At 67.6% G+C, this 43291-nt stretch carries 38 protein-coding genes and 2 pseudogenes; 26 read left to right on the top strand and 14 right to left on the bottom strand.

Going from position 1 to position 43291, the window contains the following annotated elements:
* The 4 genes and pseudogenes from U5N23_RS06095 to U5N23_RS06080 all read left to right on the top strand — a co-directional run.
* A partial coding sequence (locus tag U5N23_RS06095; protein ID WP_322591920.1) for a proton-translocating transhydrogenase family protein occupies positions 1-221 on the top strand: 221 nt, incomplete at its 5' end.
* Positions 222-256: 35 nt separating this feature from the next.
* Complete coding sequence (gene pntB / locus U5N23_RS06090) at positions 257-1669, top strand: Re/Si-specific NAD(P)(+) transhydrogenase subunit beta (protein ID WP_322591919.1); 1413 nt, start codon at positions 257-259, stop codon at positions 1667-1669.
* 97 nt (positions 1670-1766) lie between these two features.
* Positions 1767-3446 carry a long-chain-fatty-acid--CoA ligase gene (locus U5N23_RS06085; protein ID WP_322591918.1) on the top strand — a complete coding sequence of 560 codons (1680 nt, stop codon included), beginning with the start codon at positions 1767-1769 and terminating at the stop codon, positions 3444-3446.
* Between the two features lie 217 nt (positions 3447-3663).
* Positions 3664-4344 (top strand): annotated as a pseudogene (locus U5N23_RS06080) (5'-methylthioadenosine/adenosylhomocysteine nucleosidase).
* A gap of 136 nt (positions 4345-4480) precedes the next feature.
* Here U5N23_RS06080 and corA read toward each other — a convergent pair.
* The 5 genes and pseudogenes from corA to U5N23_RS06055 form a co-directional block, all read right to left on the bottom strand.
* Positions 4481-5467: a magnesium/cobalt transporter CorA gene (corA, locus tag U5N23_RS06075; protein ID WP_322591917.1), complete on the bottom strand. Its 987-nt coding sequence runs from the start codon at positions 5465-5467 to the stop codon at positions 4481-4483.
* Positions 5468-5659: 192 nt separating this feature from the next.
* On the bottom strand, positions 5660-6460 hold the full coding sequence (locus U5N23_RS06070; RefSeq protein ID WP_322591916.1) for a uracil-DNA glycosylase family protein: 801 nt from the start codon (positions 6458-6460) through the stop codon (positions 5660-5662).
* 41 nt (positions 6461-6501) lie between these two features.
* Positions 6502-6981, bottom strand: coding sequence for a ribosomal protein S18-alanine N-acetyltransferase (gene rimI / locus U5N23_RS06065; protein ID WP_322591915.1), 480 nt, complete (start codon positions 6979-6981; stop codon positions 6502-6504).
* Positions 6982-6997: 16 nt separating this feature from the next.
* Positions 6998-7724, bottom strand: a pseudogene (tsaB, locus tag U5N23_RS06060) (tRNA (adenosine(37)-N6)-threonylcarbamoyltransferase complex dimerization subunit type 1 TsaB).
* Positions 7725-7744: 20 nt separating this feature from the next.
* Positions 7745-8737 carry a DMT family transporter gene (locus U5N23_RS06055; protein WP_322591914.1) on the bottom strand — a complete coding sequence of 331 codons (993 nt, stop codon included), beginning with the start codon at positions 8735-8737 and terminating at the stop codon, positions 7745-7747.
* A 70-nt stretch (positions 8738-8807) separates the two neighbouring features.
* On the opposite strand from U5N23_RS06055, the gene dacB reads away from it, so the two are divergent.
* Positions 8808-10286: a D-alanyl-D-alanine carboxypeptidase/D-alanyl-D-alanine-endopeptidase gene (gene dacB / locus U5N23_RS06050; RefSeq protein ID WP_322591152.1), complete on the top strand. Its 1479-nt coding sequence runs from the start codon at positions 8808-8810 to the stop codon at positions 10284-10286.
* Between the two features lie 146 nt (positions 10287-10432).
* Positions 10433-11737, top strand: coding sequence for a lipase family protein (locus U5N23_RS06045; protein ID WP_322591153.1), 1305 nt, complete (start codon positions 10433-10435; stop codon positions 11735-11737).
* A 309-nt stretch (positions 11738-12046) separates the two neighbouring features.
* Here the strand turns inward: U5N23_RS06045 and U5N23_RS06040 are convergent, their stop codons facing one another.
* The 5 genes from U5N23_RS06040 to purE form a co-directional block, all read right to left on the bottom strand.
* Positions 12047-12373, bottom strand: a complete 327-nt coding sequence (locus tag U5N23_RS06040; protein ID WP_322591913.1) for a transposase domain-containing protein — start codon at positions 12371-12373, stop codon at positions 12047-12049.
* Between the two features lie 143 nt (positions 12374-12516).
* Entirely contained in the window at positions 12517-13473 is a 957-nt protein-coding gene (locus U5N23_RS06035; RefSeq protein ID WP_322591155.1) for an SGNH/GDSL hydrolase family protein, read from the bottom strand.
* A gap of 85 nt (positions 13474-13558) precedes the next feature.
* Complete coding sequence (locus tag U5N23_RS06030; protein ID WP_322591156.1) at positions 13559-14575, bottom strand: L-threonylcarbamoyladenylate synthase; 1017 nt, start codon at positions 14573-14575, stop codon at positions 13559-13561.
* 21 nt (positions 14576-14596) lie between these two features.
* The gene (locus U5N23_RS06025) at positions 14597-15766 is read right to left on the bottom strand and encodes a 5-(carboxyamino)imidazole ribonucleotide synthase (RefSeq protein ID WP_322591157.1); all 1170 of its coding nucleotides are present in this window, start codon (positions 15764-15766) and stop codon (positions 14597-14599) included.
* On the bottom strand, positions 15763-16260 hold the full coding sequence (gene purE / locus U5N23_RS06020) for a 5-(carboxyamino)imidazole ribonucleotide mutase (protein WP_322591158.1): 498 nt from the start codon (positions 16258-16260) through the stop codon (positions 15763-15765). Before purE ends, U5N23_RS06025 begins: the two co-directional genes overlap by 4 nt.
* 154 nt (positions 16261-16414) lie before the next feature.
* Here purE and trxA point away from each other — a divergent pair, with 154 nt between their 5' ends.
* The gene (gene trxA / locus U5N23_RS06015) at positions 16415-17320 is read left to right on the top strand and encodes a thioredoxin (protein ID WP_322591159.1); all 906 of its coding nucleotides are present in this window, start codon (positions 16415-16417) and stop codon (positions 17318-17320) included.
* A 61-nt stretch (positions 17321-17381) separates the two neighbouring features.
* Here trxA and U5N23_RS06010 read toward each other — a convergent pair whose 3' ends face one another.
* Complete coding sequence (locus U5N23_RS06010; RefSeq protein ID WP_322591912.1) at positions 17382-18302, bottom strand: phosphoribosylaminoimidazolesuccinocarboxamide synthase; 921 nt, start codon at positions 18300-18302, stop codon at positions 17382-17384.
* A gap of 207 nt (positions 18303-18509) precedes the next feature.
* Here U5N23_RS06010 and U5N23_RS06005 point away from each other — a divergent pair, with 207 nt between their 5' ends.
* From U5N23_RS06005 to hprK, 4 genes are all read left to right on the top strand, one after another.
* On the top strand, positions 18510-19745 hold the full coding sequence (locus tag U5N23_RS06005) for an MFS transporter (RefSeq protein WP_322591161.1): 1236 nt from the start codon (positions 18510-18512) through the stop codon (positions 19743-19745).
* Between the two features lie 229 nt (positions 19746-19974).
* A complete protein-coding gene (gene hpf / locus U5N23_RS06000) occupies positions 19975-20310 on the top strand; it encodes a ribosome hibernation-promoting factor, HPF/YfiA family (protein ID WP_007857535.1) in 336 nt (111 codons plus the stop codon).
* 108 nt (positions 20311-20418) lie between these two features.
* Positions 20419-20886, top strand: a complete 468-nt coding sequence (locus U5N23_RS05995) for a PTS sugar transporter subunit IIA (RefSeq protein WP_007857534.1) — start codon at positions 20419-20421, stop codon at positions 20884-20886.
* 34 nt (positions 20887-20920) lie between these two features.
* On the top strand, positions 20921-21877 hold the full coding sequence (gene hprK / locus U5N23_RS05990; RefSeq protein ID WP_305744518.1) for an HPr(Ser) kinase/phosphatase: 957 nt from the start codon (positions 20921-20923) through the stop codon (positions 21875-21877).
* 137 nt (positions 21878-22014) lie between these two features.
* On the opposite strand, the gene fur is transcribed toward hprK, so the two are convergent.
* Complete coding sequence (gene fur / locus U5N23_RS05985; protein WP_322591911.1) at positions 22015-22437, bottom strand: ferric iron uptake transcriptional regulator; 423 nt, start codon at positions 22435-22437, stop codon at positions 22015-22017.
* Positions 22438-22522: 85 nt separating this feature from the next.
* Between fur and U5N23_RS05980 the strand changes: the two genes are divergently transcribed.
* The 6 genes from U5N23_RS05980 (at position 22523) to lptE (ending at position 28461) form a co-directional block, all read left to right on the top strand.
* A complete protein-coding gene (locus U5N23_RS05980; RefSeq protein WP_322591910.1) occupies positions 22523-23095 on the top strand; it encodes an outer membrane protein assembly factor BamE in 573 nt (190 codons plus the stop codon).
* A 62-nt stretch (positions 23096-23157) separates the two neighbouring features.
* Positions 23158-23988, top strand: coding sequence for a 4-hydroxy-tetrahydrodipicolinate reductase (gene dapB, locus U5N23_RS05975; protein ID WP_322591909.1), 831 nt, complete (start codon positions 23158-23160; stop codon positions 23986-23988).
* Positions 23989-24009: 21 nt separating this feature from the next.
* The gene (locus U5N23_RS05970) at positions 24010-24711 is read left to right on the top strand and encodes a MotA/TolQ/ExbB proton channel family protein (protein WP_322591908.1); all 702 of its coding nucleotides are present in this window, start codon (positions 24010-24012) and stop codon (positions 24709-24711) included.
* Positions 24708-25148: a biopolymer transporter ExbD gene (locus U5N23_RS05965; RefSeq protein ID WP_322591907.1), complete on the top strand. Its 441-nt coding sequence runs from the start codon at positions 24708-24710 to the stop codon at positions 25146-25148. The genes U5N23_RS05970 and U5N23_RS05965 overlap by 4 nt, the downstream gene beginning before the upstream one ends.
* A gap of 98 nt (positions 25149-25246) precedes the next feature.
* Positions 25247-27958, top strand: coding sequence for a leucine--tRNA ligase (gene leuS, locus U5N23_RS05960; protein ID WP_322591906.1), 2712 nt, complete (start codon positions 25247-25249; stop codon positions 27956-27958).
* A 5-nt stretch (positions 27959-27963) separates the two neighbouring features.
* Positions 27964-28461 (top strand): LPS assembly lipoprotein LptE, encoded by a 498-nt coding sequence (lptE, locus tag U5N23_RS05955; RefSeq protein ID WP_322591905.1) that lies wholly within the window; start codon positions 27964-27966, stop codon positions 28459-28461.
* A gap of 142 nt (positions 28462-28603) precedes the next feature.
* On the opposite strand, the gene rocF is transcribed toward lptE, so the two are convergent.
* Positions 28604-29557, bottom strand: a complete 954-nt coding sequence (gene rocF, locus U5N23_RS05950; protein WP_322591904.1) for an arginase — start codon at positions 29555-29557, stop codon at positions 28604-28606.
* 230 nt (positions 29558-29787) lie between these two features.
* On the opposite strand from rocF, the gene holA reads away from it, so the two are divergent.
* Complete coding sequence (gene holA / locus U5N23_RS05945; RefSeq protein ID WP_322591903.1) at positions 29788-30843, top strand: DNA polymerase III subunit delta; 1056 nt, start codon at positions 29788-29790, stop codon at positions 30841-30843.
* A gap of 12 nt (positions 30844-30855) precedes the next feature.
* Here holA and U5N23_RS05940 read toward each other — a convergent pair whose 3' ends face one another.
* Complete coding sequence (locus tag U5N23_RS05940) at positions 30856-31137, bottom strand: hypothetical protein (protein ID WP_322591902.1); 282 nt, start codon at positions 31135-31137, stop codon at positions 30856-30858.
* 284 nt (positions 31138-31421) lie between these two features.
* Between U5N23_RS05940 and U5N23_RS05935 the strand changes: the two genes are divergently transcribed.
* From U5N23_RS05935 to gshB, 8 genes are all read left to right on the top strand, one after another.
* Positions 31422-32996, top strand: coding sequence for a hypothetical protein (locus tag U5N23_RS05935; RefSeq protein ID WP_322591901.1), 1575 nt, complete (start codon positions 31422-31424; stop codon positions 32994-32996).
* A 137-nt stretch (positions 32997-33133) separates the two neighbouring features.
* Complete coding sequence (locus U5N23_RS05930; RefSeq protein ID WP_322591900.1) at positions 33134-34414, top strand: glutamate-5-semialdehyde dehydrogenase; 1281 nt, start codon at positions 33134-33136, stop codon at positions 34412-34414.
* A gap of 69 nt (positions 34415-34483) precedes the next feature.
* Positions 34484-35938, top strand: coding sequence for a Trk system potassium transporter TrkA (gene trkA / locus U5N23_RS05925; RefSeq protein ID WP_322591899.1), 1455 nt, complete (start codon positions 34484-34486; stop codon positions 35936-35938).
* Between the two features lie 6 nt (positions 35939-35944).
* Complete coding sequence (locus tag U5N23_RS05920) at positions 35945-37411, top strand: TrkH family potassium uptake protein (RefSeq protein ID WP_322591898.1); 1467 nt, start codon at positions 35945-35947, stop codon at positions 37409-37411.
* Between the two features lie 89 nt (positions 37412-37500).
* Positions 37501-38796 (top strand): glutamate--cysteine ligase, encoded by a 1296-nt coding sequence (gshA, locus tag U5N23_RS05915; RefSeq protein ID WP_322591897.1) that lies wholly within the window; start codon positions 37501-37503, stop codon positions 38794-38796.
* 294 nt (positions 38797-39090) lie between these two features.
* Complete coding sequence (locus U5N23_RS05910; RefSeq protein WP_322591896.1) at positions 39091-40959, top strand: potassium transporter Kup; 1869 nt, start codon at positions 39091-39093, stop codon at positions 40957-40959.
* Between the two features lie 79 nt (positions 40960-41038).
* Complete coding sequence (locus U5N23_RS05905; protein WP_322591204.1) at positions 41039-42226, top strand: benzoate/H(+) symporter BenE family transporter; 1188 nt, start codon at positions 41039-41041, stop codon at positions 42224-42226.
* 83 nt (positions 42227-42309) lie between these two features.
* Entirely contained in the window at positions 42310-43269 is a 960-nt protein-coding gene (gshB, locus tag U5N23_RS05900; RefSeq protein ID WP_322591895.1) for a glutathione synthase, read from the top strand.
* Positions 43270-43291: the final 22 nt, after the last annotated feature.

The following is a 43291-nucleotide window of genomic DNA, read 5'->3' as shown; positions in this document are numbered from 1 at the left end:
CGCCCGCGCTGCACACGCCGCTGATGAGCGTGACCAACGCCATCTCCAGCATCATCGCCATCGGTGCGCTGGTGCAGATTGCGCCGCCCGATGCGGGCGTGAACGGGCGACCGGACGGGCTCATCCTGTGGCTGGCCTTTGCTGCGCTGGTGCTCACGGCTGTCAACATGTTCGGCGGCTTTGCGGTCACGCGCCGCATGCTGGCCATGTTCCGCAAGTAATCCGATAACAACAAGAACAACGAGGAGCACGCAACATGTCCCAAAGTCTCGCTACCGTCGCCTACCTGGGCGCGGCCATTTTGTTCATCCTGAGCCTGGGTGGGCTGTCCAACCCCGAAACCTCGCGCCGGGGCAACCTGTTCGGCATGGTCGGCATGGCGCTGGCCGTGCTGGCCACCGTGTTTGGCCCGCGCGTCAGCGCCTCCGGCATGGCCTGGATCGTCGGCGCTCTGGTGATCGGCGGCGGCATTGGCCTGTATGCGGCCAAGGTCGTCAAGATGACGCAGATGCCCGAGCTGGTTGCGCTCATGCACAGCCTGGTGGGCCTGGCGGCCTGCCTGGTGGGGTTTGCGAGCTACGTCGATACCTCCATCCAGCTGCAAGGGGCCGAAAAGATCATCCACGAGGTGGAGATCTATGTCGGCATCCTGATCGGCGCCGTCACGTTCAGCGGTTCGCTGATTGCCTTTGGCAAGCTCAACGGCAAGATCGGCGGCAAGCCGCTGCTGCTGCCCGGCCGTCACTGGCTCAACCTGGCCGCGCTGCTGATCGTGATCTGGTTCGGCCGCGAGTTCCTGCGCGCCGAAACGGTGGAGCAGGGCATGCTGCCGCTCACGGTGATGACGGTGATTGCGCTGCTGTTCGGCATCCACATGGTGATGGCCATCGGCGGGGCCGACATGCCCGTGGTGGTGTCCATGCTCAACAGCTACTCGGGCTGGGCTGCGGCGGCCACGGGCTTCATGCTGAGCAACGACCTGCTGATCGTGACCGGCGCGCTGGTGGGCTCCTCGGGCGCCATCCTGTCCTACATCATGTGCAACGCGATGAACCGCAACTTCATCAGCGTGATTGCCGGGGGCTTTGGCTCCGGCGGCGGCGCCCCGGCCAAGAAGGGCGATGCCGCCGAGCCGCAGGGCGAGGTGGTGCCGGTGGCGGCAACGGAAACGGCCGAGCTGCTGCGCGACGCCAAGAGCGTGATCATCGTGCCCGGCTACGGCATGGCCGTGGCCCAGGCGCAGCACACGGTCAACGAGATCGTGAAGACCCTGCGCGAGAAGGGCACGAACGTGCGGTTTGCGATCCACCCGGTGGCAGGCCGCATGCCCGGCCACATGAACGTGCTGCTGGCCGAGGCCAAGGTGCCCTACGACATCGTGATGGAGATGGACGAGATCAACGAAGACTTCCCGAAAGCCGACGTGGCCATGGTCATCGGCGCCAACGACATCGTGAACCCCGCCGCGCAGGACGACCCCACGAGCCCCATTGCCGGCATGCCGGTGCTGGAGGTGTGGAAGGCCAAGACCTCGATCGTGATGAAGCGCTCCATGGCCTCGGGCTATGCGGGGGTGGACAACCCTCTGTTCTACAAGGACAACAACCGCATGCTGTTCGGCGATGCCAAGAAAATGCTCGACGAAGTGCTCGCCGCGCTCAAGGGCTGACGGGCATAATTTCACCGCAAAAAAGCACGACCGTGCTGAAAATGGCAGGCACGGTCCATTCACGGCGCCACTAAAAACTTACCAGGAGACAAAACACATGACCGACCGCCCATGGCTGGCCGCCTATCCGCAAGGGGTTCCCGCCGACATCGACACCTCGCAGTACACCTCCCTCGTCGCCCTGATGGACGAGGCGTTCACGAAGTACGCCGACCGTGTGGCTTACAGCTTCATGGGCAAGGAGGTGACCTACGGCCAGACCGACTCGCTTTCCAGCGCGTTTGCGGCCTACCTGCAGGGCCTCGGCCTGGTCAAGGGCGACCGCGTGGCCATCATGATGCCCAACGTGCCGCAGTACCCCGTCGCCGTGGCCGCCGTGCTGCGCGCGGGCTTTGTGGTGGTCAACGTGAACCCGCTCTACACCCCGCGCGAACTGGAGCACCAGCTCAAGGACTCAGGCGCCAAGGCCATCGTCATCATCGAGAACTTTGCGGCCACGCTGGAGCAGTGCATTGCGAACACGCCCGTCAAGCATGTGGTGCTGTGCGCCATGGGTGACCAGCTGGGCCTGCTCAAGGGCGCGCTGGTCAACTACGTGGTGCGCAACGTCAAGAAGATGGTGCCCGCCTACAACCTGCCGGGGGCCGTGCGCTTCAACCAGGCCGTGGCCCAGGGCACGCGCGGCACGCTCAAGAAGCCCGACATCAAGCCCGATGACATCGCGCTGCTGCAATACACCGGCGGCACCACGGGCGTGAGCAAGGGCGCCGTGCTGCTGCACCGCAACGTGATCGCCAACGTGCTGCAGTCCGAGGCCTGGAATTCGCCGGTGATGAGCAAGGTGCCTGCGGGCGAGCAGCCCACCAGCGTCTGCGCGCTGCCGCTGTACCACATCTTCGCGTTCACGGTGAACATGATGCTGTCCATGCGCACCGGCGGCAAGACCATCCTGATCCCCAACCCGCGCGACCTGCCTGCGGTGCTCAAGGAACTGTCCAAGCACACCTTCCACAGCTTCCCGGCCGTCAACACGCTGTTCAACGGCCTGGCCAACCACCCCGACTTCCACACCGTCAACTGGAAGAACCTCAAGGTCTCGGTGGGCGGTGGCATGGCCGTGCAGGGCGCCGTGGCCAAGCTCTGGCTGGAGAAGACCGGCTGCCCCATCTGCGAAGGCTACGGCCTGTCGGAAACCAGCCCCTCGACCAGTTGCAACCCCGTGACGGCCACCGAGTACACCGGCACCATCGGTGTGCCGATCCCGGGCACTTACATGAAGCTCATCGACGATGAGGGCCGCGAGATCACCACGCTGGGCGAGCCGGGCGAGATCGCCATCAAGGGCCCGCAGGTGATGGCGGGCTACTGGCAGCGCCCCGACGAAACCGCCAAGGTCATGACCGACGACGGTTACTTCAAGTCCGGCGACATCGGCATCATGGATGCGCGCGGCTTCTTCAAGATCGTGGACCGCAAGAAGGACATGGTGCTGGTCAGCGGCTTCAACGTGTACCCGAACGAAGTCGAGGAAGTGGTGGCCAACTGCCCCGGCGTGCTCGAATGCGCCGTGGTGGGTGTGCCCGACGAAAAGACCGGCGAGGCCGTGAAGCTGGTCATCGTGAAGAAGGACCCGGCGCTCACCGAAGCCCAGGTCAAGGAGTTCTGCCGCCGCGAACTCACGGGCTACAAGCAGCCCAAGGTGATCGAGTTCCGCACCGAACTGCCCAAGACGCCCGTGGGCAAGATCCTGCGCCGCGAGCTGCGCGACAAGAAGTGACAACCCCCGGCGGGCGGCGCGTCGGGCTTTGCGCGCCCCACATTCGACACAGGCGCCTTCGGCTGGTTTTATCGCTGCGCCGCAAGGGGCGGCGGCCGCACGTTGCTCCCCCACCCCGCCGATCCGAAGGTTTTTCGTATGACCACCGCCATCCTCAGCGCCCTGACCGAGGAGCAAGCCAGCCTGGTTGCCCAGCTCGAGCGCCCCCCAGCGCGTGATGCACGCAGGCCGCGCCTTCTGGCGGGGCGAGCTGCACGACCGGCCGGTGGTGCTGGCGCTGTCGGGCATCGGCAAGGTGGCGGCAGCCACCACGGCCACGGCGCTGATCGAGCATTTTGGTGTGGCCCGCATCGTGTTCACCGGGGTGGCCGGGGGCCTGGGGGACGGGGTGAACGTGGGCGACGTGGTGGTGGCGCAGGACTACCTCCAGCACGACATGGACGCCTCGCCCCTGTTCCCGCGCTGGGAGCTGCCGGGCTACGCGCGCAGCCGCCTGGTCTGCGATCTCGCACCTGTCTGCTCTGCTTTGGGAAGCGGCAAGCGATGTGGGTGTGCGGCGCCGGCCATTTGCCTTTGAAAACGGACGTCTGGACGATGGCGCCCGCACCGCGTGCACCACGGCCTGGTGGCCAGCGGCGACCGCTTTGTCTCCACCGCCGACGAAGCCCGGCAGCTGCGCGCAGCACTGCGGCGGGCCGGCCACGACGTGCTGGCCGTGGAAATGGAAGGCGCCGCCGTCGCCCAGGTGTGCCACGACTACGGCATCCCCTTCGCCGCCGCCCGCACCATCTCCGACCGCGCCGACGACACCGCCCACGGCGACTTCGCCCTGTTCGTGCAGACCGTGGCCAGCCGCTATGCCGAGCACATGGTGCTGGCGCTGCTGCAAAAGCTGTGATTTCCCGACATGCACAATTTGGAGCGCGCAGAGCCCGAAGTTGCCCTCAACTGCCAGCGCCACCGCGGAACCGGCTTTGCCGGGCCGCTGGAGGCGTCCCCCCTCGGGGGGGAAGGCGCGCAGCGCCACAGGGGGGCTACTTCAACCAGCCGCGCTTGCGGAAGTACCACATGGGCCCGAGCGCACTGGCCACCATCAGCCCCAGCGCATAGGGGTAGCCCAGTGACCAGTCCAGCTCGGGCATGAACTTGAAGTTCATGCCGTACACGCTGGCGATCAGCGTGGGCGGCAGCAGGGCCACGCTGGCCACCGAGAAGATCTTGATGATCTTGTTCTGGTTGATGTTGATGAAACCGACCGTGGCGTCCATCAGGAAGTTGATCTTGTCGAACAGAAAGGCCGTGTGGTTGTCCAGCGACTCGATGTCGCGCAGGATCTGGCGGGCCTCCTCGAACTGCTCGGAGTTGAGCATCTTGGTGCGCATCATGAAGCTCACCGCGCGGCGCGTGTCCATCACGTTGCGGCGGATGCGGCCGTTCAAGTCTTCCTGGCGGGCGATGGCGGCCAGCACCTCGCCGGCGCGGGTGTCGGTCACGTCGCCGGCCAGCACCTGGTTGCTCACCTTTTCCAGCTCGTCGTAGATGTTTTCGAGCGTGTCGGCCGAATACTCGGCGTCGGCGTCGAACAGCTTGAGCAGCACTTCCTTGGCGTCCTCGATGAGGCCCGGCGCGCGGCGTGCGCGCATGCGCAGCAGGCGGAACACGGGTACGTCTTCGTCGTGGATGGAGAACAGCACGCCCCGGCTCTTGAGGTTGGTGTTGTGCTGGTTCAGGATGAAGGCCACGCGCACCGAGCGCGGGTCTTCGTCGTCGTCGATCAAAAAGTCGCTGCGGATGTGCAGCTCGCCGTTGTCTTCTTCGTAGAAGCGGGCGGACTCCTCGATGTCCTCGTCCATCGCATCCTCGGGGATGGACAGGCCGTAGTGCTGCTTGATCCAGCGTTTTTCTTCGAGCGTGGGGGCTTCCAGGTCCACCCAGATCGGCTGGAAGCTGGTCAGCTCTTCCAGGGACTCGATTTCTTCCTGGAACAGCCGGCCATTGGCGAGCGTAAAGATGTTGAGCATGGGCTCACTCCCTTGTGTGTGGCGTCTGCGGTGGGGGGTCAGGGGTTGCTTTCAACCCCACGGCAGGCCGGGGAGCTGAAAGCTACCAACTCGGGTAGGTTTCCAAGGAGCGTTCTCCGTCAAAAGTGCAAGCGGCGGATTATCGCATTGGGCCGCAGGCGTGTCTGTGACAGCACCGGGCCTGGTTGCGCCTCAGGCTGCTGGGGTGGTTGCGCGCACGGTGGCCAGCGCCCGGCACAGATCGGCCCAGGCGGCGGCCTTGTTGTCCTGCGAGCGCAGCAGGAAAGCCGGGTCGTAGGTGACCACGGCCGGGCAGCCCGCCAGCGTGTGCGGCCCCGCGCGCAGGCGGCCCAGGGGCTCGGTGCTGGCCAGTGCGGCGCGGGCGGCCACATGGCCCAGCACCAGCACCATGGCCGGTTGCAGCACGGTGACGGCCTCGGCCAACTGCCCGGCCACGTCGGCATCACCGCCGTGGCCGCCAGGCGCAATGCGCTGCAGCGCCGCAAGGAACACCCGCGGGTGGCGGTGCAGCTGCATGGCGCGCAGCATGTTGTCCAGCAGCTTGCCAGCATCACCCGACAGTGGCTCGGCGGGCTGGGGGATTTCGGCCACGATGAGCCAGCCGCTGCCCAGGCCTGCCGGCGTGCGCGCCGGGTCTGCCGTGGGATACAGCGCCTGGGGCGCGTGGAGCGAGAGGCCGGTGGCCGCTGCCACAGCGGCCTGGGGCACCGGTGTGCTGGCTGCGGTTGCGCGTGGCGCTGCCGGTGCGGAGGTGTTCGCCTGCGCTGGCTGCGGTGCGGCGGGCGCCGGGGACTGCGGGGCCGGCCGTAGCGCCGTGGCCACTGCTCCGTCGTGGGCGGGCACGGCCCGGGCGGCCGGCGCAGCCACGGAGGCAACGGCGGGCGGGGCCGCAGTGGCTTCACCGGGGGCCCACACGGTCACCCCCATCTCCTGCAGCATGGCGCGCTGGCGCGCATCGAGGGGAAGGCTCATGGGGTGGGGGGGGAGGGGGCGGGCGGGGGGCGGTGGGGTTCTCACAATGCCAGGCTCATGACCACCGCGTCTTCGCGCAGGCCATGGTGGGCCGGGTAGTAGCGCTTGCGCTCACCCACGCGGCGAAAGCCATGGGTTTCATAGATCTGCTGGGCGCGCTGGTTGCTCACACGCACCTCCAGCCACAGCCACTGGGCACCCTTGCCGCGCGACCACAGGGCCAGCGCGTCCAGCAGCACGCGGGCCCAGCCCTGGCGCTGGAACTCGGGCGTGACGGTGAGGTTCAGCAGGTGCACTTCGTCCACCCCCATCATGGCCACGAAGTAGCCCAGCAACTGGTCGCCGCCCATCAGCAACTGGCACTCGTAGCGCGAGGCCATGGCGTCGATGAAGTTGCCCCGCGTCCAGGGGTGGGTGTAGGCGCGCTGCTCCACCTCCAGCACGGCGTCGAGCTGGGACAGCGTGAGGGCTTGCAGTCGCGCCTCGGGGGCATCCGCAGACGGGGTGGGTACGGCGCTCATGGCGAAAGTCGTTGGTTCAGGGGTTGGTCGTAGCGGCCGCCTGGGCAGCGCGCAACGCGTCCCGCTCGGCCGTGGTTTTCGCCACTTTATCGCGGATGTAGCGCGGCAGGGCATCGCTGGCGGGCACGGCCGCCCCGGCGGCCAGCAGGGCCGGCGCCAGGCGCAGCAGCGCGGTGGCCGTGGGCAGGGCCCGCACATGCGTGGCCAGGGGCGCCAGGCGCTCTTCATAGGGGGCCTGCGCATTGCCGGCCACGCTCCAGCCGGCTGGCACTTGCACGGTATCGGGCGCGCCCAGGCCGAAGTCGGCATCGGCCAGCCAGCGGCTCTCGGTGGGCCCCCGCCACATATTCGCAGCGGGCGCTGTAGACCTCGTCCATGCGCGCGTCGAGCACCGCCACCACCTGCGTGCAGCCATGCTGGTGGCGGGCCTCTTCGGCCACGGCCAGCAAGGTGTCCACCGGCAGCACGGGCACGCCCGCACCGCCGCGCGCGCCGAAGGCCAGGCCCTGGGCCACGGCGCAGGCGGTGCGCAGACCGGTGAAGGAGCCTGGGCCCCGGCCGAAGACGATGGCGTCCAGCGTGGCGAACGACAGGCCGGCCTCTGCCAGCAGGCGGTTGATGGCCGGGATCAGCGTGGACGAGGCCAGTGCGCCGCCAGGGCCCGTGTGCTCGCGCACCGCGTCCCCGTGCTGCACTGCAATGGACAGGGTATCGGTGCTGGTATCGAAGGCAAGCAGGTTCATGGCGGTGGCAGGCGGGGAAATCAGGCTGCGGATTTTGGGGCGGCGGTCGGCACAGAGGCGGGCGCGGGGCTCTTGCGCAGCACGCCCAGCAGGATACCCGTGGTCACGAGCGCCAGGCCCGCGCCCAGGTTCCAGTGCATGGGTTCGTCCAGGAGCAGCACCGCGCCGATGGCCGACAGCCCGGGCACCAGCGCCGTGATCATGGTGCTGCGCACGGGGCCGTAGTGCTGGATCATGCGCGTGAACGCAATCCCCGAGATGACCACCGAGCCGCCGCCCTGGAAGACCAACTGGAAGAGGATCTCGCTCCAAGGCGCCTGGCCCAGGTGGCTGGTGACCGCGCCCAGTGCCAGCAGCACCGCGTACACGGGTGCGTACACCAGCAGCGCGAAGGCGGTGATGGCGATGGTGGCCTGCACCGCATCCACGGCCAGGCGCCGCGCCTGCACGCTGTAGGCGGCCCAGCTCGCGGCCGCCAGCATGAAGAGCACGTCGCCCTTCCACACATCGCCGCCCGCAAAGCCGGCCAGCAGGCTGCGCCCGCCCACCAGCAGGTCGCCGGCCACGATGAGCGCCAGGCCCATGGCGCGCAAGGGCGTGATGCGGTCGTGCAGCACGAGCACGGCCAGCAGCGCCGTCCACAGCGGCAGGCTGCCGGGCATGAGCACGGCGGCATGGGTGGCCGGGGCGTGGAAAAAGCCGGCGTAGGCCAGCACGGCGTACAGCACCCCGCCGAAGACGCCCAGCAGGGCCGTGGTGGACAGCGGCAGCGGCGAGATGCCGCCCAGGCTGGAGGCGGGGGCACTGGCGCCCAGCAGCGCACGGCGCCGGCGCACCAGCCACCAGCCCCAGGGCAGCAGCACCACGCTGGCGCCGACGATGCGCAGCAGCGTGATGTCCAGGGGCGTGAGGCTGCGCTGGGCCGAGGCGCGGGCGATCACGATGAAGCTGGTCCAGAGGGTGACGGTCACCAGGGCCGCCAGCAGGCCCATGGCGCGAGGAGAAAGACGCATCCGGGGATTATCGGGCGGCGCCGGGCAGGCCGTGCCGGGGTGGGGGGGCGGGGCGATAGACTCCCCGTCCATGCTGTCCGTACGCCCGTTGACCTGCCTGCCCCTGCCATTCTTTGCGCCAGCGTGGCGCCTTGCCGCCCCGTTGGCGCTGCTGTGGGGCCTGGCGCTTCCCGGTGCCCAGGCCCAGGTGCCCAGCCCTTCGCCGCTGCCGCCCGAGGTGGAGGCCGCGCTCTCCCGTGCCCGCCTGCCACGCGAGGCGCTCTCGGTGCTGGTGGTCGATGCCCAGGGCGGCCCGCGCCAGGCCGCGCGCCTGGCGCACCGCGCCCAGGTGCCGATGAACCCGGCCTCGGTGATGAAGCTGGTCACCACCTACGCGGCGCTCGATCAGTTGGGCCCGGCCTATGCCTGGAACACTCCCGTCTACGTGCAGGGCACGGTGCAGGACGGCAGCCTGCGCGGCAACGTCTACATCCAGGGCCAGGGCGATCCCAAGCTGGTGATGGAGCGGCTGTGGCTGCTGCTGCGCCGCCTGCAGGGCCAGGGCATCCAGGTCATCGTGGGTGACATCGTGCTCGACCGCACGGCCTTCGACGTGCCCGAGCAGGACCCCGGCAGCTTCGACAACGAGCCCCTGCGGCCCTACAACGCCTCGCCCGATGCGCTGCTGGTGAACTACAAGTCCCAGGTCATGACCTTCGTGCCCGATGCCGCCGCCGGTCTGGCGCGCATCCAGTACGACCCCCCGATGGCCGGCGTGCAGCGCCAGACTTCCGTGGCGCTGGCCGCGCCTGGGGCGGACTGCGGCGACTGGCGCGGCGCCTTGAAGGCGGAATTGGCCGACCCCGCGCGCATCGCCTTCCAGGGCGTGTTCCCGGCCAGTTGCGGTGAGCGCGTGTGGCCGATTGCGCCGTCGGACCCGCGCGGCTTTGCGGCGCGCGCGCTGGAGGGCATGTGGCGCGAGCTGGGCGGCAAGCTCACGGGCAGCGTGCGCGACGGCAAGGTGCCGGCTGGCCTGAAGCCCGCCTTCGTGGCCTCCTCGCCCGCGCTGGCCGAGGTGGTGCGCGACGTGAACAAGTACAGCAACAACGTCATGGCACAGCAGGTGTTTCTCACGCTGGCCCTGGGGACGAAGGGGACGCCGGCCACCTTCGACGGGGCGCGCGAGGCCCTGCGCCGCTGGTGGCAACTGCGCTTTGGCGATACCGACCAACCTGTGGCCGACAACGGCGCGGGCCTGTCCCGCGATGCGCGCATCACGGCCCAGGGCCTGGCGCGCATGCTCCAATCGGCCTGGGCTTCGCCAGTGATGCCCGAGCTGGTGTCCTCCCTGCCCATCGCTGGCGTGGATGGCACCCTGCGCCGCAGCCAGGCCCGGGGCGCGGCCCACCTCAAGACCGGCAGCCTGCGCGATGTGATGGCCATTGCCGGCTATGTGCACGGCGCCAGCGGACGGCGCTACGTGCTGGTGGCCATGGTCAACCATGCCAATGCCGGTGCCGCCCGCCCGGTGCTCGATGCGCTGACCGACTGGGCCGCGCGCGACCAGTAGGCGACGGCTTGGGGCACGAACCCGTGTCGCCCAGGCGTCCGCAGGTCCTCGTATTCCCTAATGGCGGCTCTGGCGCTGGTGCGCGCACGATGCGGCGTTACGATCAACCGACCAAACCACATACCTATAGACCGGAGGATGCGCCCATGAAGTATTTTCGCCTGACCTGTGTCGCCGCGGTAGCGGCCCTGCTTGCCGCCTGCGGTGGCTCCGACGACCACGGACGCGGGGACCTGGTGGAGATCCCCACCGTCCTGACCACGCTCACCGCCGACCAGATCGACGCGGGCACCACGTCCAGCGGCTTGCGTGCCATTGCCGGCAAGGCACGCTGCGATGTGAAGGTGGTGGCGATCAACTACTACACGGCAGGCGTCAAGGCCGGCGAGCTCACCAACGCCTCGGGCGTGATGCTGGTGCCCGCGGGCAGTTGCAGCACGGAAAAGACCGCCCTGCTGGCCTACGCCAAGGGCACCGACGTGCAAAAGCCGCGCACCCTGGCCAACCCACAGGACAGCGAGACCTTCCTGCTGGCCGCGATGTACGCCTCGCAGGGCTATGCCGTGGTGGCCACCGACTACCTTGGGTTTGCCAAGTCGGGCTACAGCTACCACCCCTACCTGCATGCCGATTCGGAAGCCACCTCGGTGATCGACTCGGTGCGCGCTGCGCGCAAGGCCGCCGCTTCGGTGGGGGGCAACCTGTCGGGCCGCATTCTGTTCACCGGGTACTCGCAGGGGGGGCATGCGTCCATGGCCGCCCACCGTGCCGCCGAGCGTGACTACGGCAACGAGTTCGACGTGGCGGCTGGTGCCCACCTGGCAGGACCCTACAACCTGTCGGGTTCGCTGCGCATCCCCGATGCGATCGCGGGCGTGCAGTTCTTCGTGCCCTACCTCGTGACGGCCTGGCAGAAGGTCTACGGCAACATCTACAGCGACGTGAAGCTGGCCTTCAAGGCGCCGTACTCGAACTACATCGAGACCCTGCTGCCCAACCCGACGATGAACTACACCACGCTGGTGACCTCGGGCACCTTGCCGGCCGGCACACCCAACCAGGCGCGCGATGCGCTGTTCCAGCCGGCCTTCATTGCCAGCAGCCAGACGAATGCGAACGATCCACTCTATCTGGCAGCGCAGAAGAACGACCTTCTGGGCTGGACGCCCAAGTCGCGCGTGCTGCTGTGCGGTGGCTCGGGCGATCCCACGGTGCCACCTGCCGTGCACCAGCGCGTGATGGCCGCCGATTTCGCCGCACGCGGCGTGACCAACGTGATCTCGGTGGATGTGGACGGTGCCATCCAGACCGCCTTCGGCCCCGGTGGCGCAGCGCCTACCGACCCGACTTCCGCGGCCTTTGCCACCTACTATGGTGCCTACCACGGCACCTATGAGCCACCGTTCTGCCACGCCCAGGCGCGTGCTGCGTTCGACATCATCGTGAAGTAAGCGAGCCGCTGCGCCAACGGCCAAAGCCGACCTCCGGGTCCAATGCCAGTCAGTTAACCCTGACTGGCATTTTTTTTCGTTGGGAATTTGGGAGCACGATTTTTGACAACCCTGGGGAAGCTGCGCTGTGGGTATCCATCAAGCAGGTGGCGCGGATCTGCGGCCAGGGCGAGGGGCCATGCTGGTTGCTGCTGCTGCCCAGTTGCGCGCGATTCTCGGGCGTGTCCGGGGCTGACCAGACCACACCATCCACGGCCAGCACGCGCAGGGGCTGCTTTGCATTCGCCACTGGGCGACTCCAGGCTTGGGTCAGCAAAGAGAACAGCTCAGCCAGGGGGCCTCTCCCAAGCGCTGGCGGACCTGCACGCTGGCTCTCGGCGCGGGAAGTGCTTGCCCATCCAGGCTCAAGTCCAACTGCTGCACTACCTGCCAGAGTGGCCGATCGCGAAACAGTGCCAGTCCGATCACCAGCCACACGGCGTGCTCGGCAGGCAGCTTGCGTCGCCTGATCGAGGCTTTGCCGCTGGCTGCCAGCGCCTGCTCGATCCAGGCGGGGTCTATCAACGCGCTGAGCTCGTCAAGCCGATCTGGAACTCGGGGCAAGGTATCGCGCAGTGCGCGCCGAAGCAGGCTCATCAAGCAAAAAAGGGAACGTGTTGAACACGTTACCTTTTTACTGCATCAGTTGGCCTGGGGGCTTAACGGCCTGGGTGCTTAACTGACTGGCATTGACCCCATGGGTCGGCCTTTTTTGTGGGCCAGGCCCGGCAGAAACCCGCTTACCAGCGCGCGCGCAGGCGGTCGTAGGCGTAGTTGCCGAACTGGCGGTGGGCGTTGGGCGTCAGGTAGACGCTGTCGGCGAACACGTAGGCATCCTGGTTGGCACCCGTGAGGAGGGTCGAGGTCGTGCACAGGGCCGAGTTGACCTGGCCGGCGCCGATGCCGATGCCGTTGGTGGTGTCCAGCGAGGTGCACACGGGCGTGGTGGCGTTGTTGAAACCGTAGTTGGCAGGGGTGCCGACATACAGGTTCACATAGTAGGCCGAGTCCACGTAGAGTACATTGGCACCGAGGTCGACAATGCTCACCAGCAGGCCTTCGTTGAAACGGCTGCTGGCATCGCTGAGCAGGGCTTCGCGGTTGATGGTCTTGGCCCAGGGCGTCTTGCCCAGGTCATAGGTGCCGGTGACGACCACGTTCTTGGCGCCCGCGGCGACCAGGCGGCGCACCTGGGTGGCCAGGTCCTGCCCAGCCTTGCGCGCAGCAGCCACCATGTCGGTGGTGCTCTGGGTGCCGGCCGTCACGGCGGCCATGCCGGCGATCACATCGCTCGGGCCCCCGTTGATGACGATCAGGTCGTTCGTGGCAACGCCGCCGGCGGCCAGGAAGGCGTCGATCTGCTCCGTTACCGTGGGCGTGGTCGCCACGCCGGCGGCATCGGGCTTGATCGCCACGCGCGCGTTGCCCACGGCGTAGCTGCGGCCGCCAGCAGCGGACGATGCGGCCAGGGTCTTGCCGTAACGCGATGCGATCTGCAGCGTCCAGTTGTTCACGCTGCCATCGTTGACCGAGTAGCGCGTTCCCTTCTGGCCGATGTCGTTGTAAGCGTCGCCAAAGGCCACCAGGCGTTCAGGGTTGAAAGCCGACTCCGTCGTGCTCGAACCGCAGGCCGCAAGCAGTGTGGCCGACGCGCATGCGGCCACCAGTACGGTGCGGCGCATCCAATTTGCTGCCATGTATTTCTCCAGAAAATGGGGGGTTAGTTTAACGACGCCATGTCAAGCCATGTAAAGCATTGTCACAGTGCGGCCATATTGGTACTCAGGCTGCCGCAGCGCGCTGCAGGCGGTCGCGCACGCCCTCCCATTCCGGGGTGGGAGGCGGAGCTTCGATCCAGATCAGCTTGACCCCGGCATCGTCGAAGCTGCGCAGCACGGCAAACAGCTGCTGGGCCGTGGCAGACGCATCATCGGGCATGCGGCGCATGAGCAGCCTGGACGAGCGCGTGCGCAGCGCCGCGCGGGCATAGATGGCCATGTGGGCGGCATCGGCGCCGAGCAGGTCCAGGCCTGTCTGCAGGGCCTTGGCATCCATCAGCCGCACCTTGGCGTTGGGGGCGTAGTGGGCTTCCAGCGTGCCCGAGGCGCGCGGCGTGTGCTCGGGCAGGTCTTCCTTGGACAGCGGAGCGATGCCGCAGGCGCGGGTGATCTGCGCGCGCGCGATGGCCCCCGGGCGCAGCAGCACCGGCGTGCCACGCGTGCAGTCGACGATGGTCGACTCGATCCCCACCCCGCAGGGGCCGCCGTCGAGCACCAGCAAGTCCTCCCCCAGCTCGTCGGCGACATGCCGGGCGGTGGTGGGGCTCACGCGGCCGAAGCGGTTGGCGCTGGGCGCTGCCACGCCCCATACGGGCGGGCCACCAAGTTCGCCACCATCGCCGGGGGCCGCACACGCGGCCAGCAAGGCATGTGCCACGGGATGGGCCGGGCAACGCAGGCCCACGCTGTCCTGGCCACCGGTGGCGGCCGTTGCCACGCCGGGGCGGCGCGGCAGGATGATGGTCAGCGGCCCGGGCCAGAATGCGTCGACCAGGGCCTGCGCAAAGGCCGGCACCTCGCTGGCGAAATGGGCAATGCCCGAGGCATCTGCCACATGCACGATCAGCGGGTGGTCGCTGGGCCGGCCCTTGGCCGCAAAGATCTGGGCCACGGCGGCATCGCTGCTGGCATCTGCCGCGAGGCCATACACCGTTTCGGTGGGCAGGCCCAGCAGGGCGCCACTGCGCACCGCACGGGCGGCAGCGGCGATGGATTCGGGCTGGGTGCCGTCAAGAATCATGGCATGCGGTCCGGGGCCGGTTCAGAACGCCGCAATGCCCAGCAGGGCAGCCGCCTTGAGGGCGGTGGCGCGTGCCGCATCGGCGCTGTCGGCCGTGATGTTCAGGTGCCCCATCTTGCGTCCGGGCTTGGCGTCGCGCTTGCCGTACAGGTGCAGATGGGTGCCGGGCAGGGCCAGGATTTCAGCCCAGGGTGGGGTCTGCCCGCTGCCGTCGGCGGCGAACCACAGGTCGCCCAGCAGGTTGAGCATGACGGCCGGGCTGTGCTGGCGCGGCTGTGTGAGTGGCAGGCCGGCCATGGTGCGCACCTGCAGTTCGAACTGCGAGACATCGCAGGCGTTCTGGCTGTAGTGGCCGCTGTTGTGCGGGCGCGGGGCGATCTCGTTGACCACCAGGCTGCCGTCCTGCAGCACGAAGAACTCCACACACAGCACGCCCACGTACGACAGGCCGGTGGCAATCGAGATGGCACCCGCAATGGCCTGGCGCGCCAAGGTATCGGGCAGGTTGCCGGCATGCACCTCGGTCACGGCCAGAATGCCGTCGCGGTGCAGGTTGCGCTGCACCGGCAGGTGAACGCAGGCGCCATCGGCCCCGCGCGCGACGATGACCGAGCATTCGAGCGCCAGCGGCAGCATCTTTTCGAGCACGCAGGCCACCTGGCCCACCGAATCCCAGGCGGCCGCGAGTTCGGCGGCGGTCCTCACCCGCACCTGGCCCTTGCCGTCGTAGCCCATGCGGGCGGTCTTGAGGATCCCGGGCAAGAGGTCGGCTTGGACGGCCGCCAGTTGCGCGGCCGTCTCGATCACCGCATAGGGGGCGCAGGGCACGCCGCAGCGCACGAAATGGGCTTTTTCCTGCGCGCGGTCCTGCGCCACAGCCACGGCACCCGCAGCGGGCGACACCGGGCGCAGCGCGCCCAGGGCCGCGAGGGCGGTGGCGGGCACGTTCTCGAACTCGGTGGTCACGGCATCGGCCACGCGGGCCAGCTCAGCCAGGCCGGCGGCGTCCTCGTAGCCGGTCTGGATATGGTGGTGGCTCACCAGCCCGGCGGGACTGGTCGGATCGGCGTCGAGCACAGCCGTGAAATAGCCCATGGCCTGGGCCGTGTGCACGAACATGCGGCCCAACTGGCCACCGCCGAGCACGCCGAGCGTGGCGCCCGGCAGGAGAGGTGCAGTCAGTGTGCTCATGCAGCAGCCGGTGGCAAGGCCATGTTGCGGGCGACCTCGGTCTGCTCGGCGCGGAAGGCTTCCAGGCGCTGGCGCAGCTCCGGGTTTTCGCTGGCCAGCAAGGCCACTGCGAACAGGGCGGCATTGGCGGCACCAGCCGTGCCGATGGCGAAGGTCGCCACGGGGATGCCCTTGGGCATCTGCACGATGCTGTGCAGCGAGTCCACGCCCTGCAGGTGGCGGCTGGCCACGGGCACGCCCAGCACGGGCACGGTGGTCTTGGCGGCGATCATACCGGGCAGGTGCGCTGCGCCGCCCGCACCGGCGATGATGGCCTTGAGGCCCCGGCCGACAGCGGCTTCGGCATAGGCGAACATGTCATCGGGCATGCGGTGCGCCGACACCACGCGTGCCTCGTGGGAAATGCCGAATTGCTCAAGAATCTGCACTGCATGCTGCATGGTCTCCCAGTCGCTGCTGGAGCCCATGACCACGCCGATCTGGATGGGTTTCATGGTGTGTGTGGGGGCGCTGCGGCGGACTCCGGTCTGCCGCAGTGCTGTAGGTGGAACCCCCGATTTTACGATTTGCGATGGCCCCCCTGCCACGGGGTTGTTTCAATGCGCCAAAATAGCGCCAACTTGCTTCACCGGCCCTGGGCCCCCGACCATGATTGATGTCACCGTAGAAAATTTTGAAGCCGAGGTGATTGCCGCCTCGATGGACGTGCCCGTGCTGGTGGATTTCTGGGCGCCCTGGTGTGGCCCCTGCAAGTCGCTCGGTCCGGTGCTGGAGAAGCTGGAGACCGAGTACGACGGCCGCTTCAAGCTGGCCAAGATCGATTCCGACCAGGAGCAGCAGCTCGCCGGCATGTTCGGCATCCGCAGCATTCCCACCTGCGTGCTGCTCATGAACGGCCAGCCCGTGGACGGTTTCATGGGCGCCCTGCCCGAAGGCCAGGTGCGCGAATTCCTCGACAAGCATGTGCCCACGGCCGAGGTCCTGGAAGCCGAGGAGCAGGAGGAAGAAGCCCTGGACGCCCTGGCCGAAGGCGATACCGGCACCGCGCTGGAGAAGCTGCAGCACGCCGTGGCCACCGACCCGGGCAATGACGACGCACGCTTCGACTACGTCAAGCTGCTGCTGCAACTGGGCCGCGACGACGACGCCAAGGTGGCCTTCGCCCCGGTGATCGCCAAGGCCCCGAATTCGCGCAAGATCGCCGCGCTCAAGGTCTGGATGGACGCCATCGATACCGTGGCGACCACCGAGGGCGCGGGCGACACGGCTGCGTTCGACGCGAAGATCGCGGCCAACAAGCGCGACTTCGACGCCCGCCTGGCGCAGGCGCGCTGGCTCATCACCGAACAGCGCTGGACGGATGCCATGGACGAGCTGCTCGAGATCCTCATGCGCGACAAGGCCTGGGGTGAAGAGGTGGCGCGCAAGACTTACGTCGCCATCCTGGAGATCATCGAGCAGCCCAAGGCCAAGGTGGCCGACGGCCAGATCCCGCCCGATGACCCGGTGGTGGCCACGTACCGCCGCCGCCTGTCGAGCGTCGTGCTCAGCTGACCGGCACCCTGCAACGCAAAAGGCTCCCTCGGGAGCCTTTTGCGTTGCAGGGACCGGGGAATCAGCCGATCAGACGTTCCAGCGCCTCGCGGTACTTGGCTGCGGTCTTCTCGATCACCTCGCGCGGCAGGCGCGGCGAGGGCGGGGTCTTGTCCCAGGGCTTGCCGTTGACCTGGGCCTGCTCCAGCCAGTCGCGTACGAACTGCTTGTCGTAGCTCGGCGGGTTCTGGCCGGCTGCCAGCGCGGCTTCGTAGCCTTCCACGGGCCAGTAGCGCGAGCTGTCGGGCGTGAGCACTTCGTCCATCAGCACCAGGGTGCCGTCGGGCGCCAGGCCGAACTCGAATTTCGTGTCGGCAATGATCATGCCCTTGGCGAGCGCGATCTCGGCGGCGGCCTGGTAGATGGCGATGCTCAGGTCGCGGATCTGCGTGGCCAGGGGCAGGCCGATCATCTCCACGGTGCGCTCGAAGGTGATGTTCTCGTCGTGCTCGCCGGCTGCGGCCTTGGCGGCCGGCGTGTAGATGGGCGCCGGCAGCTTGGCCGCATTGGTCAGGCCCTCGGGCAGCGGCACGCCACAGACCGAGCGCGATTCCTGGTATTCCTTCCAGCCGCTGCCGGCCAGGTAGCCGCGCACCACGGCCTCGACCGGGATGGGCTTGAGGCGCTGCACCAGCATCGACCGGCCGCGGATCTGCTCGGCTTCTGCGGGCGTCACCACGCTCTCGGGGGCGTCGCCCGTCAGGTGGTTGGGGCAGATATGGCCGAGCTTGTCGAACCAGAACAGCGCCATCTGCGTGAGCAACTCGCCCTTGCCGGGGATGGGTTCGCCCATGATCACGTCGAAGGCCGAGAGGCGGTCGCTGGCCACCATCAGGATGCGGTCGTCGCCCACGGCGTAGTTGTCGCGCACCTTGCCGCGCGCCAGCAGCGGCAGCGAGGTCAGGGCGGAGGTGTGCAGGGCGTTGGAGCTGGGCTGGGTCATGGTGTCGGTGTGGGGCAGTCGGTATCCGCTGCAGGCAGGCCTTGGGGAAAGGGGTGAGGGCGCGCACCCGCGCGGCCACATTCTGTGCAATCCGGGATTTTACGCGCCGGGGCGGGCGGTCCGGTCGGGCAGGGGCTTGTGGCACATCCCGAGGGGCGGCACACTGCCGGGCTTGCTTTCACCACGCCCTTGCCGGCAATCCCCCCCGTGCCCACTTCCCATCCCCTCACTCCCCGCCGCGAACTGTGGCTGCTGTTGACACTGGCGGGCGTGCAGTTCACCCACATCCTGGATTTCATGATCATGATGCCGCTGGGCCCACAGCTCACGCGGATCTTCTCCATCAGCGATGCGCAGTTCGGCCTGCTGGTGTCGGCGTACACCCTCTCGGCCGGTGTCTCGGGGCTGCTGGCCTCCACCTACATCGACCGCTTTGGCCGCAAGCGGCTGCTGCTGGCGCTGTACGCGCTGTTCGGCCTGGCCACGCTGGCCTGCGGCCTGGCGCCCACCTATGCCACGCTGATGGTGGCGCGGGTGCTGGCCGGCATGTTCGGCGGCGTGCTCTCGGCCCTGTGCCAGACCATCGTGGCCGATGTCATCCCCTTCGAACGGCGCGGGCGCGCCATGGGTATCGTCATGACCTCGTTCTCGGTGTCCACGGTGGCCGGGGTGCCGCTGGGGCTGGTGTTCGCCGAGTACGGAGGCTGGCACATGCCGTTCTTCGCCATCGCCGCCATGTGCCTGCTGCTGCTGGTGTTTGCCGCGCGTGCGCTGCCCACGATGAACGCCCACCTGGCCGCAGGCCAGCAGCGCACGGCGCTGGGCGGCATTGCCGAGGTGCTCCGGGACGCCAACCACCGGCAGGCCTTCCTGTTCTCGGGCCTGCTGATGTTCACCGGTTTCACGGTGATCCCCTACATCACCATCTACATGCAGGCCAATGCCGGCGTGCGCACCGACCAGGTGCCGCTGATCTACCTGTGCGGCGGGGTGGTGACCCTGTTCACCGCGCGCCTGTTCGGGCGCCTGACGGATGCGCGCGGCAAGGTGGCCACCTTCCGCTGGCTGGCGCTGGCGGTCGGGCCCTGCCTGCTGGGCATCACGCTGGTGCATGGGGTGCCGCTGTGGACCGTGCTGATCGTGTCCACGCTGATGTTCGCCTTCATGAGCGGGCGCATGATTCCCGGCATGGCCATCATCACCTCGGCCGCCAATCCGCAACTGCGCGGCACCTTCATGACGCTCAATGCGTCGGTGCAGTCGGCGGCCATGGGGGTGGCGTCACTGGTGGGAGGGGTGCTGATCAGCCGCGATGCACAGGGCCTGGTGCAGGGCTACTGGATGGCGGCCGTGGTGGGCATCGTTGCCAGCGTGCTGTCCATCGTGGTGGTGGGGCGGCTGGTGCTGCATGGCGCAGCGCCGGCGACTGCAGCAAAGGCCTGAATCGCGTGGCGAAAGAGGTGGGGCTCCCCGCCAACTCAGCCATTGTGCGCCCTTTTCGGGCCGCTGGCACCTCGTCGGGCATAACCCAGCGGGCAGGGGCGGTATGGGATTGCATTTCGATGACAGCAGGGGCATAGTGAACCCGTCAATGGATGCATCCAAGTTCGCCGGGCCGCACCTCTGATCCAGGGCGGCATTTGTTCCACCGAGAGCCACAGGAGACTTATTTATGAACTTGACGATCAGCGGTCACCACCTCGAAGTTACCCCAGCCCTGCGCAGTTATGTGACCACCAAGCTGGACCGGATCAATCGCCATTTCGACCAGGTAGTAGACGTCAAGGTGCTGCTGACAGTAGAGAAGCAAAAGGAAAAGGAAAAGCGCCAGCGAGCGGAATGCAATATCCATGTGAAAGGCAACGACCTGTTTGCCGAAAGCTCCCACTCCGACCTGTATGCTGCGGTGGATGAGCTGGTCGACAAGATGGACCGCCAGGTGGTGCGCCACAAGGACCGCCTGCAGGACCACCACCACGAAGCTGCCAAGCGCGAAATGCACGCATGAGCGTTGCATAGCGGGCCACAGCAACCGCCCCTGGAGGCGGTTTTTTTGTGGCCCCTTGTAAATTGCTCAGGGTTACTGCCAATATGTGCATAATTGTTACCTCTGACCATGAACCGACTCGCCTCCATCCTGCCTCCCGCCCAAGTGCTTGTGAGCGTGGACTCCACCAGCAAGAAGCGTGCTTTCGAAGAGGCGGGTCTGCTGTTCGAGAGCCAGCACGGGCTCTCGCGTGCCCTGATCACCGACAGCCTCTTCGCGCGCGAGCGCCTGGGCTCCACGGGTCTGGGCCATGGCGTGGCCATCCCGCATGGCCGCATCAAGGGCCTCAAGGCCCCCATGGCTGCGGTGTTCCAGCTCGCACATCCCATCGGTTTCGATGCCCCGGACGAAATGCCGGTGGCTCTGTTGATCTTTCTGCTGGTGCCCGAGGCGGCCACCCAGAAGCACCTGGAGATTCTCTCGGAGATCGCCGAACTGCTGAGCGACTCGGTGCTGCGCGAAAAGCTCAAGGCCAGCACCGATGCGGCCGAGCTGCACGGCATGATCGCCGGCTGGCAGTCCACCCAGGCCGCCTGAGCCCGTCGGCACCGCGCATCCCCCGCCGCCAGCCGTGAAACCCAATGTTGTCAGCGCCGACGTCCTGTTCGAGGAGTTCCGCGGCCCCCTGAAATGGGAATGGGTCGCGGGCCTGGGTGCCTCCGAGCGCCGCTTCGACGAAGTCGCCGTGCGCTCTGCGCGTTCAGGGGCGGACCTGGTCGGCTACCTCAACTACATCCATCCCTACCGGGTGCAGATCCTCGGTGAGCGCGAAATCGCCTACCTGAGCAGTGCCTCGCCCGACGATTGCAAGCGGCGCATCGCCCGCATCGTGACGCTGGAGCCGCCGGTGCTGGTGCTGGCCGACAACCAGACCGCACCCGATGCGCTGGTATCGATGTGCGAGCGCGCGCAGATCCCGATGTTCTCCACGCACGAGTCCTCGGCCTTCGTGATCGACGTGCTGCGGGCCTACCTGTCCAAGCACTTTGCCGACCGCACGACCATGCACGGCGTGTTCATGGACATCCTGGGCCTGGGCGTGATGATCACCGGCGAGTCGGGCCTGGGCAAGAGCGAACTCGGCCTGGAGCTGATCTCGCGCGGCAACGGCCTGGTGGCCGACGATGCGGTGGACCTGTTTCGCATCAACCAGACCACCATCGAGGGCAAGTGCCCCGAGTTGCTGCAGAACCTGCTCGAAGTGCGTGGCATCGGCCTTTTGGACATCCGCGCCATCTTTGGCGAGACGGCCGTGCGCCGCAAGATGCGCCTCAAACTCATCGTGCACCTGGTGCGCAAGGAAACGCTGGAGCGCGACTACGAGCGCCTGCCCTACGAGCCGCTCACGCAGGACGTGCTCGGCGTGCCGGTGCTCAAGGTGGTGATCCAGGTGGTGGCCGGCCGCAACATCGCCGTGCTGGTCGAGGCGGCCGTGCGCAATACCATCCTGCAGCTGCGCGGAATCGACACCTACCAGGAGTTCGTCGAGCGCCACCGCCGCGCCATGGAGCGCGACACCGGCGGATAATTGGCCACCCCCTGAGTCGCTTCGCGCCTTCCCCCTTGGAGGGGGACGCCGCCCCTGCGGCGGGGCGGCCCTTGCACGGCGGCGCTGGCCTGTGCCGTGCCAGTTTCACCTGCCGAGCGGCGTACTCAGAAGGGTGTTCAGTTGGCCTTCGCTGCGCACGACGCGCACTGGCCGTAGAGCGCCATGGTGTGGTCCTGCACCAGCCAGCCCTTGGCCTTGGCCACGATCTGCTGGCGCTTTTCGATCTCGGGGTCGTAGAACTCCTCCACCTTGCCGCAGGACGTGCAGACGAAGTGGTCGTGGTGCTGCCCCTCGTTGAGCTCGTACACCGCCTTGCCGCTCTCGAAGTTGCTGCGGATCAGGATGCCCGCCTGCTCGAACTGGGTGAGCACGCGGTACACGGTGGCCAGGCCAATGTCCGAGCGCTCTTCCAGCAGCACGCGGAACACGTCTTCCGCCGTCATGTGGCGCTGCGTGCCCTTCTGGAAGATCTCCATGATCTTCAGGCGCGGCAGGGTTGCCTTGAGGCCGGTGCTTTTGAGTTCGTCGATATTGGTCATGGATTGGTCCTGGTTGCCGGTGGCCCGGGAAGGGGAGAGAGGCTGCCGCTACAATGGTTTGATCATATCCTCTGCTCTTTCCCCCATGCCAGTCAAAGCCCGTATCAATGCCCGCCTGGGCTGGATCCTGTTGGTGGGTGCCGCCATCGGTACCCTGGCGGGGTGCGGCAGCCTGGACGGCGCCAGCCGCCGCCTGGCCACCGTGGTCACGCCGTACAAGATCGACGTCGTGCAGGGCAACTTCGTCTCGCGCGAACAGGTCGAGGCCTTGAAGCCCGGCATGAGCCGCCAGCAGGTGCGTGAAATCCTGGGCACCCCCCTGGTGACCAGCCTGTTCCATGCCAACCGCTGGGAATACGTCTTCACCTTGAAGAAACCATCGGCCGAACTGCAGACCCGCAAGCTCACCGTGTTCTTCGAGGGCGATGTGCTGGCCCGCTCGGAAGGTGACGAAATGCCCTCCGAGGCCGAATTCGTGGCCTCGCTGGACGGTGGCCGTGCTGGCAAGGGCAAGGTGCCCGTGCTCGAAGCCACGCAGGACCAGCTCGCACGCTTCCCCGCACGCAAGGCCGAAACCCCTGCCGAGAAGGCGGCCGACGCCGCTCCGCAGGAAATGGCGCCGACCCGCTACCCGCCCCTCGAAGCGCCCGGGCGCTGACCGGGCGGCCCCCCATGGGGGCTATTTTTTCATCGTCACCCATTAGCGAATCCAGGAATCACATGGCAGGGAATACATCGACAGCCCCCACCCCCGTGCGCGTGGCCGTTGCCGGCGCATCGGGCCGCATGGGCCGCATGCTCATCGAGGCCGTGCGTGCCACCGATGACTGCGTGCTTGCCGGCGCTCTGGACGTGGCCGCCAGCCCCGGCATCGGCTCGGATGCCACCGCCTTCCTCGGCCATGCCAGCGGCGTGGCCATCACCTCCGACCTGCGGGTGGGCCTGCAGAACGCCGACGTCCTGATCGACTTCACCCGCCCCGAAGGCACCTTGGCCCACCTGGCCGTGTGCGCCGAACTGGGCGTGAAGATGGTCATCGGCACCACCGGGTTCTCCGACGAGCAGAAGGCCGAGATCGCGGCGCTGGCGCAGCGCACGGCCGTGGTCATGGCACCCAACATGAGCGTGGGCGTCAACGTCACCCTCAAGTTGCTGGAAATGGCCGCCAAGGCCATGGCCACCGGCTACGACATCGAGATCATCGAGGCCCACCACCGCCACAAGGTGGATGCGCCCTCGGGCACTGCGCTCAAGATGGGCGAAGTGATCGCCGAGGCGATGGGCCGCGACCTCAAGGAATGCGCCGTGTACGCCCGCGAGGGCATCACCGGGGAGCGCGATCCGTCGAGCATCGGCTTTGCGGCCATCCGCGGTGGCGACATCGTGGGCGACCACACGGTGCTGTTCGCCGGCATCGGCGAGCGCATCGAGATCACGCACAAGTCGTCCAGCCGCACCACCTATGCCCAGGGCAGCCTGCGCGCCGTGCGTTACCTGGCGGCACACAAGACCGGTTTGCACGACATGTTCGACGTGCTGAACCTGAAGTAGGCACACAGGCCGTTCACGCGCATGGACGCATTCCACTGGTGGCGCCAGGGCGACGCGGTGACACAGGGCACGGCCCTGCTGCTGCTGGGGATGTCTGTCGCCAGTTGGGTGGTGATCGTCTGGAAGCTGCGCCTCTTGCGCCGCGCCCGTGCCGACGTGGCGCGCTGCGTGGCCGCCGTCTGGCAGGCCCCGTCGCTGCCGGAGGCCGCGCTGCGCCTGCAGGGCTTTGACCGGCTGGCCCTGGTGCTGCCCATGGTGGCCGCCGTCAACAGCGTGGCCGACCAGGCATCTCCCACGGCCCTGGCTTGCATGGGCGGCCTGTCCCAGCGCCTCACACGCGTGCTGCGCGACGCCCTGCACGCCGTATTGGGCCGCCTGCAGTTCGGCCAAGTGTTGCTGGCCACCGTGGGCTCCACGGCGCCGTTCGTGGGGTTGCTGGGCACGGTCTGGGGCATCTACCATGCGCTGTCGGCCATGGCCGGCGCCGGGCAGATCACGATCGACCGCGTCGCCGGCCCCGTGGGCGAAGCCCTGGTCATGACCGCCGCCGGCCTGGCCGTGGCCATTCCGGCCGTGCTGGCCTACAACGTCTGCGGGCGCCTGATCGGGCGCATCGAAGCCGACCTGGAAGGCTTTGCGCGCGATCTGCGCGAGCTGCGCATCGACACGGCTGCCGGGGGCGCCCCGCAGGGTGGGATTTCCCGCCCGGGAGGCGGGGAATGAGCTTCGGCAGACTGGAGCGTACGCCGGACTCCCAACCCATGAGCGACATCAACATGACGCCGCTGGTCGACGTGATGCTGGTGCTGGTGGTGATCTTCATCCTCACCGCGCCGCTCATGGCCAGCGCCATCCGCCTGGACCTGCCGCGCGCCGAGGGCACTGCCTCCGGTGCGCCCGCCAGGGCCCTGACCCTGGTGGTGGACCGTACCGGCCAGGCCTACCTCGATGACCAGCCGCTGGCGCAGGCCGCGCTGGCCGAGCGCCTGCAGCGCATCGGTGCTGCAGCGCCCGACACCGAAGTGCAGCTGCGCGCCGACGCCGCCGTGCCCTATGGCCGCATCGTCGAAATCATGGGCGCGGCCCATGCCGCAGGCCTGCAGCGCATCGGTTTCGTGGCCGATCCGCAGGCCGCCGCCGCAGCCCCGAACAAGCCCTGAAACCCGGCGTGCCGGGCCCGCCACCGCGGTGGCTCGCCCGACAGCCTAAAATCCGCGCAGCGCAGTCCTGTGGCTGCACCATCCTGACCCGAGCCTCCATGCAAGACAAATACTCTCCCCAAGAGGTTGAGCGCGCCGCGCAAGACCACTGGACCGCCCGCGATGCCTACCGCGTGGTCGAAGACGCGAACAAGAAGAAGTTCTACGCCTGCTCGATGCTGCCCTACCCCAGCGGCAAGTTGCACATGGGCCATGTGCGCAACTACACCATCAACGACATGCTCACGCGCTACCTGCGCATGAACGGCCACAACGTGCTCATGCCCATGGGTTGGGACGCATTCGGCCTGCCGGCCGAGAACGCGGCGCTCAAGAACGGCGTGCCGCCCGCCAAGTGGACGTACGAGAACATCGCGTACATGAAGACGCAGATGCAGGCCATGGGCCTGGCCATCGACTGGTCGCGCGAAGTCGCCACCTGCGACCCCGAGTACTACCGCTGGAACCAGTGGCTGTTCCTGAAGATGCTGGACAAGGGCATCGCCTACCGCAAGACCCAGGTCGTGAACTGGGACCCGGTGGACCAGACCGTGCTGGCCAACGAGCAGGTCATCGACGGCAAGGGCTGGCGCACCGGCGCCACGGTGGAAAAGCGCGAGATCCCCGGCTACTACCTGAAGATCACCGACTACGCCGAAGAACTGCTGGACTTCGTCACCGGCGACAAGCTGCCCGGCTGGCCCGAGCGCGTCAAGCTCATGCAGGAGAACTGGATCGGCAAGAGCGAAGGCGTGCGCTTCGCCTTCCCGCACGACATCCGCGGTGACGATGGCGCGCTGATCGGCGATGGCCGCATGTACGTCTTCACCACGCGTGCCGACACCATCATGGGCGTGACCTTCTGCGCCGTAGCGCCCGAGCACCCGCTCGCCGCCCATGCGGCACGCGGCAACCCGGCGCTGGCGGCCTTCATCGAGGAATGCAAGAGCGGCGGCACGACCGAGGCCGAACTGGCCACGCAGGAAAAGAAGGGCCAGCCCACGGGTCTGTTCGTCACCCACCCCATCACCGAGGAGCAGATCCCGGTGTGGGTGGGCAATTACGTGCTCATGGGCTATGGCGACGGTGCCGTGATGGGCGTGCCGGCGCACGACGAGCGCGACTTCGCCTTCGCCCTCAAGTACGACCTGGAAATCAAGCAGGTGGTGCTGGTGGACGGCGAGCACTTCAACTACCACCAGTGGAACGACTGGTATGGCGACAAGCAGCGCGGTGTGACCATCAACTCCGACAGCTTCAGCGGCATGGGCTACAAGGAGGCCGTGGCCGCCGTGGCCCACGCGCTGCAGGCCAAGGGCCTGGGCGAGACCAAGACCACCTGGCGCCTGCGCGACTGGGGCGTTTCGCGCCAGCGCTACTGGGGCACGCCGATTCCCATCATCCATTGCGAAGAGCACGGCGCCGTGCCGGTGCCCGAGAAGGACCTGCCGGTGGTGCTGCCCACCGACTGCGTGCCCGATGGCTCGGGCAACCCGCTGCACAAGCACGAGGGCTTTCACGCCGGCGTGGTCTGCCCCGTCTGCGGCAAGGCCGCGCGGCGCGAGACCGACACCATGGACACCTTCGTGGACAGCTCCTGGTACTTCATGCGCTACTGCGACCCGAAGAACAATGACGCCATGGTGGCCGACGGCACGGCCTACTGGATGCGCGATCAGAAAGTCGCGACCGGTGGTGCCGGCATGGACCAGTACATCGGCGGTATCGAGCATGCCATCCTGCACCTGCTGTATGCACGCTTCTGGACCAAGGTCATGCGCGACCTGGGCCTGGTGACGGTGGACGAACCGTTTGCCCACCTGCTCACGCAGGGCATGGTGCTCAACCACATCTACTTCACGCGCGACGAGAAGGGTGGCAAGAGCTACTTCCCGCCCGAGGGCGTGACCCCCGTGCTGGATGCCCAGGGCCGCATCACCGGCGGCAAGCTGAACGAGGCCGAGGGCCGGTTCGCGCAAGGCCTGCTGCTGGAATACGGCGGCGTCGGCAAGATGGGCAAGACCGAGCGCAACGGTGTCGATCCGCAGGACCTGATCGCCAGGTACGGTGCCGACACCGCCCGCCTGTACACCATGTTCACGGCCCCGCCCGAAGCCACGCTGGAGTGGAACGATGCCGCCGTGGAAGGCAGCTACCGCTTTCTGCGCCGCGTGTGGAACTTCGGCTTCAAGCTCGCGGCCATCGACCGGGATGCGACGCTGGCCAGCGTGGCCGGGGCCACCAGCCTGGCCGACGTGCAGTTCGGCAAGGAGGCCAAGGCCCTGCGCCTGGAGATCCACACCGTGCTCAAGCAGGTGGACTACGACTACCAGCGCATGCAGTACAACACGGTGGTCTCGGGCGCGATGAAGATGATCAACGCGCTCGAGGACTTCAAGGCCACCGACTCGGCCGGCGCCCAGGTGGCGTTGATCGAGGGCTTCGGCATCCTGCTGCGCAGCCTGTACCCTGCCACGCCGCACATCGCCCACACGCTGTGGACCACGCTGGGCTATGCCGGCGCCCTCGGCGAACTGCTCGATGCGCCCTGGCCCCAGGTGGATGCCGGCGCGCTGGTGCAGGACGAGATCGAGCTCATGCTCCAGGTCAACGGCAAGCTGCGCGGCTCCATCCTTGTGCCGGCCCAGGCCGACAAGGCCGAGATCGAGCGTGTTGCGCTGGCCAGCGAAGCCTTTGTCGCCCAGGCCGCCGGGGCTGTGCCCAAGCGCGTGATCGTGGTGCCGGGGCGCCTGGTGAACGTGGTGGTGTGAGCATGATGAACAAGCGCACCCTGCTCACGCTCGCACCTGCCGCGCTGCTCGCGGCCTGCGGCTTCCGCCTGCGCGGAGTGCCCGAGTTCTCGTTCGATACGCTGTTCATCGCCGCGCCTCCCAGCTCGACGCTGGCGCGCGAGCTGCAGCGCACGCTGGATGGGTCCGGCTCCAAGCTCACGGTGCTGCGCGACATGGCCGACCTGCCCAAGGCCCAGGTCGGGCTGGAGCTGTTGTCCGAGCAGCGCGAGCGCGTGGTCGTGGGGCAGAACGCCTCGGGCCAGGTGCGCGAACTGCAGCTGCGGCTGCGCGTGAAGTTCCGGGTGCGCGGTGCCAATGGCGCCGAGCTCATGCCCGAGACCGAGCTGCTGCAGCAGCGCGACATCAGCTACAACGAAACCATCGCCCTGGCCAAGGAGGCCGAAGAGGCCCTGCTGTACCGCAACATGCAGACCGACATCGTGCAGCAGCTGCTGCGCCGCCTGGCGGTCGTGAAACGGTAGCCCCCTGAGTCGCTTCGCGCCTTCCCCCCAAAGGGGGACGCCCCCAGCGCGGCGGGGCGGCCCTTGCGCGGGGGCACTGGCTTTGGCCGCGCCAGTATCGAGCACTATCGGCGCATGCAGTGCTGCCGGGAATCCATCGGCATCACCTCAGGGGCGGTACTCGCATCAAAGTGCTCTTGCCGAAGAGTGATTCCACCAGGTCCACGGCCACCTCGGCCGTCTGGTTGCGCACATCGAGGGCCGGGTTCAGCTCCATGATGTCCAGCGACGCCAGGCGGCCGCTGTCGGCAATCATCTCCATGCACAGCTGGGCCTCGCGGTAGGTGGGGCCGCCGGGCACGGTGGTGCCCACGCCGGGGGCGATGGCAGGGTCGAGGAAGTCCACGTCGAAGCTCACGTGCAGGTGGGTCTCGTCGTCCATGCCGGCCAGGGCCTGCTGCATGGCCTGGCGCATGCCGATCTCGTCGATGGCGCGCATGTCGAACACCTCCAGCCCCTGCTCGTGCACCAGGCGCTTCTCGCCCGCATCCACGCTGCGGATGCCGATCTGGCGCACCTGCTGAGGCCGCAGGGCCGGGCCGCCGCCAGGCATGCCGGCCAGGCCCGTGAGCTCGGGCGGGCCCAGGCCGCACAGGCAGGCCACGGGCATGCCATGCACATTGCCGCTCGGGGTCAGGGCGCTGGTGTTGAAGTCGGCATGGGCGTCGAGCCAGAGCACGCGCAGCGTCTTGCCGGTATCGGCACAGTGCCTCGCGACGGCGCTGATGCTGCCCAGGCCCAGGCAGTGGTCACCCCCCAGCAGAATTGGCAGGCGGCCTTGCTGCAGCTCGGCATAGACCGCATCGAACACCAGCTGGTTCCACTGCACCACCTCGGGCAGGTGGCGGTAACCGTCCACGGGCGGCTGCCAGGGGTTGGCCGGGCCGTTCAGGTTGCCGCGGTCCACCACCTGCAGGTCGTGCCGCTCCAGGGCCGCCTGCAAGCCCGCCACGCGCAGGGCTTCGGGCCCCATGGAGGCGCCGCGCGCGCCAGCGCCAATGTCGGTGGGCGCGCCGATCAGGCTGGCGGCAGGGGGCGGTGCGGGGGAGATGGTCATGCGGGAAAGCCTTTGTGGGGTGGGAGGAGGCCGCTGCGGCACGGGTAGCGCGGCAGCTGGCAGGCCACTATTGTGGGTCTGCGCACGGGCAATGCAAAGCCAAAAGCCTGCGCCATTTAGGCCACAAATCGATCAATTTGTCGTTTCGAAATGGCAGTTTGCAGGGCTTGGCCCTGCATCACATTCCCGCGAGGCCTGGCATGCGCCCCGGGGGCGATAGACTTTGCCCCATGCAAGTCGCCCTGGCCCAACTCTCCTCCCACCTCCAAAAGGGCCTGTCGCCACTGTATGTGCTGCATGGCGATGAAGCGCTTTTGCAGCAGGAGGCGGCCGATGCCATCCGCGCCACGGCGCGCAGCCAGGGCTATACCGAGCGCAGCTCGTACACGGTAGCGGGTGCCCACTTCGATTGGAGCGCCGTGCTGGCTGCGGGCGGTTCGCTGAGCCTGTTTGCCGACAAGCAGATCGTGGAGATCCGTATCCCTTCGGGCAAGCCCGGCAAGGATGGCAGCCTGGCGCTGCAGCAGATTGCCGACGCGGCCAGGGGCAACGACAGCACGCTCACGCTGGTGATGCTGCCGCGCCTGGACAAGGCCACGCGCACGGGCGCCTGGTTCGCGGCGCTGGAGGGCAACGGCACCTCGGTCCAGATCGACCCCATCGAGCGCGGCATGCTGCCGCAGTGGATCGCCCAGCGCCTGGCCACCCAGGGCCAGCGCGTGGTGGCGGGCGAGGAAGGCCAGCGCACGCTGCAGTTCTTTGCCGACCGCGTCGAGGGCAACCTGCTCGCCGCGCACCAGGAGATCCAGAAGCTGGCGCTTTTGCACCCGCCAGGCGAGCTCACGCAGGCCCAGGTGGAGGCCGCCGTGCTCAACGTGGCGCGCTACGACGTGTTCAAGCTGTCCGAATCGGTGCTGGCCGGCCACACCGGGCGCGTGCAGCGCATGCTCGACGGCCTGCAGGCCGAGGGCGAGGCCGAGGTGCTGGTGCACTGGGCCCTGGCCGAGGACATCCGTGCCCTGAAACGTGTGAAGGACGCCATGAACGCCGGGCGCCCGCTGCCCATGGCCCTGCGCGAGAACCGCATCTGGGGCCCCAAGGAGCGCCTGTTCGAACGCATCTTGCCCAAGGTCAGCGACGCGGCACTGGCGCGCCTGCTGCAGTCGGCCCACACGGTGGACGGCATCGTCAAGGGCCTGAAGTCGCCTGACTGGCCCACCGATGGCTGGCAGGCCTTGCAGCGCCTGGCGCTGCAGCTGTGCCGGCTGACAAGTTCGGCAAAGTAACCCGCGCTGCGTTCAGCGCGCGTCCAGCGTGCCGCGCGCCTTGTCCACCCACATCTGCAGGTTGGCCACCAGGTCTTTCTGGCTGAAGGAGCAGCTCTCTTCGGAGAACAGCGCGCTCGATTCGAGCCGGTCCAGCAGGTTCAGCAGCACCTCGCTGTAGCGCGGCGGCAGCGCCGCCAGCAATTGGGCCTGCCCGCGCGCCAGTTCGCTCAGGGACGCGGCACTGGCCGCGCCCTCGCTGAAACGCGCCAGCGCGGCTTGCAAGGTGGTGAGTTGGTCGTGTTCGGCTGCCATGCCCCAAGTATCCGCGAAAGGCCCGGGGGCTTCTGTAACCGCACGGCCGTGCGCTTTTGCGGGCCGGCTTCGTGCACAAGTTCACGCCGGGCCCGCCGGCCTGCGCCTCACACCATTGTTTGCAAAGCCCGCCGCCGTCAGACTCGCGGCCAGGCGGTTCGCAGCCATGCATCACAAAGATGCTGGCACGGCGCACACCGCTGGTTCATGGAGCCCTCCATGGGTTCTGAACGTTCTACCTGTCTTTGACTTTGTCTCTATTTACCGAACTGCTGAGAACACCGATGAAACAACAATTGCTGAAGAACCAGTATTTCCGCACCGGCGCAGCCCTGGGCGCTGCCGCACTGTGCTGCGCTTTCGCGATGGGCTCCGCGCACGCAGTGCAGCCGGCCATCTCCATGGGCTACGACCACGCGCTGGTGCTGCGCTCCGACGGCACCGTCTGGTCCTGGGGCTACGGCGGCGGTGGGCAACTGGGCCTGGGCAACACCAGCACGCGCACGGTGCCCACGCAGATCCCCACACTGCAGAACGTGGTGCAGGTGGTGGCGCGGGGTTCGTTCTCGCTGGCGCTCAAGGCCGACGGCACGGTCTGGGCCTGGGGTGACAACTCGGGCGGCCGCACCGGTGGCAACGGCACCAGCGTGCCCGTGCAGATCAACGGCCTGGCCAACATCGTGAGCATCAACGCCGGCACCGACACCGCTGCCGCCTTCGCCACCGACGCAGCAGGCCAAGTCTACGCCTGGGGCAGCAACAGCTCCGCCCTGCTGGGCACCGGCCAGACCAGCCCCGGCGGCAACCCCGTGCCCCGCCTGGTGGCCGGCGCCCAAGGTGCCGTCGCCGTGAGCGCCTCGGATGCTGCGGCCCTCGCACTGCGCCAGGACGGCAAAGTCCTCGCCTGGGGCTCCAACGGCAACAAGGCCCTGGCCCCGGTGGCCGGCACCGCTACCGCCCCCGTCGTGATCGACGCCCTGGGCAGCGTACAGGCCGTGGCCGCTACCTCCATGAACATCGCCGGCCAGTACTACGCCCTCAAGAACGACGGCAGCGTAGCCGTCTGGGGCCAGGCCTCCACCAACGCCACCTACTGCGGCCAAAAAGGCATCCAGAACGGCGGTTTTGCCCTGATCGACATCTCCCCCATCCTCGGCCTGTCGCGCATTCAGCAGATCGAGCCTGGCGATGGCCACACCCTGTTCGTCGATGCCGACGGTGCCGTGCACGCCTGCGGCGTCAACAGCGCTGGCCAGCTCGGTGATGGCACCCTGGTCAACCCCTCGACCGAAGTGCCCAAGATTGCGCACGTTGCGGGTCTTCCGCCCGTGGTCGCTGCAGCGGCGGGCTCTGCGATCTCCGGTGTGATCGGTGTGGACGGCAGCGTCTGGATCTGGGGCAAGGGCACGAACCTGGGCGGAACCGACAAGAGCACTGCCCCTGTGCGCGTGCTGGGCGGCAATGGCGCGGCCTTCGATGCCGGGCGGGTGGGAGACGCCAGCGGCACCTTCGCTGGCGGGCAGACCGGCCCCCTGAGCAACGTGACGGTGGACGTGGGCGCCACGGTCTCCACCCTGCACCGCGGCAAGACGGGCCGCGTCTACGTGGCAGCGCTGGCCGGTTCGACCGTGCTTTTCCTGGGCCCCAACGGCTGGGCTCCCTACACGGGCGGCGCCTTTCCTGCCTACCTGTCGGGGGCGCTGCCCCGCTCGGTCCCGGTGCGCATCGCCTCGGGCCTGAACTTCAGCGGGCTGGAAGGCGTGCAGCTGGTCGTGGGCTACGGCGTGGGCGACGATGCCGCTGCAGCCGCCGAAATGGTCCGTGCGGGCCGCTACAAGGTGGTGCATACGCTCCATTGAGTGCCTGCAGGCCGGCGCGGACAAGGCCGTTCCGCCGGATGGCGGCGGGCGGCAGCCCCGGCATCCGCCCCCGGCCTGGGCCGCATGCCCTGCCCCTGGGTGCGCAGGGGCAGGGCGCTTCTGCGAGAATCGGCGCCATGAACGCGCTCAATGTGGCTGAATACACGCACACCCTCGGATCCCAGGCCAAGGCCGCCTCCGCCCGCATGGCGCGTGCGCCGGCCGCCGTCAAGAACAAGGCCCTGCGCGCCCTGGCGCTCCTGCTGCGCGAGCACACGGCGGCACTGCAGGGCGACAATGCCCGCGACCTGGAGCGCGCCCGTGCCGCCGGCTTGGCCGAACCCCTGGTCGACCGCCTCAAGCTCACGCCCAAGGTGCTCGACACCTGTGCCGAAGGCTGCGAACAGCTCGCCGCCATGGCCGATGTGATCGGCGAGATCATCGGCATGAAGCAGCAGCCCAGCGGCATCCGCGTGGGCCAGATGCGCGTGCCCATCGGTGTCTTCGGCATGATCTACGAGAGCCGCCCCAACGTGACCATCGAGGCCGCCAGCCTCTCCATCAAGAGCGGCAATGCCTGCATCCTGCGCGGCGGTTCGGAAGCCATCGACTCTAACAAGGCGCTGGCGCGCCTGGTGCAGCTGGCGCTGGCCGAGGCCGGCCTGCCGCAGGACGCGGTGCAACTGGTGCAGACCACCGACCGCGAGGCCGTGGGCCAGCTCATCACCATGCCGCAGTTCGTGGACGTGATCATCCCGCGCGGTGGCAAGGGCCTCATCGAGCGCATCAGCCGCGATGCCAAGGTGCCCGTCATCAAGCACCTGGACGGCAATTGCCACACCTACGTGGACGACCCCTGCGACGTGGCCATGGCCGTCAAGGTGGCCGACAACGCCAAGACGCAGAAGTACAGCCCCTGCAATGCCAGCGAGGGCCTGCTGGTCGCGCGCGGCGTGGCGGCCGATTTCCTGCCGCAGATCGGTGCTGTCTATGCCGCCAAGGGCGTGGAAATGCGTGTCTGCCCCGAGAGCCGCAGCCTGCTGGCCTCGGTGGCCGGCGCCAGGCTGGTCGATGCCACCGAGCAGGACTGGTCCGAGGAGTACCTGGCGCCCATCATCAGCATCAAGCTGGTCGACGGGGTGGACGAGGCGATCGCGCACATCAACCACTATTCGTCGCACCATACCGACGCCATCCTGACCACCAACCATGTGCATGCCCAGCGCTTCCTGCGCGAGGTGGATTCGGCCAGCGTCATGGTCAATGCCAGCACGCGCTTTGCCGATGGCTTCGAATACGGGCTGGGGGCGGAGATTGGCATCAGCACCGACAAGTTCCATGCCCGCGGCCCCGTGGGCATCGAGGGCCTGACCTCGCTCAAGTACGTGGTGCTGGGCGAAGGCGAGGTGCGCAGTTGATGCTCGGCCCCGGCGGCCGCTTGCGGCAGCCGGCTTGACGCGCACGCCGCACCTACCCATCATCCTTCCGTGAAAATCATCATCCTGGGTGCCGGCCGTGTCGGCCACAGCGTGGCCGAGAGCCTGGTCTCCGAGCGCAACGACATCACCGTCATCGACACCGATGCCGAGCGCCTGCGCGACCTGGAGTCGCGCTTCGACCTGCGCGGCGTGGTCGGCAGCGGCATCGACCCCGCCGTACTGGCCGAGGCCGGCGCGCACGACACCGACCTGCTGATCGCCTGCGCGGCGCAGGACGAAACCAACCTGGTGTGCTGCAAAGTCGCGCAGATCGTGTTCAACATCCCCACGCGCATTGCGCGCGTGCGCTCCTCGGGTTTCGACGATGACGCGCGGCTGGTGGGGCCGGAAGGCTTTGCGGTGGACCGCATCATCTGCCCCGAGGAATCGCTGACCCGCTACATCGGCAAGCTCATCGAGTACCCCGAGGCCATGCAGGTGCGCGAGTTCGCGGGCGGTCGGGCCTGCCTGGCCTCGGTGCGCGCGCGGACCGGCGCGCCCATGGTGGGCCACACCATTGCCGAACTGCGTGCCGACGCACCCGACGTGGCGGTGCGCATCGTGGCCATCTACCGGCGCTTTCCCGACGAGCCTGACCGCTTCGTGGCCTGCGACGGCACCACGCGCATCGAGCCGGGCGACGAGGTCTTCGTGCTCGCGGCCAGTGAGCACATCGCGCACGTGCTGGCCGCACTGCACCGGCGCGGCGCCACGGCCGTGCAGCCCGTGCGCCGCATCATGATCGCCGGGGGGGGGCGTGTGGGCCTGCGCCTGGCGCGCCAGTTGGCCAAGCAGGGCGGGCGTTTTCGCGTGAAGATCATCGAGGACGATGCACAGCGCTGCATCGAGCTGGCGTCCCTGCTGCCTGCCGACACCCTGGTGCTGCAGGGCGACGCCACCGACGAGGACCTGCTCGGCGACGAGAACATCGAGGAGATCGACCTCTTCCTGGCGCTCACCGACGACGATGAGAACAACATCATGTCCTGCCTGCTGGCCAAGCGCTTGGGCGCCCGCCGGGTGCTGGCGCTGATCAACCGGCGCAGCTATGCCGACCTGATGCACGGCACGCAGATCGACATTGCGCTGTCGCCCGCGCAGGCCATGCTCGGCGAACTGCTGGCCTATGTGCGGCGCGGCGACGTGCAGGCCGTGCACAGCCTGCGCCGGGGCGTGGCCGAGGCGCTGGAGATCGTCGCCCGCGGCGACCGCAAGAGTTCGCGCGTGGTGGGCCGCAAGGTGGGCGAACTGCAATTGCCCGGCGAGGTGCACATGGGCCTCATCGTGCGCGGCCTGCCCGACTCGCCCGATGTCTCGCCCGAAGACCTGCGCGAGCCGCAGGTGATCATCCCGCGCAGTGCCACGGTGATCGAGGGCAACGACCACGTGGTGTTCTTCCTGCCGCACAAGCGATTGGTGCGCGAGGTGGAAAAGCTGTTCCGTGTGAGCGCCACCTTTTTCTGACGCGCCATGGTGGACCTGTTTCCCGTCCTGCGCGTGCTGGGCATCCTGGCCATGATCTTCTCGCTGGCCATGGGGCTGCCGCTGGCGGTCTCGCTGTGGACGCGCGACGGCATCTGGCACGTGTACCCGCAGGCCATGGGCGCCACCTTCATGGCCGGCGCCTGGCTCTGGTGGCGCCTGCGCCACTTCCGCCATGAGCTGCAGCCGCGCCACGGGGTGATGCTGGTGTCGCTGGTCTGGATGCTGCTGCCGCTGGCCGCAGCCCTGCCGCTGATGCTGGCGGGGCACCACATCGGGCGCTCGATGTCGTTCACCCATGCGTATTTCGAGGCGGTGTCGGGTCTGACCACCACGGGAGCCACGGTGCTCGCGGGCCTTGACACCTTGCCGGTGTCGGTCAACGTCTGGCGCACTTTCCTGCAGTGGATGGGGGGCATGGGCATCCTGATCCTGGCGGTGGCCGTGCTGCCCCTGCTGGGCGTGGGGGGCAGCCAGCTGTTCAAGGCCGAAGCCGCCGGCCCGCTCAAGGACGCCAAGCTCACGCCGCGCATGACCGGCACGGCCAAGGGCCTGTGGGGGGTGTATGCGCTGTTCTCCGTGTCCTGCGGCCTGGCCTACTGGCTCGCCGGCATGGCGCCGCTGGATGCGCTGATGCACATGTTCACCACGGTGAGCCTGGGCGGCCTGTCTTCCCATGATGCGAGCTTCGGGCACTTCCAGTCGCCGCTGCTCGAAGCCCTCTGCATCTTCTTCATGCTGGTCGCCAGCTGCAACTTTGCGCTGTACTTCGTGGCCTTTCGCAAGGGGCACTGGCGCGGCTTCTGGACGGATCCGGAGCTGCGTGCCACGCTGTTCGCGCTGACCGGCGGCGGGCTGGTGGTGTCACTGCTGCTCTGGGCCAAGGGGGTGTACGCGCCGCTCGACGCCCTGCGCCATGGCATGTTCAACACCATCTCGCTGGCCACCACCACGGGCTACGCCACGGTGGACTACCTGGCCTGGCCGGTGTTCGCGCCCGTGTTCATACTGCTGCTGTCGGGGGTGGCCACCAGCGCCGGGTCGACCGGCGGCGGGATCAAGATGGTGCGCATGCTGATCCTGGTCAAGCAGGCGCGCCGCGAGATGAACCGCCTGGTGCACCCGCGTGCTGTGCAGCCGGTGTGCCTGGGCGGCGGTGTGGTGGACAACCGCGTGATCTTCTCCGTGCTGGCCTTCATGCTGGTGTACGGTGGCACGGTCTTCGGGCTGAGCATGCTGCTGCTGCTCACCGACCTGGATCCGGTGACCGCGTTTTCGGCGGTACTGGCCAGCGTCAATTGTGCAGGGCCAGGGCTGGGCAGCGTGGGGCCGGCAGGGAATTTCGCGGTGCTCACCGACTTCCAGATCTGGGTCTGCACCTTCGCCATGTTGCTCGGGCGGCTCGAAATCCTGAGCTTCATGGCGCTGTTGACCCCGTCGTTCTGGCGGCGCTGAAAGAAAGCCGCCCCGGGCTTGCGAAGAACCGGTCACGCCCCAACCCTACAATGGATCGCAATCGTTACCGTCTCCTCTGAGGGCTCCCCATGGTTCCGCATCTCATCACGGCCCTCACCGGGCCGATCAACGAACTCGAGCAGCGCGTGCTCGACTCCATGCCCGCCATCGAGCGCTGGTTCCGGCTGGAGTGGATGGAGCACACCCCGCCGTTCTACACCTCGGTGGACATCCGCAACGCCGGCTTCAAGCTGGCCCCGGTCGACACCAACCTGTTTCCCGGCGGCTGGAACAACCTGACCAAGGAGATGCTGCCGCTGGCCGTGCAGGCGGCCATGGCCGCCATCGAGAAGATCTGCCCCGAGGCGCGCAACCTGCTGATCATTCCCGAGAACCACACGCGCAATACCTTCTACCTGTCGAACGTGGTGCAGCTGCAGCGCATCTTCAACATGGCGGGGCTTAACGTGCGCGTGGGCTCCATCAGCCCCGAGATCAAGAAACCCACCCTGATCGAGCTGCCCAATGGCGACACGGTGACGCTGGAGCCCGTGGTGCGCACCAAGCGCCGCCTGGGGCTCAAGGACTTCGACCCCTGCACCATCCTGCTGAACAACGACCTCACGGCGGGCGCGCCAGGCATCCTGGAAGACATCCACGAGCAGTACCTGCTGCCGCCGTTGCACGCCGGCTGGAGCGTGCGCAAGAAGAGCACCCACTTCAAGAACTACGAAGAGGTGGCCAAGCGCTTCGGCAAGATGCTGGGCATCGACCCCTGGCTGGTGAACCCCATGTTCAGCCAGTGCGGGGACGTGGACTTCTCCGAGGGTGCGGGCATGGAGAACCTGCAGACGCACGTGGATGCGCTGCTGACCAAGGTGCGCCGCAAGTACAAGGAATACGGCATCAACGAAAAGCCCTTCGTGATCGTCAAGGCCAACAACGGCACCTACGGCATGGGCATCATGACCGTGCGCGACGCCAAGGAGCTGGACGCGGTCAACCGCAAGACGCGCAACAAGATGGCCGTCATCAAGGACGGACAGGTGGTCAACGACGTGATCATCCAGGAAGGCGTGCTCACCCAGGAGCGGGTGAACGACGCCGTGGCCGAGCCCGTGGTCTACATGATGGACCGCTACGTGGTGGGCGGCTTCTACCGCATGCATGCCGAGCGCGGCATCGACGAGAACCTGAACGCGCCGGGCGCGAGCTTCGTGCCCCTGGCCTTCGAGCACAGCACGCACATGCCCCAGCCGGGCATGCGCCCCGGGGTGAGCGCGCCCAACCGCTTTTATATGTACGGCGTGGTGGCCCGTCTGGCCATGCTGGCCGCTAGCTATGAGCTGGAAGCCACCAATCCGGATGCAGAAGTCTACGACTAAGGTTTTCTCTCTAATGTGCGACACCCCCTCTCTCATATTGCTTCGCAATCTGGGAGGGGGACGCCCCCGGTGCGGCGGGGCGGCCCTTGCACGGGGGCGCTGGCCTTGCGCCGCGCCAGTTTCGTGGGTAAAGGGCTCTGAAACCTGCATGCCACGTCCGCGCAGGTGACGCCAGAGGCCAGTTGCTGCGCTGCAACATGCCCTGCGCTGGTGCGCCGCTGCACCAGCGCAGGAGCACAATAGCGTTCCCAAAAGTAACGGAACCCCGGCAGCAACGTGTGCCGGGTGCGGTCAGTGCAAAGCTCCAAATCCTCGCTCGCAGCGCTCACGCTGGGCGCCATCGGTGTTGTCTACGGTGATATCGGCACCAGCGTGCTGTATGCGGTCAAGGAGGTGTTCGGGTCCGGCCATGTGCCTTTCACCCAGGACAACATCTACGGCATCCTGTCCATCCTCTTCTGGACGCTGACGGTCATCGTCTCCCTGAAGTACGTGGTGCTGGTGCTGCGTGCCGACAACAACGGCGAAGGCGGGCTGATCGCCATGCTGGCCCTGGCCTCCCAGGCCGTGAAGGACAAACCCCGCCTGCGCGGCGTGCTGCTGGGGGTGGGTATCTTCGGCACCTCGCTGTTCTATGGCGACGGGGTCATCACCCCGGCGATCTCGGTGCTCTCGGCGGTGGAGGGGCTGGAGGTGGTCTCGCCGCACTTCAAGCAGTACGTGCTCCCGCTGACCCTGGTGGTGCTGTTCTGCTTGTTCATGGTGCAAAAGCGCGGCACGAGCGGCATCGGCAAGTTCTTCGGGCCCATCACGCTGGTCTGGTTTGCGACCCTGGCGGTCCTGGGCGTGTCCCACATCGTCAGCCACCCCGAGATCCTCTGGGCCATGAGTCCGCACTATGCGCTGGGCTTCATGATCGCCAACCCGGGCACCAGCTTCATCATCCTGGGCGCCGTGGTGCTGTGCGTGACCGGTGCCGAGGCCTTGTACGCCGACCTCGGGCACTTCGGCAAGCGGCCCATCCGTCTGGCCTGGTTCTGCGTGGCCATGCCGGCACTCGTCCTCAACTACTTCGGCCAGGGTGCGCTGTTGCTGGCCCAGCCCGAGGCGGTGAAAAATCCATTCTTCATGATGGCGCCCGACTGGGCGCTGCTGCCCCTGGTAGTGCTGGCCACCCTGGCCACGGTGATCGCCTCGCAGGCGCTGATCACCGGCGCCTTCAGCGTGACCAAGCAGGCCATCCAGCTCGGTTATCTGCCGCGCCTGAACATCCAGCACACCAGCGTGCGCGACACGGGGCAGATCTACATCCCGCTCGTGAACTGGGGCCTGTTCGTGGCCATCGTGCTGGCCGTGGTGATGTTCCGCTCGTCGAGCAACCTGGCCGCCGCCTACGGCATCGCCGTGACGCTGGACATGCTGATCACCACCACGCTGACCTTCTTCGTGATCCGCTATGGCTGGGGTTACCCCTTGGCACTGTGCGTGGCCGCCACGGGCTGCTTCTTCGTGGTGGATCTGGCCTTCTTCGCCTCCAACCTGCTCAAGCTGTTCGCGGGCGGCTGGTTCCCGCTGATGATCGGTGGCATCGTCTTCACGCTGATGATGACCTGGAAGCAGGGGCGCCATCTGGTCAACGACAAGTTGCGTGCCGATGCCATCGACCTCAAGGACTTCCTGGAGTCGGTGTTCATCAGCCCGCCCACGCGCGTGGAAGGCACTGCCGTGTTCCTCACGGCCGAGACAGGCGTCGTGCCCAATGCGCTGCTGCACAACCTCAAGCACAACAAGGTGCTGCACGAGCAGAACCTGTTCGTCACGGTCAAGAGCCATGAGGTGCCCTGGATCGGCATGGACAAGCGCCTGCAGGTGGACGCCCTGGGCCACGATTGCTGGCAGGTGGTGGTGCACTACGGCTTCAAGAACGACCCCGACCTGCCGCGCGCCCTGGAGCAACTGCGTGGCCGCGGCTGTGGCATGGAGCCCATGACCACAAGCTACTTCCTCTCGCGCGACACCGTGGTGCCCACCATCGGCAGCGGCATGGCCCCCTGGCGCGAGAAGCTCTTCGCCCAGATGCACCACAACGCCAGCGGCGCGGCAGACTTCCTGCACCTGCCCAACAACGCGGTGGTGGAACTGGGCTCGAAGATCGAGATTTGACGCTCCCCGGAGCGAACCCCGCAGGGCCGAGATAGCCCCCGCCGCGCACCTTTTCGGTGCGCGAGGCAGAATCCAGCCCATGCAATTTTTCAAAGACCTGAGCCTGTCGTCGTTCACGGCAGGCTTCGTGGCCGTGCTCGTGGGCTTTACCAGTTCGGTGGCCATCGTCTTCCAGGCGGCGCAGGCCTTCCATGCCACGCCGGGGCAGGTCACCTCCTGGATCTGGGCGCTGGGTCTGGGCATGGGGCTGTGCTCCCTGGTGCCATCGCTGGTGCTTCGCATGCCGGTCATGATCGCGTGGTCGACCCCCGGCGCAGCGGTGCTGGCCACGGCGGGGCTGGCCGGTGGTTTCAGCATGGGCGAGGCCATCGGCGCCTTCATGGTCAGCGCCGCGCTGATCACGCTGTGCGGCGTCACCGGCTGGTTCGAGCGCATCATGAACCGCATCCCCATGGAGATCGCGGCCGGGTTGCTGGCTGGCGTGCTGGCGCGTTTCGGCATCCAGGCATTCACTGCAGCGCAAACGGCGCTGCCCCTGGTGCTGCTGATGCTGGCCACCTACCTGCTGGGGCGGCGCCTGCTGCCGCGCTATGCCGTGGTGCTCACGCTGGCATTGGGCATCGCCTGGGTGGCGCTGCGCGGGCAGATGGCCTGGTCGGCCGTGCACCTCTCGCTGGCCGCACCGGTGTGGACCACGCCAGAGTTCAGTCTGGCCGCCACCGTGAGCCTGGCCATCCCCCTGTTCGTGGTGACCATGGCCTCGCAGAACCTGCCGGGCGTTGCGGTCATCCGCGCATCGGGCTACCCCCTGCCCATCTCGCGCCTGCTCACCCTCTCGGGCCTGGGCACGCTGGTGCTGGCTCCGTTTGGCGCCTTTGCCCTGAATTTCAGCGCCATCACCGCTGCCATGTGCATGGGCCCCGAGGCACACGAAGACCGCGCCCGCCGCTACACGGCCGCGGTGTCCTGCGGCGCCATCTATGTGGTGATCGGGCTGTTCGGCGCGGTCATCACCGGGCTGCTCACCGCGTTCCCTTCCGAGCTGGTGGTGGCCATCGCCGGGCTGGCTCTGCTGGGCACCATCGGCAATGGCCTGGCGACGGCGCTGCGCGAGGAGGGGCACCGCGAGGCGGCGCTCATCACCTTCCTGGTCACTCTCAGCGGGGTGGTGGTGGCGGGCGTGGGCTCGGCCTTCTGGGGCGTGGTCGCAGGCAGCCTTGCGCTATTTGTGCAACAGTACGGGCGTACACGCACCCAGGGTGGCTGACGGCTCACGTCCTTCTATATATGGACAAAAGCCGTCCCTGCCATGGGGCGCCGGTCTTTTTACATTCATCCATCTTCCAGCCCATGCAAATCCTCTTCATCGCCGACCCGCTGGCCAGCTTCAAGATCTACAAGGACACGACCTTCGCCATGATGCGCGAGGCCCAGCGCCGAGGCCACACCATCGCGGTGTGCGGCCCGCAGGACGTAAGCTGGGTGTGCGGCGGCAAGGTGACGGCACGCGTGCGCGACATCGTGCTCACCGGCCACCCGGACGACTGGTACACCGAGCAGCCCGTGCGCAGCGCGGTGCTGGCCGACTTCGGCGCGGTGCTGATGCGCAAGGACCCGCCGTTCGACAGCGAATACTTCTACGCCACCCACATGCTGGAGCAGGCCGAGCGCGATGGCGCACGCGTATTCAACAAGCCCCGGGCGCTGCGCGACCACCCCGAGAAGCTGGCGATCATGGAGTTTCCGCAGTTCATCGGCCCCACCCTGGTCACGCGCGACCCGGCGGACATCCGCAGCTTCCATGCCGAGCACAAGGACATCATCCTGAAGCCCCTGGACGGCATGGGCGGCATGGGCATCTTCCGCGTGGGGCCGGACGGTCTGAACCTGGGCAGCATCATCGAGACGCTGAACAAGGACGGCGCCGAGAGCGTGATGGTGCAAAAATTCCTGCCCCAGATCTCCGAAGGCGACAAGCGCGTGCTCGTCATCGGCGGCAAGCCCGTGCCTTTCTGTCTGGCGCGCATCCCGCAGGGCACCGAAGTGCGTGGCAACCTGGCGGCCGGCGGCAAGGGTGTGGCGCGCCCCCTGTCTGAGCGCGACTGGGAGATCGGCAACGCCCTGGGCCCGATCCTGCAGGAGCGCGGTCTGCTGCTGGCCGGCGTGGACGTGATCGGTGACTGCGTCACCGAGATCAACGTCACCAGCCCCACCTGCTTCCAGGAGACCTTTGACCAGACCGGCTGCGATGTGGCGGCCATGTTCATCGATGCACTGGAGGCTGCGCTGGCTGCCTTGCCAGCGCGATAGGTTGCCGACTTTGCAGACGGTC

The sequence above is a fragment of the Acidovorax sp. genome, assembly GCF_034519795.1.
In the GTDB taxonomy this organism is placed as follows: Bacteria; Pseudomonadota; Gammaproteobacteria; order Burkholderiales; family Burkholderiaceae_C; genus Acidovorax.
Note: the sequence above shows the minus strand (reverse complement) of the source record. Positions and strands in the feature narration are given on the sequence as shown.

What these genes read in the sequence shown, in the direction of transcription:
- pntB (WP_322591919.1), top strand. Translation starts at nt 257, where the DNA reads ATGTCCCAAAGTCTCGCTACCGTCGCCTACCTGGGCGCGGCCATTTTG.
- U5N23_RS06085 (WP_322591918.1), top strand. Translation starts at nt 1,767, where the DNA reads ATGACCGACCGCCCATGGCTGGCCGCCTATCCGCAAGGGGTTCCCGCC.
- corA (WP_322591917.1), bottom strand. Translation starts at nt 5,467, where the DNA reads ATGCTCAACATCTTTACGCTCGCCAATGGCCGGCTGTTCCAGGAAGAA.
- U5N23_RS06070 (WP_322591916.1), bottom strand. Translation starts at nt 6,460, where the DNA reads ATGAGCCTTCCCCTCGATGCGCGCCAGCGCGCCATGCTGCAGGAGATG.
- rimI (WP_322591915.1), bottom strand. Translation starts at nt 6,981, where the DNA reads ATGAGCGCCGTACCCACCCCGTCTGCGGATGCCCCCGAGGCGCGACTG.
- U5N23_RS06055 (WP_322591914.1), bottom strand. Translation starts at nt 8,737, where the DNA reads ATGCGTCTTTCTCCTCGCGCCATGGGCCTGCTGGCGGCCCTGGTGACC.
- dacB (WP_322591152.1), top strand. Translation starts at nt 8,808, where the DNA reads ATGCTGTCCGTACGCCCGTTGACCTGCCTGCCCCTGCCATTCTTTGCG.
- U5N23_RS06045 (WP_322591153.1), top strand. Translation starts at nt 10,433, where the DNA reads ATGAAGTATTTTCGCCTGACCTGTGTCGCCGCGGTAGCGGCCCTGCTT.
- U5N23_RS06040 (WP_322591913.1), bottom strand. Translation starts at nt 12,373, where the DNA reads ATGAGCCTGCTTCGGCGCGCACTGCGCGATACCTTGCCCCGAGTTCCA.
- U5N23_RS06035 (WP_322591155.1), bottom strand. Translation starts at nt 13,473, where the DNA reads ATGGCAGCAAATTGGATGCGCCGCACCGTACTGGTGGCCGCATGCGCG.
- U5N23_RS06030 (WP_322591156.1), bottom strand. Translation starts at nt 14,575, where the DNA reads ATGATTCTTGACGGCACCCAGCCCGAATCCATCGCCGCTGCCGCCCGT.
- U5N23_RS06025 (WP_322591157.1), bottom strand. Translation starts at nt 15,766, where the DNA reads ATGAGCACACTGACTGCACCTCTCCTGCCGGGCGCCACGCTCGGCGTG.
- purE (WP_322591158.1), bottom strand. Translation starts at nt 16,260, where the DNA reads ATGAAACCCATCCAGATCGGCGTGGTCATGGGCTCCAGCAGCGACTGG.
- trxA (WP_322591159.1), top strand. Translation starts at nt 16,415, where the DNA reads ATGATTGATGTCACCGTAGAAAATTTTGAAGCCGAGGTGATTGCCGCC.
- U5N23_RS06010 (WP_322591912.1), bottom strand. Translation starts at nt 18,302, where the DNA reads ATGACCCAGCCCAGCTCCAACGCCCTGCACACCTCCGCCCTGACCTCG.
- hpf (WP_007857535.1), top strand. Translation starts at nt 19,975, where the DNA reads ATGAACTTGACGATCAGCGGTCACCACCTCGAAGTTACCCCAGCCCTG.
- U5N23_RS05995 (WP_007857534.1), top strand. Translation starts at nt 20,419, where the DNA reads ATGAACCGACTCGCCTCCATCCTGCCTCCCGCCCAAGTGCTTGTGAGC.
- fur (WP_322591911.1), bottom strand. Translation starts at nt 22,437, where the DNA reads ATGACCAATATCGACGAACTCAAAAGCACCGGCCTCAAGGCAACCCTG.
- U5N23_RS05980 (WP_322591910.1), top strand. Translation starts at nt 22,523, where the DNA reads ATGCCAGTCAAAGCCCGTATCAATGCCCGCCTGGGCTGGATCCTGTTG.
- dapB (WP_322591909.1), top strand. Translation starts at nt 23,158, where the DNA reads ATGGCAGGGAATACATCGACAGCCCCCACCCCCGTGCGCGTGGCCGTT.
- U5N23_RS05970 (WP_322591908.1), top strand. Translation starts at nt 24,010, where the DNA reads ATGGACGCATTCCACTGGTGGCGCCAGGGCGACGCGGTGACACAGGGC.
- U5N23_RS05965 (WP_322591907.1), top strand. Translation starts at nt 24,708, where the DNA reads ATGAGCTTCGGCAGACTGGAGCGTACGCCGGACTCCCAACCCATGAGC.
- leuS (WP_322591906.1), top strand. Translation starts at nt 25,247, where the DNA reads ATGCAAGACAAATACTCTCCCCAAGAGGTTGAGCGCGCCGCGCAAGAC.
- lptE (WP_322591905.1), top strand. Translation starts at nt 27,964, where the DNA reads ATGAACAAGCGCACCCTGCTCACGCTCGCACCTGCCGCGCTGCTCGCG.
- rocF (WP_322591904.1), bottom strand. Translation starts at nt 29,557, where the DNA reads ATGACCATCTCCCCCGCACCGCCCCCTGCCGCCAGCCTGATCGGCGCG.
- holA (WP_322591903.1), top strand. Translation starts at nt 29,788, where the DNA reads ATGCAAGTCGCCCTGGCCCAACTCTCCTCCCACCTCCAAAAGGGCCTG.
- U5N23_RS05940 (WP_322591902.1), bottom strand. Translation starts at nt 31,137, where the DNA reads ATGGCAGCCGAACACGACCAACTCACCACCTTGCAAGCCGCGCTGGCG.
- U5N23_RS05935 (WP_322591901.1), top strand. Translation starts at nt 31,422, where the DNA reads ATGAAACAACAATTGCTGAAGAACCAGTATTTCCGCACCGGCGCAGCC.
- U5N23_RS05930 (WP_322591900.1), top strand. Translation starts at nt 33,134, where the DNA reads ATGAACGCGCTCAATGTGGCTGAATACACGCACACCCTCGGATCCCAG.
- U5N23_RS05920 (WP_322591898.1), top strand. Translation starts at nt 35,945, where the DNA reads ATGGTGGACCTGTTTCCCGTCCTGCGCGTGCTGGGCATCCTGGCCATG.
- gshA (WP_322591897.1), top strand. Translation starts at nt 37,501, where the DNA reads ATGGTTCCGCATCTCATCACGGCCCTCACCGGGCCGATCAACGAACTC.
- U5N23_RS05905 (WP_322591204.1), top strand. Translation starts at nt 41,039, where the DNA reads ATGCAATTTTTCAAAGACCTGAGCCTGTCGTCGTTCACGGCAGGCTTC.
- gshB (WP_322591895.1), top strand. Translation starts at nt 42,310, where the DNA reads ATGCAAATCCTCTTCATCGCCGACCCGCTGGCCAGCTTCAAGATCTAC.